The sequence below is a fragment of the Streptococcus sp. Marseille-Q3604 genome, from assembly GCF_916619785.1.
Classification (GTDB): domain Bacteria; phylum Bacillota; class Bacilli; order Lactobacillales; family Streptococcaceae; genus Streptococcus.
This window is the reverse complement of record NZ_CAKAKM010000002.1, coordinates 173,014-230,684: the sequence shown is the minus strand read 5'-3', so window position 1 is coordinate 230,684 and position 57,671 is coordinate 173,014. Positions and strand designations below refer to the sequence as shown.

50 protein-coding genes, 7 tRNA genes and 3 rRNA genes (2 of these 60 only partly in view) are annotated in these 57,671 nt (G+C 40.2%); 49 read left to right on the top strand and 11 right to left on the bottom strand.

Features of this window, described 5'->3' with window-relative positions; genetic code table 11:
* The 3 genes in view from LG375_RS05400 to LG375_RS05390 are tightly spaced (at most 17 nt apart) and all read right to left on the bottom strand, a layout consistent with a single transcriptional unit that may run on beyond the window.
* Positions 1 to 372, bottom strand: partial view of a PTS system mannose/fructose/sorbose family transporter subunit IID gene (locus LG375_RS05400; RefSeq protein WP_002889984.1) — the 5' end (the start) only. The gene continues 543 nt to the left of window position 1, outside the view; 372 of the gene's 915 nt are visible here — the first part of the coding sequence; the start codon lies at positions 370 to 372; the stop codon falls past the left edge of the window.
* Between the two features lie 15 nt (positions 373 to 387).
* Positions 388 to 1,188, bottom strand: coding sequence for a PTS mannose/fructose/sorbose transporter subunit IIC (locus LG375_RS05395; RefSeq protein ID WP_002886606.1), 801 nt, complete (start codon positions 1,186 to 1,188; stop codon positions 388 to 390).
* A gap of 17 nt (positions 1,189 to 1,205) precedes the next feature.
* Positions 1,206 to 2,213 carry a PTS sugar transporter subunit IIB gene (locus LG375_RS05390; protein WP_021143568.1) on the bottom strand — a complete coding sequence of 336 codons (1,008 nt, stop codon included), beginning with the start codon at positions 2,211 to 2,213 and terminating at the stop codon, positions 1,206 to 1,208.
* A 377-nt stretch (positions 2,214 to 2,590) separates the two neighbouring features.
* On the opposite strand from LG375_RS05390, the gene LG375_RS05385 reads away from it, so the two are divergent.
* Positions 2,591 to 3,322, top strand: coding sequence for a cyclase family protein (locus tag LG375_RS05385; protein ID WP_002889986.1), 732 nt, complete (start codon positions 2,591 to 2,593; stop codon positions 3,320 to 3,322).
* 44 nt (positions 3,323 to 3,366) lie between these two features.
* Here LG375_RS05385 and LG375_RS05380 read toward each other — a convergent pair whose 3' ends face one another.
* Positions 3,367 to 4,179 (bottom strand): Cof-type HAD-IIB family hydrolase, encoded by an 813-nt coding sequence (locus tag LG375_RS05380; RefSeq protein WP_037600339.1) that lies wholly within the window; start codon positions 4,177 to 4,179, stop codon positions 3,367 to 3,369.
* A 208-nt stretch (positions 4,180 to 4,387) separates the two neighbouring features.
* Between LG375_RS05380 and LG375_RS05375 the strand changes: the two genes are divergently transcribed.
* From LG375_RS05375 to LG375_RS05320, 12 genes are all read left to right on the top strand, one after another.
* Positions 4,388 to 5,809 carry an NCS2 family permease gene (locus LG375_RS05375; protein WP_002883789.1) on the top strand — a complete coding sequence of 474 codons (1,422 nt, stop codon included), beginning with the start codon at positions 4,388 to 4,390 and terminating at the stop codon, positions 5,807 to 5,809.
* Positions 5,810 to 6,090: 281 nt separating this feature from the next.
* Positions 6,091 to 6,534 carry a tRNA (adenosine(37)-N6)-threonylcarbamoyltransferase complex ATPase subunit type 1 TsaE gene (tsaE, locus tag LG375_RS05370; protein WP_037600343.1) on the top strand — a complete coding sequence of 148 codons (444 nt, stop codon included), beginning with the start codon at positions 6,091 to 6,093 and terminating at the stop codon, positions 6,532 to 6,534.
* The gene (locus LG375_RS05365; RefSeq protein ID WP_037600346.1) at positions 6,527 to 7,048 is read left to right on the top strand and encodes a GNAT family N-acetyltransferase; all 522 of its coding nucleotides are present in this window, start codon (positions 6,527 to 6,529) and stop codon (positions 7,046 to 7,048) included. Before tsaE ends, LG375_RS05365 begins: the two co-directional genes overlap by 8 nt.
* 8 nt (positions 7,049 to 7,056) lie before the next feature.
* A complete protein-coding gene (gene brpA, locus LG375_RS05360) occupies positions 7,057 to 8,310 on the top strand; it encodes a biofilm formation/cell division transcriptional regulator BrpA (protein ID WP_037600348.1) in 1,254 nt (417 codons plus the stop codon).
* Positions 8,311 to 8,462: 152 nt separating this feature from the next.
* Positions 8,463 to 8,936, top strand: coding sequence for a ribosome maturation factor RimP (gene rimP / locus LG375_RS05355; protein WP_225745450.1), 474 nt, complete (start codon positions 8,463 to 8,465; stop codon positions 8,934 to 8,936).
* A gap of 65 nt (positions 8,937 to 9,001) precedes the next feature.
* Entirely contained in the window at positions 9,002 to 10,201 is a 1,200-nt protein-coding gene (gene nusA, locus LG375_RS05350) for a transcription termination factor NusA (protein ID WP_002883755.1), read from the top strand.
* A 20-nt stretch (positions 10,202 to 10,221) separates the two neighbouring features.
* A complete protein-coding gene (gene rnpM, locus LG375_RS05345) occupies positions 10,222 to 10,518 on the top strand; it encodes an RNase P modulator RnpM (RefSeq protein ID WP_002883779.1) in 297 nt (98 codons plus the stop codon).
* Positions 10,511 to 10,813: a YlxQ-related RNA-binding protein gene (locus LG375_RS05340; protein ID WP_002883776.1), complete on the top strand. Its 303-nt coding sequence runs from the start codon at positions 10,511 to 10,513 to the stop codon at positions 10,811 to 10,813. Before rnpM ends, LG375_RS05340 begins: the two co-directional genes overlap by 8 nt.
* A gap of 18 nt (positions 10,814 to 10,831) precedes the next feature.
* The gene (gene infB / locus LG375_RS05335; RefSeq protein WP_183138099.1) at positions 10,832 to 13,666 is read left to right on the top strand and encodes a translation initiation factor IF-2; all 2,835 of its coding nucleotides are present in this window, start codon (positions 10,832 to 10,834) and stop codon (positions 13,664 to 13,666) included.
* Positions 13,667 to 13,761: 95 nt separating this feature from the next.
* Positions 13,762 to 14,115 carry a 30S ribosome-binding factor RbfA gene (gene rbfA / locus LG375_RS05330; protein WP_225745449.1) on the top strand — a complete coding sequence of 118 codons (354 nt, stop codon included), beginning with the start codon at positions 13,762 to 13,764 and terminating at the stop codon, positions 14,113 to 14,115.
* Between the two features lie 64 nt (positions 14,116 to 14,179).
* On the top strand, positions 14,180 to 14,743 hold the full coding sequence (locus LG375_RS05325; protein WP_038675316.1) for a TIGR00730 family Rossman fold protein: 564 nt from the start codon (positions 14,180 to 14,182) through the stop codon (positions 14,741 to 14,743).
* 293 nt (positions 14,744 to 15,036) lie between these two features.
* Positions 15,037 to 16,269 (top strand): lipid II:glycine glycyltransferase FemX, encoded by a 1,233-nt coding sequence (locus tag LG375_RS05320; protein WP_225745448.1) that lies wholly within the window; start codon positions 15,037 to 15,039, stop codon positions 16,267 to 16,269.
* Between the two features lie 62 nt (positions 16,270 to 16,331).
* On the opposite strand, the gene LG375_RS05315 is transcribed toward LG375_RS05320, so the two are convergent.
* Positions 16,332 to 17,777, bottom strand: coding sequence for a UDP-N-acetylmuramoyl-L-alanyl-D-glutamate--L-lysine ligase (locus LG375_RS05315; protein ID WP_225745447.1), 1,446 nt, complete (start codon positions 17,775 to 17,777; stop codon positions 16,332 to 16,334).
* 94 nt (positions 17,778 to 17,871) lie between these two features.
* Between LG375_RS05315 and LG375_RS05310 the strand changes: the two genes are divergently transcribed.
* The 4 genes from LG375_RS05310 (at position 17,872) to LG375_RS05295 (ending at position 24,962) form a co-directional block, all read left to right on the top strand.
* Positions 17,872 to 19,503, top strand: a complete 1,632-nt coding sequence (locus LG375_RS05310) for a polysaccharide biosynthesis protein (RefSeq protein ID WP_014633916.1) — start codon at positions 17,872 to 17,874, stop codon at positions 19,501 to 19,503.
* A gap of 116 nt (positions 19,504 to 19,619) precedes the next feature.
* Positions 19,620 to 22,400, top strand: a complete 2,781-nt coding sequence (locus LG375_RS05305) for a cation-translocating P-type ATPase (protein WP_225745446.1) — start codon at positions 19,620 to 19,622, stop codon at positions 22,398 to 22,400.
* A gap of 293 nt (positions 22,401 to 22,693) precedes the next feature.
* A complete protein-coding gene (locus LG375_RS05300) occupies positions 22,694 to 23,788 on the top strand; it encodes a cystathionine gamma-synthase (RefSeq protein ID WP_037599041.1) in 1,095 nt (364 codons plus the stop codon).
* Between the two features lie 10 nt (positions 23,789 to 23,798).
* Entirely contained in the window at positions 23,799 to 24,962 is a 1,164-nt protein-coding gene (locus LG375_RS05295; protein WP_225745445.1) for a MalY/PatB family protein, read from the top strand.
* A gap of 35 nt (positions 24,963 to 24,997) precedes the next feature.
* Here LG375_RS05295 and LG375_RS05290 read toward each other — a convergent pair whose 3' ends face one another.
* Positions 24,998 to 26,719 (bottom strand): glycoside hydrolase family 32 protein, encoded by a 1,722-nt coding sequence (locus LG375_RS05290; RefSeq protein ID WP_225745444.1) that lies wholly within the window; start codon positions 26,717 to 26,719, stop codon positions 24,998 to 25,000.
* A gap of 160 nt (positions 26,720 to 26,879) precedes the next feature.
* On the opposite strand from LG375_RS05290, the gene LG375_RS05285 reads away from it, so the two are divergent.
* From LG375_RS05285 to LG375_RS05235, 11 genes are all read left to right on the top strand, one after another.
* Positions 26,880 to 29,795, top strand: coding sequence for a glycoside hydrolase family 68 protein (locus tag LG375_RS05285; protein WP_225745443.1), 2,916 nt, complete (start codon positions 26,880 to 26,882; stop codon positions 29,793 to 29,795).
* 89 nt (positions 29,796 to 29,884) lie between these two features.
* Positions 29,885 to 30,514: a uracil phosphoribosyltransferase gene (gene upp, locus LG375_RS05280; protein ID WP_002883819.1), complete on the top strand. Its 630-nt coding sequence runs from the start codon at positions 29,885 to 29,887 to the stop codon at positions 30,512 to 30,514.
* Positions 30,515 to 30,688: 174 nt separating this feature from the next.
* Complete coding sequence (locus LG375_RS05275) at positions 30,689 to 31,279, top strand: ATP-dependent Clp protease proteolytic subunit (RefSeq protein WP_002883818.1); 591 nt, start codon at positions 30,689 to 30,691, stop codon at positions 31,277 to 31,279.
* Between the two features lie 85 nt (positions 31,280 to 31,364).
* Positions 31,365 to 31,814, top strand: coding sequence for a YlbF family regulator (locus tag LG375_RS05270; protein WP_022496204.1), 450 nt, complete (start codon positions 31,365 to 31,367; stop codon positions 31,812 to 31,814).
* Entirely contained in the window at positions 31,807 to 32,088 is a 282-nt protein-coding gene (locus LG375_RS05265; RefSeq protein ID WP_022496203.1) for a DUF2129 domain-containing protein, read from the top strand. Before LG375_RS05270 ends, LG375_RS05265 begins: the two co-directional genes overlap by 8 nt.
* 154 nt (positions 32,089 to 32,242) lie before the next feature.
* Positions 32,243 to 33,418, top strand: coding sequence for an ABC transporter substrate-binding protein (locus tag LG375_RS05260; protein WP_225745442.1), 1,176 nt, complete (start codon positions 32,243 to 32,245; stop codon positions 33,416 to 33,418).
* 43 nt (positions 33,419 to 33,461) lie between these two features.
* Positions 33,462 to 34,346, top strand: a complete 885-nt coding sequence (locus tag LG375_RS05255; protein ID WP_002883743.1) for a branched-chain amino acid ABC transporter permease — start codon at positions 33,462 to 33,464, stop codon at positions 34,344 to 34,346.
* A 3-nt stretch (positions 34,347 to 34,349) separates the two neighbouring features.
* Positions 34,350 to 35,300, top strand: a complete 951-nt coding sequence (locus tag LG375_RS05250) for a branched-chain amino acid ABC transporter permease (RefSeq protein WP_002883720.1) — start codon at positions 34,350 to 34,352, stop codon at positions 35,298 to 35,300.
* Positions 35,301 to 35,302: 2 nt separating this feature from the next.
* Positions 35,303 to 36,067, top strand: a complete 765-nt coding sequence (locus tag LG375_RS05245) for an ABC transporter ATP-binding protein (RefSeq protein ID WP_002886634.1) — start codon at positions 35,303 to 35,305, stop codon at positions 36,065 to 36,067.
* Positions 36,067 to 36,777 (top strand): ABC transporter ATP-binding protein, encoded by a 711-nt coding sequence (locus LG375_RS05240; RefSeq protein WP_002883761.1) that lies wholly within the window; start codon positions 36,067 to 36,069, stop codon positions 36,775 to 36,777. Before LG375_RS05245 ends, LG375_RS05240 begins: the two co-directional genes overlap by 1 nt.
* A 134-nt stretch (positions 36,778 to 36,911) precedes the next feature.
* Positions 36,912 to 37,571, top strand: a complete 660-nt coding sequence (locus tag LG375_RS05235; RefSeq protein ID WP_038675333.1) for a CBS and ACT domain-containing protein — start codon at positions 36,912 to 36,914, stop codon at positions 37,569 to 37,571.
* Between the two features lie 178 nt (positions 37,572 to 37,749).
* Here LG375_RS05235 and cysK read toward each other — a convergent pair whose 3' ends face one another.
* Positions 37,750 to 38,676, bottom strand: coding sequence for a cysteine synthase A (cysK, locus tag LG375_RS05230; protein WP_002883742.1), 927 nt, complete (start codon positions 38,674 to 38,676; stop codon positions 37,750 to 37,752).
* Between the two features lie 101 nt (positions 38,677 to 38,777).
* Positions 38,778 to 39,404 (bottom strand): YigZ family protein, encoded by a 627-nt coding sequence (locus tag LG375_RS05225; RefSeq protein ID WP_225745441.1) that lies wholly within the window; start codon positions 39,402 to 39,404, stop codon positions 38,778 to 38,780.
* 55 nt (positions 39,405 to 39,459) lie between these two features.
* Between LG375_RS05225 and LG375_RS05220 the strand changes: the two genes are divergently transcribed.
* The 15 genes from LG375_RS05220 to LG375_RS05150 all read left to right on the top strand — a co-directional run bounded on the left by LG375_RS05220 (position 39,460) and on the right by LG375_RS05150 (position 49,620).
* Entirely contained in the window at positions 39,460 to 40,779 is a 1,320-nt protein-coding gene (locus tag LG375_RS05220) for a DEAD/DEAH box helicase (RefSeq protein WP_225745440.1), read from the top strand.
* Positions 40,760 to 41,422 (top strand): ComF family protein, encoded by a 663-nt coding sequence (locus tag LG375_RS05215; protein ID WP_318779996.1) that lies wholly within the window; start codon positions 40,760 to 40,762, stop codon positions 41,420 to 41,422. The genes LG375_RS05220 and LG375_RS05215 overlap by 20 nt, the downstream gene beginning before the upstream one ends.
* Positions 41,423 to 41,500: 78 nt before the next feature.
* Complete coding sequence (hpf, locus tag LG375_RS05210; protein ID WP_002883786.1) at positions 41,501 to 42,049, top strand: ribosome hibernation-promoting factor, HPF/YfiA family; 549 nt, start codon at positions 41,501 to 41,503, stop codon at positions 42,047 to 42,049.
* 418 nt (positions 42,050 to 42,467) lie between these two features.
* Positions 42,468 to 44,015 (top strand): 16S ribosomal RNA (locus LG375_RS05205).
* Between the two features lie 54 nt (positions 44,016 to 44,069).
* Positions 44,070 to 44,142 (top strand) — tRNA-Ala (locus LG375_RS05200).
* A gap of 146 nt (positions 44,143 to 44,288) precedes the next feature.
* Positions 44,289 to 47,188, top strand: a 23S ribosomal RNA gene (locus LG375_RS05195).
* 83 nt (positions 47,189 to 47,271) lie between these two features.
* A 5S ribosomal RNA gene (gene rrf, locus LG375_RS05190) occupies positions 47,272 to 47,387 on the top strand.
* The 16S, 23S and 5S rRNA genes sit together here with 7 tRNA genes alongside, the layout of an rRNA operon.
* A gap of 5 nt (positions 47,388 to 47,392) precedes the next feature.
* Positions 47,393 to 47,465 (top strand) — tRNA-Val (locus LG375_RS05185).
* Positions 47,466 to 47,467: 2 nt separating this feature from the next.
* A tRNA-Asp gene (locus tag LG375_RS05180) sits at positions 47,468 to 47,540 on the top strand.
* 19 nt (positions 47,541 to 47,559) lie between these two features.
* A tRNA-Lys gene (locus LG375_RS05175) sits at positions 47,560 to 47,632 on the top strand.
* Positions 47,633 to 47,637: 5 nt separating this feature from the next.
* Positions 47,638 to 47,719 (top strand) — tRNA-Leu (locus LG375_RS05170).
* A 12-nt stretch (positions 47,720 to 47,731) separates the two neighbouring features.
* Positions 47,732 to 47,804 (top strand) — tRNA-Thr (locus LG375_RS05165).
* Between the two features lie 7 nt (positions 47,805 to 47,811).
* A tRNA-Glu gene (locus tag LG375_RS05160) sits at positions 47,812 to 47,883 on the top strand.
* Positions 47,884 to 47,973: 90 nt separating this feature from the next.
* Positions 47,974 to 48,906: a manganese-dependent inorganic pyrophosphatase gene (locus LG375_RS05155; protein WP_225745438.1), complete on the top strand. Its 933-nt coding sequence runs from the start codon at positions 47,974 to 47,976 to the stop codon at positions 48,904 to 48,906.
* Positions 48,907 to 48,960: 54 nt separating this feature from the next.
* Entirely contained in the window at positions 48,961 to 49,620 is a 660-nt protein-coding gene (locus LG375_RS05150; protein WP_049546010.1) for a DUF1803 domain-containing protein, read from the top strand.
* Positions 49,621 to 49,649: 29 nt separating this feature from the next.
* On the opposite strand, the gene LG375_RS05145 is transcribed toward LG375_RS05150, so the two are convergent.
* Both LG375_RS05145 and recX read right to left on the bottom strand, forming a co-directional pair.
* Positions 49,650 to 50,183: a DUF402 domain-containing protein gene (locus LG375_RS05145; RefSeq protein WP_002886644.1), complete on the bottom strand. Its 534-nt coding sequence runs from the start codon at positions 50,181 to 50,183 to the stop codon at positions 49,650 to 49,652.
* 70 nt (positions 50,184 to 50,253) lie between these two features.
* On the bottom strand, positions 50,254 to 51,030 hold the full coding sequence (gene recX / locus LG375_RS05140) for a recombination regulator RecX (RefSeq protein WP_155211758.1): 777 nt from the start codon (positions 51,028 to 51,030) through the stop codon (positions 50,254 to 50,256).
* Between the two features lie 34 nt (positions 51,031 to 51,064).
* Between recX and rlmD the strand changes: the two genes are divergently transcribed.
* Both rlmD and asnA read left to right on the top strand, forming a co-directional pair.
* Positions 51,065 to 52,420 (top strand): 23S rRNA (uracil(1939)-C(5))-methyltransferase RlmD, encoded by a 1,356-nt coding sequence (gene rlmD, locus LG375_RS05135; protein WP_225745437.1) that lies wholly within the window; start codon positions 51,065 to 51,067, stop codon positions 52,418 to 52,420.
* Between the two features lie 109 nt (positions 52,421 to 52,529).
* Positions 52,530 to 53,522, top strand: a complete 993-nt coding sequence (gene asnA / locus LG375_RS05130; protein ID WP_014633569.1) for an aspartate--ammonia ligase — start codon at positions 52,530 to 52,532, stop codon at positions 53,520 to 53,522.
* 151 nt (positions 53,523 to 53,673) lie between these two features.
* On the opposite strand, the gene LG375_RS05125 is transcribed toward asnA, so the two are convergent.
* Positions 53,674 to 55,032, bottom strand: a complete 1,359-nt coding sequence (locus LG375_RS05125; protein ID WP_002890033.1) for an aspartate kinase — start codon at positions 55,030 to 55,032, stop codon at positions 53,674 to 53,676.
* A 130-nt stretch (positions 55,033 to 55,162) separates the two neighbouring features.
* Between LG375_RS05125 and LG375_RS05120 the strand changes: the two genes are divergently transcribed.
* The 4 genes from LG375_RS05120 to LG375_RS05105 all read left to right on the top strand — a co-directional run.
* Positions 55,163 to 55,801 carry an HAD family hydrolase gene (locus LG375_RS05120; protein WP_225745436.1) on the top strand — a complete coding sequence of 213 codons (639 nt, stop codon included), beginning with the start codon at positions 55,163 to 55,165 and terminating at the stop codon, positions 55,799 to 55,801.
* Positions 55,802 to 56,016: 215 nt separating this feature from the next.
* Complete coding sequence (locus LG375_RS05115) at positions 56,017 to 56,808, top strand: enoyl-CoA hydratase (protein ID WP_037601410.1); 792 nt, start codon at positions 56,017 to 56,019, stop codon at positions 56,806 to 56,808.
* Positions 56,809 to 56,912: 104 nt separating this feature from the next.
* Positions 56,913 to 57,347 carry a MarR family winged helix-turn-helix transcriptional regulator gene (locus LG375_RS05110; protein WP_002885562.1) on the top strand — a complete coding sequence of 145 codons (435 nt, stop codon included), beginning with the start codon at positions 56,913 to 56,915 and terminating at the stop codon, positions 57,345 to 57,347.
* A protein-coding gene (locus LG375_RS05105; RefSeq protein WP_225745435.1) for a beta-ketoacyl-ACP synthase III crosses the window boundary here: on the top strand, positions 57,347 to 57,671 show its beginning. Its footprint extends 638 nt past the window's final position; the window shows 325 of its 963 coding nt (coding positions 1–325); the start codon lies at positions 57,347 to 57,349; its stop codon lies off the right edge, out of view. The genes LG375_RS05110 and LG375_RS05105 overlap by 1 nt, the downstream gene beginning before the upstream one ends.

Sequence of the window (57,671 nt, the reverse complement as noted above, 5' to 3'; positions counted from 1 at the left end):
GATTGGACGAAGGGTAAACCAGAAGAGAGGGTCACCGGCACCTGCAAGAGGTCCCATCATACCGACCTTAACCCCTGAGATAGCAGCATCATCGATCTCAGCACCGTTGGCACGTTCTTCTTCCAAGGCAAGTGTAACCCCAAAGATTGGGTTAGCCATGAAAGGTTGTGTATTAAAGAATTCCAAGTGACGCTTAAGCGCAGCAGCACGTTCTTCTTTAGTTTGATAAAGTTTTTTGATTGCAGGAATAAGGGTGTAAGCCACACCACCGTTTTGCATACGTTCATAGTTGAATGAAGCTAAAAGGAAGTATGAGCGCAAGAAAGCTTTGAAACGATCTGCTTTTGTTAATTTAATTTTTGAATCAGCCATTTTCTTTCCTCCTAATTAAAAGTCTTCCAGAATTTCACCGAGGGGATCACCTGATCCTCCATCATTTGAAGAACCATTTGAACCACTAGCTTCAAGTGCAAGGTACATAACGGCAAGACAGAGACCGATGATACCCAAGCTAATCAAGGTCAACTCTTTGAGGGCAGCCAAAGCAAAACCAAGGAAGAAGAATGGCCAAACTTCGCGACTAGACATCATGTTGATAACCATGGCATAACCAACGGCTACAACCATACCACCACCGATTGTCATACCTGATTTTAACCATTCAGGCATAGCTTCAAGACCAGATTGTACGAGGTGTGCAGGAATCAAGAGCAAGAGGAGGGCAGGGATAGCAACACGGAGACCTTGAAGGGCCATACCGATAAAGTGCCATCTTTCAACACCAGCGATATCAGCAGCTTCTGCACGGCTATCCATAATATGAGCGATGAAGACAGTTGCTGTACGGACAACCATTGTCAAGGCAAGACCGGCAACAGCCAAAGGCACCGCAAGGGCGATGGCAGGACCAATCCCTTTAGTTCCTTGACCACCCAAGATAAGGATGATTGTAGAAGCTACAGCGGCAAGTGAGGCATCTGGTGCCATGGCAGCACCAACGTTAGCCCATCCCATAGTGATCAACTGTAAGCTACCACCCAACATTACGCCGAGTTCGAGATGACCAGTAACAAGACCGATAAGGGAACAAGCCACAACTGGTTGGTATGTTTCAATTTGGTCGTTAACTGAGCTACAACCGATGATGAAAGCAACAATTACGACTAAAATAATTTGTACTAAACTCATTTATGCATCCTCCAAAATTATTTCTTCTCTGCTAATTTAGTTTCAGCTGACTTAATCAAGGCATCAACGTTTGCTGGGCTATCACTTGGTACCCCACGAACGTCAAATTTGACACCCAATGATTGCAACTCTTTGATAGCATCCACATCTGTTTGGTCAAATGAAAGAGCCTTAGTAACGTTGACTTTTCCTTCTTTATAAGCTGAAGAACCAAGGTTGATTTCTTTAACATCAACACCTGCTTTAACAGCAGCAAGAGCATCTTCAACAGATTCAAAGAGAAGCATAGCACGTGTATCTCCAAAACGTGGGTCATTGTTTGCTTTAACCATGTTTTTAATTGGGATAACGTGAACTTGAACACCAGATGGAGCGGCTTGTTTAATCATGTTTGTACGAAGTTTATCATGACAAACAGTGTCTGAAACAACGATGATACGGTCTGGGTGAGTTGAGTGAGTCCAACCAGTCGCAACCTGACCGTGGAGGAGACGTGTGTCAACACGAGCCAAAACGTATTTGATTTTTCCATCACCAAGTACTGTTCCTTCAGGAATGGTACCTTTAGGAACAGAAGGCTTAGCGTCGGCTGGTTTAGTGTCTTCTTTAGGAATAAGGCCTTCTGGAAGGACTTTAACGCCTTCTTTTGTTTCCTTATAAATGTTAGCGACAATCTCTTCAACCCCAGCATCAGGAGCTACCATACGTTCCGTATATGCTTGGATAAGCATTGGCAAGTTGAGTCCTGTCACGATAACCATCTTGCGATCAGGATTTTCTTCCTTGATACGGCTTGCCTGGTTAAATGGTGACCCAGACCAAAGGTCTGCAAGGACAAGAATTTCGTCGTCAGCGTCAAATTGAGCGATGGCATCTTTGAAGTGAGCGTACAAGTCGTCAGGACCTTCATTTGGCATGAAAGTAACCACTTGAACTTTCTCTTGTTCACCAAAAATCATAGAACCTGATTGGTGAATACCTTCAGCGAATTTACCATGGCTAGCAATAATAATACCGATACCCATTAGTGTTCTTCCTCCTTTTATATATTGCTTCTTAGGAATAGAAAAATGATTATTGGTATTATCATTCATGACATGAAAATGACAACAATATTTTTTTAGTCCCTCGAAAATTAGAACAATCTAATTGTAAAACGTTATCATAGATTTGTCAATGCTTTTCGTAACAAAAGTGTCATAAAATTGAAAAAATATCAAATTATCGCAAATATACTTTCTTTTCAGACAAAAAGAGTTAGATATAGTTTGAAGCTATATCTAACTAGAAGAAATGGGATTAAGAAAAAATGAGATAAATGCTTGTAATAGCTATTAATGGCTGCTATAATTTCTTCAATTAGCTATTTAAGGTTAAATCTATAAGAAAAGAGGACCTCCTTATGTCAGATTTACTAAGTATTTATAATGAATTGCAATCTAAGAAATGGGTTGACTTGACCCACAAAATTAATGCAGAAAGTCCACACTTTCCAGCTCTCCCAGCTTTGAAACAAGAAGACCTTTTCACATTAAAAGATGGTTTCCATGTTCAAAAATTTACAGTAGTTGGTCAATACGGAACGCATATTGATGCACCGATTCACTTTGTAGAAGGTGGTCGTTGGTTGGATGAGATTGCTCTCAAAGATCTTCTTTTACCACTCTATGTTATCGACAAGTCTAAAGAAGTTGCTGCGAATCCAAACTTTATCTTGAGCAAACAAGATATCTTAGACTTTGAAGCAGAACATGGACAAATTACTGAAGGGGCCTTTGTCGCTTTTCGTAGTGATTGGTCGAAGCGTTGGCCAGATCAAGATGCTATGCGCAACCTTGATGAAAATGGGGTTCAACAAAGTCCAGGGTGGAGCCGTGAAGCTCTAGAATTCTTGATTCATGAACGCCATGTTAAGGCTGTGGGTCATGAGACTTTTGATACAGATGCTGGTATTCCAGCAGCAGAACATGGCTTGGTTAACGAATACTACCTCTTGGAACAAAACATTTATCAGGTAGAAGTCTTGAATCAATTGGATCAAGTTCCAGCTGTTGGTGCTTTGATTTCGATTGCATTTCCTCACTGGGACAAGGCGACAGGTTCCCCAGTGCGTGCAGTGGCTATTTTACCTTAATCATAAGAAAAAACACCGAAGAAATTTTCGGTGTCTTTTCTTATTTATAAAAAGAGTTCCTGGAGTTTGCGAGCAACGCCATCCTCTTCATTAGTCCACTCAATTTGTTCGTTAGCGTGGGGGAGAAGAACAGAGCTAGCATTTTTCATGGCATAACCAGTTTTAGCAAGTTCCAACATCTCTGTGTCGTTGTGTTCGTCTCCAAAAGCAATCAAATCATCCGTTGATTTGCGCATGGCCTTAAGTAAGTAGTTTAGGGCGTAGGCCTTGTTTATGCCTTTAGGCGAAAATTCCAAAATATTAAGCGGTCCACCCCAAGAATCAACTTCAATTTCTTCCTTGAAGTCCTTCTTGATGTCATCGGCTAGCTGGTACTTATCTTCGTGACGAGTTTGCATAAGAAGAGCATTTGGGTTGCGTGTAATTTTTGCTGGTTCCAAACGCATAGCCTCAATAATTTTATCAACACCAAAGAGTTGTGGTTGAATACGCTCTGGGTGATTCATAGTGATATAGAAGTGTTTTCGATATTCACTAGCCAGAAAATCCATCTCTAATTCATCATGGCGTTGTAAGAGGCTAATCAGATATTTCTTATCTAATTTAACCGAATGCTCATAAGCCCAGTCTTGGTCTGGAAGATTGGTCAAAGAGCCGTTAAAGGTGATGAGGGGTGTTTCTAACCCTAGTGTTTTGTAATGGTCAATAGCCATACGATAAGGACGACCTGTAGCAATAACGACTTGGTGTCCTTTGTTTTGTACGTCTTTAATCGTTTTTTGTGTAAATTCTGAAATAGTTCCATCTGGGCGCAAGAGCGTTCCATCAAGATCTAGTGCAATCAATTTTTTTGTCATGTTCCTATTATAGCAAAAATCTGTCCTTTGTTGGTGATTAAGAAAGAGCTTTCTAAGAACGTTCGGTTTTTCATAAGAAAAGTCTCAGGAAATAAACCTTGCACCGTCAAATAATTTCATGTAGAATAGTAATGTTGCATTCTACGTGAGAATGTTCCGAAATTATTCGGATTTTGACAATATTTTTTATTAAGGAGTCTAAACTTTCATGGAAAAGTTTTTCAAATTGAAAGAACATGGTACTGATGTCCGTACAGAAGTGACTGCCGGATTGACAACTTTCTTTGCCATGTCTTACATCCTCTTTGTTAACCCAGCGATGTTGGCCCAAACAGGAATGCCTGCACAAGGTGTTTTCTTAGCAACAATTATTGGTGCGGTTGCAGGGACATTGATGATGGCCTTTTATGCCAACCTACCATACGCTCAAGCGCCTGGTATGGGGCTTAATGCCTTCTTCACCTATACAGTGGTCTTTTCTTTGGGGTACACTTGGCAAGAGGCCTTAGCAATGGTCTTTCTATGTGGTGTTATTTCATTGATCATCACAGTAACTAAAGTACGTAAGATGATTATTGAGTCTATTCCAACAGCCCTCAAATCTGCTATTTCAGCAGGTATCGGTGTTTTCCTTGCCTATGTTGGGATTAAAAATGCTGGTTTCTTGAAATTCTCAATTAATCCACATACCTACACTGTAGCAGGTAAAGGTGCTGACATGGCTAAGGCGTCAATTACAGCTTCATCGTCAGCTACACCAGGTTTGGTTGCTTTCAATAATCCAACTGTAATTGTAGGTTTGATTGGTCTTGCGATTGCGATTTTCTTTATTGTTAAAGGTATTCGTGGTGGTGTTCTTCTTTCAATCCTTGTAACGACTATCATTGCTATCTTTGCTGGTGTCGTTGATCTTGGAAGCATTGACTGGCACGCAGCTAGCTTGACATCATCTATTAAAGATCTTGGTCAGGTCTTTGGTGCAGCGCTTGGATCTAAGGGATTGGGATCACTCTTTGCAGACGTTTCTCGTTTGCCTGGTGTCTTTATGGCTATTCTCGCCTTTTCATTGACTGATATCTTTGATACTATTGGTACCTTGATTGGTACTGGTGAGAAGGTTGGTATCATTGCTTCAACAGGTGATAACAACGAATCAAAAGCTCTTGACCGTGCTCTTTACTCTGACCTTGTTGGTACAAGTATTGGTGCCATTGCAGGGACTTCAAACGTTACAACTTACGTTGAATCTGCAGCAGGTATTGGTGCTGGTGGACGTACTGGTTTGACAGCTCTTGTGGTTGCTGTACTCTTTGCCATTTCTAGTTTCTTTAGTCCAGTGGTGTCAATCGTTCCAAATGCAGCCACAGCGCCTATTCTTATTATTGTAGGTGTTATGATGCTCTCTAACCTTAAGAGTGTGGATTGGGAAGACTTGTCTGAAGCTATTCCTGCCTTCTTCACTTCTATTTTCATGGGATTCTCATATAGCATTACTTACGGTATCGCAGCTGGTTTCCTTACTTATACTTTGGTCAAAATCGTCAAAGGTCAAGCTAAGGATGTCCACTTTATTATGTGGATTTTGGATATCTTGTTTATCCTTAACTTCATCAGTATGGCTGTATTCTAAAGCTTGAAAGTTAAAAGTTAAAAGTCTGTATATTTGTCAGGCTTTTTCTTTTGCGATTTTATCTGGGGAATGTGAGAGAGTTACTATTGGTTAACTTTTGAAACTATAGTAAGTTTTACAAAAACATTTCTAATCTATGAGTGGTTGATGTGGTTAAAATAAATTGAAAATTAAAATACACATCTTAACTTCTTACTTAAATGATTCAATATTTATAAGTTTCTACTGTATTTTTACAGTGGATTCTAGTCCATATTTTTATTTTTTGATATAATGAAAACATGATTTACAGTCAAAATGAAGAAGAATTGATTAGTATCGGCCAAAAGCTAGGTCGACTGCTCGATTTTGGAGATATAATTGTTCTCTCAGGTGATCTGGGAGCTGGTAAAACGACCTTAACTAAGGGAATTGCCAAAGGTTTGGATATTTCACAGATGATAAAGAGTCCAACCTATACTATTGTAAGGGAGTATGAGGGGCGACTGCCACTCTATCATTTAGATGTCTACCGCATTGGTGATGATCCTGATTCTATTGATTTGGATGATTTTCTGTATGGTGAAGGTGTGACAATCATCGAGTGGGGTGAGCTCCTAGACGAGAGTCTGTTAGGTGATTATCTCCTAATTTCGATATCTCATCATGGAGATGGACGTCAGTTACTTTTTGAATCTTTCGGTCCTAGAAGTAAGGAGATTCAGGAGGAAATGGTAAATGGCTGAGCAAGAATTAGTCATTGAGGAAGCTCAAAGAGAGGATGCTGCCTCTCTAGCTCGTTTACTAGAGACTGTAGCCTTGGAATCGGATTTTCTAGCACAAGATGATAGAAGTTCTATACTGAGTGCTGAACAGTTAGCCACTTATATTGAAGGTCATCAGCATAGGCTTAATGAGATTTGTTTGGTGGCGAAATTGGGTCATGAGGTCATTGGTGTTTGTAATGTTACCTCTGATCAAGATACTAAGACCAGTCATATTGGCGACGTATTTATTGCGGTTTCTAAACCCTACTGGGGGAATGGTGTTGGCCAGTTTCTTATGGAAACAATGATTGACTGGGCAGATCATACACCAACTATCCGCCGCTTAGAGTTGACGGTTCAAGCACGTAATGAACGGGCGGTTCATCTCTATCAAAAATTCGGATTTGACATTGAAGGCACTAAGAAACGTGGTGCAAGAACTAAAAATGGAGAATTTCTAGATGTTTACCTTATGGCTAAACTCATAGATTAGGAAAAAACATGAAACTTGGACGAAAAATTTTATTGATGTTGTTGGCGATTTTTGCAACGACAGTAGTAGCTGCTGGTATTTACCTAACGACAACTTATAATTACGCCACAGGCGAATTGTCAAAAACGTTTAGGGCTTCTAAAGCAACTTCAGGGAATAGTAAGGCTATTCAACAGACTAAGCCTATAACTATTCTCTTGATGGGGGTAGATACAGGATCTAAAGAACGTAAGGAAACCTGGGAAGGAAACTCTGATACCATGATTTTGGTAACAGTGAACCCTAAGACTAAGAAAACAACCATGACCAGTTTGGAACGTGACCTTTTGACAGATATTGAGGGGTCGGGTGAAGCAAAACTAAATTCAGCCTATGCTGAGGGTGGTGCTGACTTGGCTATTTCAACCATTCAAAAGGTTTTAGATATTGATATTGACTATTATGCACTGATTAATATGCAGGGTATGATTGATTTGGTAGATGCTGTTGGTGGTATTGAGGTAACGAATCATTTTGATTTTCCAATTTCGATTGCAGAAAATGAACCTGAATTTCAGGCAAAAGTTGAGCCTGGAACCCATAAAATCAATGGTGAGCAAGCTTTAGTCTATTCACGTATGCGTTATGATGACCCTGATGGTGACTATGGTCGCCAAAAACGTCAACGTGAGGTTATTCAAAAAGTTGTAGCTAAGCTCTTGAAGATGGATTCTATTGGTTCTTACAAGAAAATTTTGTCAGCTGTAAGTTCAAATGTTCAAACCAGTATCGATCTTGGTGATACCAATACTTTGCGTAGCTTGATGGGTTATAGTGATGCCCTTAAAAATATTAAGTCATACCAATTGGCCGGTTCGGATGCCATGATCAATGGTGGAAGCTACCAAGTAGCTTCAACTGAGGATATTCTTAAGGTACAAAACCGTATTAAGAAGGAAGTCGGTAAGAAGAAAGTTTCTGAATCTAATCTTAAGACTAGTTTGGTTCTCTATGGTTCTGGTAGCTCTAACTATGGCTCAGATGATTTCGTTAATTCTAAAGGAAGTGCGGCTTCGAGTGAGGCATCTTCAAATTATGAGGCTGGGCCATCTGAGGCAGCAGGTGGTGGATCGGTAAGTACCTACAATGGAGGCACTACCTATAGCAATAACTATAGTGAAAACACAGGTAATTATGTTCAGGAACAAGGTACGACAACCCCTACATACAATAATAATGGATCGGGTGTGACTACTTATAGCACTGTTCCAGCGGCGCAATAAATAAGGTTGGGTGATTCCCAACCTTTTTGCTTTGAAATGATAGCAATATGGTTATTCCTTGCAATGGCTTTTGAGCTATGCTATAATATAGGAAAATAACGAAAGAGAGGCGGAGTAGAAACTTCGTCTCTTGTGTGTGTAAGGAGGTCATAATGTCGCAAAAAATTATTGATCTCGTGACGGCAGTCGTAGCTCCAGCTATTCCTGAGCCATACGAACTGGTCGATATCGAGTACGAAAAGCTTGGCGGTGACTATGTCTTGTCAGTTTTGATTGATAAGCCAGGAGGTATTACTGTAGAAGATACTGCAGACTTGACTGAATTTATCAGTCCCCTCTTGGATACTATTCAGCCTGATCCTTTCCCGGATCAATACATGCTGGAAGTTTCTAGTCCAGGGTTAGAGCGTCCCTTAAAAACCAAAGAAGCTTTGACAAATGCTGTTGGTCAATATATCAATGTTAGTCTTTACAAGGCTATTGATAAGATCAAGATTTTCCAAGGTGACTTGGTGGCCTTTGATGGGGAAACCCTAACAATTGATTACCTTGATAAGACTCGCCATAAAACTGTTGAGATTCCCTATCAAACAGTTGCTAAAGCTCGTTTGGCAGTCAAACTCTAAAACTATTAGTGTAAATAAAGAAAGGATGCCAGTTTTGGCCTTTAGAGGTTAAAACAACAAAGAATATGAGCAAAGAAATGCTAGAAGCCTTCCGTGTCTTGGAAGAAGAAAAACACATTAACAAGGAAGACATCATTGATGCCGTGGTTGAATCGCTTAAGTCAGCCTACAAGCGTCGTTATGGTCAGTCAGAATCAGCTGTAGTTGAATTCAATGAAAAAACAGGTGATTTTCAAGTTTATACCGTTCGTGAAGTTGTAGACGAAGTCTTTGATAGTCGTTTGGAAATTAGCTTGAAAGATGCCCTTGCTATCAGCTCTGCTTACGAGCTTGGTGACAAGATTCGTTTTGAAGAGTCAGTCGATGAATTTGGCCGTGTTGCAGCGCAATCTGCCAAACAAACCATTATGGAAAAGATGCGCAAGCAGATGCGTGAAATCACTTATAATGATTATAAGCAACATGAAGGTGAAATCATGCAAGGAACAGTTGAACGCTTTGACCAACGTTTCATTTATGTCAATCTTGGAACGCTCGAAGCTCAATTGTCACGCCAAGACCAAATTCCTGGCGAAAGCTTTAAGTCACACGACGTCATCGATGTTTATGTTTATAAAGTTGAAAACAACCCTAAGGGTGTTAACGTCTTTGTAAGCCGTAGCCATCCAGAATTCATCAAACGTATCATGGAACAAGAAATTCCTGAAGTATTTGATGGAACTGTAGAAATCATGAGCGTGTCTCGTGAAGCTGGTGATCGTACCAAAGTTGCTGTTCGCAGTCATAACCCTAACGTTGATGCTATTGGTACTATCGTTGGTCGTGGTGGAAGCAACATCAAGAAAGTTGTCAGCCGTTTCCACCCAACACGTTTGGATGCTAAGACAGGAATTGAAGTTCCTGTTGAGGAAAATATTGATGTTATTCAATGGGTTGAAGATCCAGCTGAATTTATCTACAATGCTATTGCACCGGCTGAAGTGGACTATGTTCTCTTTGACGAAGATGATAGCAAACGTGCGACAGTAGTTGTACCAGATAACAAATTATCTCTTGCAATTGGTCGTCGTGGACAAAACGTTCGTTTGGCAGCTCATTTGACTGGTTACCGTATTGACATCAAGTCAGCTTCTGAATATGAAGCACTCGAAGCTGAAAAAGCTGAGGCTGCTACTGAGGAAGTTGTTGACGAGATTGTTGCAGAAGATGCTACACCTGTTGAAGTCACAACAGAAGAAGTAATTGAAACAACAGAAGCAGAATAAGAAGAACATAGAGGTGTTTGATGGCTAAAACACGAAAAATACCTTTACGCAAATCAGTTGTCTCAGGAGAAATCATTGATAAACGTGATTTGCTCCGCATTGTAAAAACTAAAGATGGTGAGATTTTCATTGATCCAACAGGAAAGAAAAATGGCCGAGGTGCTTACATTAAACTAGATAATGAAGAAGCTCTCCAAGCTAAAAAGAAACGTGCTTTTAACCATAGTTTCTCAATGGATGTTCCTGAAAGTTTTTATGATGAACTCATTGCTTATGTGGATCACAAGGTCAAAAGAAGAGAGTTAGGTCTTGAATAACACAGAAAAATTGTCAAATATGTTGGGACTGGCACAAAGAGCTGGAAAGCTTATTTCTGGCGAAGAACTTGTCATCAAGGCAGTTCAATCAGGACAGGCGAGACTAGTTTTTCTTGCCAATGATGCTGGTAGTAACGTGACTAAAAAGACGACTGATAAATGTAACTACTATAATATAGAAGTCTCCACAGTGTTTAACGCACTGGAATTAAGCATGGCTATTGGTAAACCAAGAAAAACGGTTGCTGTAGTTGATGCTGGATTTTCAAAGAAAATGAGGACTCTTATGGACTAAAGAATAGGAGGACATCACGTGTCAAAGAAACGATTATATGAAATCGCAAAAGAGGTTGGTGTAGAAAGCAAGGTTGTTGTTGCAAAAGCTCAAGAACTTGGTCTTTCTGTGAAGAGCCACTCCTCATCAGTTGAAGAAGCTGATGCTAATCGTATCACTTCAAGTTTAAAAGGGGGAACAGCTAAGGCTGAAAGCAAGCCAGCTCCTAAAGCGACACCAACTCCTAAAGAGGAAAAGGTAGCGCCTAAGGTTGATAAGGCACCTGTTGCCAAATCAGCTCCAGCTAAAGAAGTATCAAAGGCTGAAGTCAAAGAAGCCCCTGCGACTCCGAAAAAACCACAAAGCCGTAATTTTAAGGCAGAACGTGAAGCACGTGCCAAGGCAGAAGCAGAGCGTCGTCAAAATGGCGGAGGCCGTGACAACCGTAATCGTAACCGAAATCAACAAGGAAACGATCAAGGTAAACGTCAGAATAATGATCGTCGCAACCAAAATGGAAATGGTCAAGGTAACCGTAACAATGGAAACCGCGATAACAATAGTAATCGTGACCGTAATTTCCAAGGTAAACAGCGCAATGATCAAGGTCGAAATAAACGTAACGATGCTGCCCGCAACAATCAGGCAGGTCCACGTATTGACTTTAAAGCGCGTGCAGCAGCCTTGAAAGCAGAGCAAAATGCAGAGTATTCACGTCAAAGTGAAACACGCTTCCGTGAAGAAAAAGCTGCAGAGCAACGCCGTGCGAAAGAGCAGGAAAAGGCAAGAAAAGAAAAACAACAGGCTGAAGTCGCTGCTCAAAAAGCAGTTGCTGAAGCTAAGCCAGCTCCTAAGCCAGCACCGGCTGCTCAACCAGCTCCAGCTGCGCAAGCACAAGATACACGTCGTAAAAAGGCACGTCCAGATAAATCACGTGATAATCGTCGCGAGAATGAAGATGGACCTAAGCAAACAAGAAATAATAAGTGGAATAATCAAAACCAAGTGAGAAATCAACGAAATAGTAACTGGAATAAAAACAAAAATAAAAAAGGTAAAAATAACCGTGGTAATTCAGCTCCAAAACCAGTAACAGAGCGTAAATTCCATGAATTACCAAAAGAATTTGAATATACTGAAGGCATGACGGTTGCAGAAATCGCAAAACGTATTAAACGTGAGCCAGCTGAAATCGTTAAGAAACTCTTCATGATGGGTGTTATGGCAACTCAGAACCAATCTCTTGATGGGGATACTATTGAGTTGTTGATGGTTGACTACGGTATTGAGGCAACCAAGAAAGAAGAAGTCGATAATGCTGATATCGAACGTTTCTTTGTTGACGAAGACTACCTCAATAAAGAGGCTATGGTAGAACGTGCACCAGTTGTTACTATCATGGGACACGTTGACCATGGTAAAACAACCCTTCTTGATACCCTTCGTAACTCACGTGTTGCGACTGGAGAAGCTGGTGGTATCACACAGCATATTGGTGCCTACCAAATTGAAGAGGGTGGTAAGAAAATCACCTTCCTTGATACTCCTGGACACGCGGCCTTTACATCTATGCGTGCCCGTGGTGCTTCTGTTACAGATATTACTATCTTGATTGTAGCTGCGGATGATGGTGTTATGCCACAAACTATTGAAGCCATCAACCACTCTAAGGCTGCTGGTGTTCCAATCATTGTTGCGATTAACAAGATTGATAAACCAGGTGCTAACCCAGAGCGTGTAATCGGTGAATTGGCAGAGCATGGCGTTATCTCAACTGCATGGGGTGGCGATAGCGAATTCGTTGAAATTTCAGCGAAGTTTGGTCAAAATATTGAAGAATTGCTTGAAACAGTTCTTCTTGTGGCTGAAGTGGAAGAACTTAAAGCTGACCCAACAGTTCGTGCCATCGGTACCGTTATTGAAGCGCGTTTGGATAAAGGTAAAGGTGCGGTTGCAACCCTCCTTGTTCAACAAGGTACCTTGCATGTTCAAGACCCAATCGTTGTTGGTAATACCTTCGGACGTGTCCGTGCTATGACCAATGACCTTGGTCGTCGTATTAAGACTGCAGCACCATCAACCCCAGTTTCAATTACTGGTTTGAACGAAGCGCCTATGGCGGGTGACCATTTTGCCGTTTATGAAGATGAAAAAGCAGCTCGTGCAGCCGGTGAAGAACGTGCCAAACGTGCCCTTATGAAACAACGTCAACAAACACATCGTGTTAGTCTTGATAACCTCTTTGATACCCTTAAAGCTGGTGAATTGAAGACTGTTAATGTTATCATTAAGGCCGACGTACAAGGTTCTGTTGAAGCCTTGGCAGCATCACTTCTCAAGATTGATGTTGAGGGTGTTCGTGTTAATGTTGTTCACTCAGCAGTAGGTGCTATCAACGAATCTGATATTACTCTTGCGGAAGCTTCAGATGCTGTTGTTATCGGATTTAACGTTCGTCCTACACCACAAGCACGTCAACAAGCGGAAACTGATGAAGTTGAAATTCGTCTTCACAGCATCATCTACAAGGTTATCGAAGAAATCGAAGATGCCATGAAAGGGATGCTTGATCCTGAATTTGAAGAAAAAGTCATTGGTGAAGCTATTATCCGTGAAACCTTCAAAGTTTCTAAAGTCGGAACAATCGGTGGGTTCATGGTTACTAGTGGTAAAATCACTCGTGACTCAAGTGCCCGTGTGATTCGTGATGGTGTCGTTATTTTTGATGGTAAATTGGCAAGCTTGAAACACTTTAAAGATGACGTTAAAGAAGTCGGAAACGCTCAAGAGGGTGGTTTGATGATTGAAAACTATAACGATATTAAAGTTGATGACGTTATCGAAGCTTACATTATGGAAGAAATTAAACGTTAATTTTGTTAGCTTTTAAGAAAGCTTACTTAGGAGACAAAGCTAGGTCATCTGGCCTGGCTTTTGTTCCATCATAATAAGAGAGAAAGGATAAGACTATGGGAAATTCATTTCGTGTAGACCGTGTTGGTATGGAAATCAAACGTGAGGTCAATGAAATTCTTCAAAAGAAAGTTCGTGACCCACGTGTGCAAGATGTCACTATCACAGATGTGCAAATGCTAGGCGATTTGTCAGCTGCTAAGATTTTTTACACTATTCATTCAACCTTGGCCTCAGATAACCAAAAAGCACAAACTGGTCTTGAAAAGGCTACTGGGACAATCAAGCGTGAACTTGGTAAAAAAATGACCATGTATAAGATTCCAGATTTGACCTTCATTAAGGATGAGTCTATCGAATACGGTAATAAAATTGATGAAATGCTTCGTAATTTGGAGCGTAAAGACTAAGAAAAAATTCCTGTCAGTTATGGCGGGAATTTTGCGTTATAATAGAATAAAAAGGAGGACTTCAATGAAAGTAACGGTCTATTTGGGAGCTAATATGGGTGACAGTCCTAGCTTTAAGAAAGCAACAATTGCCTTGGGTCAGTGGATTGCTAAAAATGGGCATACCCTAGTCTATGGTGGCAGTAAGATGGGACTTATGGGAGTTCTTGGTGATACGGTTTTGGAAAATGGTGGACAGGCTCATGGCATTATGCCACAATTCCTCAAAGATAGGGAGATAGCTTATGAGGGGTTAACCTCAATGACAATAGTAGAAACTATGGCAGAACGAAAGACTGCTATGCTAGAGCAAGGAGATCTCTTTATCGCCCTTCCAGGAGGTCTAGGGACACTGGAAGAAATCTCTGAAGCCATTGCAGCTGCTCGAGTCGGTAAGTTGGACAAACCCTGTGTTTTCTTCAATCTCAATGGCTATTATGATGCTATGAAAACGATGCTAGATACCATGGTTGCTCATGATTTTTTGGAGGCTGAAACAGCAGCAAAATTCCTCTTTACAGATGATTTTTCAGAAATTGAAGCTTTTGTCCAGTCTTATGAACCACCTCAATTGAGACGTTATAGGTAACTTTATATGATAGGTTAGCTCTCTAAGTTTAAAAGGAGAGCTTTTTTGATGGAGAGACGTTAGTAATTATTTTTTTCTTTTAAATTTCAGAAAATTAACTAAAAACCTCTTAACAAAAATGATAGATTTGTATATAATAGTGTTTGTAAATTTAATCATTTAACAAATTTTCCTCATCATCTGTGAGTAATATCCATGAATACTTAATACCCCTCTTGGTTAGGAAAACTTTGCCAATCATTTATTTTTATGGGGAATGTGGGATATAGGATGAAATGGAAGGAATGATAAGTATGTCTATTATGGTTAAACATGTGAGTTTTGATGACTATCAAAAAACACAGACAAACTATAAAGATGCCAACTTTTTACAGTCAGCTGAGATGGCTAAGCTTCAGCTAAGCCGTAATCATATCGGAGAAGTAGAGGCTCTGGTTTTTGAAAGGGATGGCCTGCGGATAGGTCAAGCCATCGTTGTCTATAGAAGAAGCTTTCGTATCTTTAGAAAAGCTCTCTTGTTTCATGGACCCTTGCTAGATTACAATTCTATAGCTGATTTGACAGACCTTCTAGAGGCCTTGATACTCTACTTAAAAAAGAAAAATATTGCATCACTTTCTATCCATCCCTATCTTACCGATCTTATTAGGAATGAAGAACTTGAAATCATTGAAGAAGAAAAGGTTGATGAGGTCTCCAAGGTATTTGAAAAATTAGGTTTTGAGCAGTATTTAGATCCAGAACAGGCTCTAGTTGTTAATCAGATGTTTGTTAAACCAATTGACACGTTTACGACTTCTGATGAGATGCTCTCAGCCTTCTCACCATCTTTGAAGCGAGATTTAAAAAAATTCGCTGCTTTGAATGTCAAAGTTGAAGAACTACGTGAGGACAATCTCAATCAGTTTTATGACATCCTAGTTCGGACAGCAGAGAGAAAAGGATTTTCAGTTCATCCATTGACCTATTTCCAAGATTTGAAGAGGAACTTTGGAGAATCTGCAAAGTTTATGTTGGCTTATTTGGATTGTCCAGCTTATTTGGCTTATCTTGATGAGAATATTAAATCTTTTGAAGCTAAGATTCAGGCTTTAAAAGATGGCCCACAGAAAAAACGAACCAAGGGTCAGATTGCGGATGCCGAAGATCAGCTTAGAAGTTACTATAAACGTTTAGAGCAATTTAAGACCTACCAAGTCACTGGTGACAAATTACCTCTTTCGGCTTATCTTTTTATGGATTATGGCTCAGAAGTCGTCAGCTTTTACGGTGGGAATGATGAAGCCTATCTTAATTTTGGTGGAGCAGTTCTTCTTCATTGGGAAATGCTACGATATGCTAAGCGTGAGGGGAAAGAACGGTTTAATTTTTATGGGACAATCGAAACTGAAGCGGCAAGTACTGGAAAAGGGAATTTTAACTTCAAGCGTCAGTTTGGTGGGCAATTAGAGACTCTTGTTGGCTCTTTTGATAAAACCCTAAATCCTTTCTATGATATTTTTAAGAAAACACTAGGTAAAGACTAGTTCCTTGTATAGAAAAAAGTCAATTGAGGTTAAATTCATTACCTCAATTGACTTTTTGTCGTTTACAAATATTTTTTAGCGACTTCAATATCGCCAGCATAGTTATCACGTTTACCATTTACGATCTGGAAGGCATCGGCACCTTTACCGGCAATAACCACAGCATCTTTAGAGTCTGTAGTCTCAGACATTGCTGTTTTAATAGCTTCCTCTCGATCAACAATGATACGAACCTCGCGACTGATGTGGCTAGCAATTTCCTGACAGATAGCAAGAGGATCTTCCTTGTTAGGATCGTCGGCTGTTAGGATGACATCAACATCGTGGTAGGTATTGAGGACATGTCCAAAGTCTTTACGACGGCTTTCACCTTTATTTCCAGGAGCCCCTAGAATTAGACTAATACGACCATCTTGATGGCTAGTTACGACTTGTAAGAGCTTATCTAGGCTATCCCCATTGTGAGCATAGTCAACAAATGTCTTAGCCCCATTAGTTTGGGTTAGAACCTCCATACGCCCTGGAACAGAGGTTTGAGCGATTCCTTCCTTGATGTCTTGAAGGCTAGCTCCGAGACGTAGGCAGGCTAAACCTGCAGCCATAGCATTGTCCTGGTTAAAGTCACCGATAAGTTGGATATCATAGTCACCGGCTAATTTCCCACTTGCCTTAAAGCTAAAACCTGAGCCATGTTTAACAGCATTGTCGGAGTTTTTACCATAGAAGTCATGCTCTTTATCCGCAACTTCCTCAGCGATGAAATCAAAGTGATCCATACCGCTATTGACGATAACAACTCGACTGTTTTCCAAGAGGAGACGCTTATGGTAGAAGTAGTCCTCAAAGGTTGGGTGTTCAATAGGCCCAATATGGTCTGGGCTGATGTTAAGAAAGACACCTACATCAAAGGTCAATCCATAGACACGCTTTGTCAGATAGGCTTGACTTGAGACTTCCATAATCAGATGGGTCATGCCATTATCAACAGCTTCAGCCATCATACGGAAAAGGTCCAAACTCTCAGGTGTTGTTAAGGTAGACTTGAAGAAGGTTTTTCCGTCTAGTGTCGTGTTCATGGTTGAAAGCATAGCAGGTTTATGACTTTGCTTGAGAATATTGAAGGCAAAGTAGGCTGCTGTTGTTTTCCCTTTTGTCCCAGTGAAAGCCAGCAATTTAAGCTTGTCTTGAGGGTATTGGTAGAAGGCCTGAGCAACGAGGCTCATAGCCTGCTTAATATCTGATACGATAATGGCAGGTATTCCCACTTGATAATCTTTCTCAGCCACGTAGAAACTCAAGCCAGCTTTGACAGCATTCTCTAAAAATTCAGGCTTGAAAGCAGCTCCTTTGGCAAAGAAGAGGGACGATGGTGTGACATCACGACTATCATAAGAAAGATGATCAAAAGTCACCCCAGTCCATGAATAGTAGTAGTTGTCTTGGTCGATAATATCTCTAAAATTATGGTCCTTTTTAAGAACCTCTAGAACTTGTTCAATAGTAATCATAGTTCCTATTTTAGCCTTAATGTTCTTGTTTTACAAGTCACAGCCAAAAGTTTATAATAAACTAGATTATATTTTATTCTCTAGAAAGAAAGTTATGACTGAAACTAAAACTGATACACAGCAGCAGCAGATGCTAAGAGGGACGGCATGGATGACAGCATCCAATATTATCAGTCGTCTATTGGGGGCACTCTACATTATTCCTTGGTATGCTTGGATGGGTAAACAAGGTGACCAAGCCAATGCCCTTTTTGGTCAAGGGTATAATATTTATGCTCTTTTCCTCTTGATTTCAACAGCAGGTATTCCAGTCGCAATTGCCAAACAGGTGTCTAAATACAACACACTTGGAAAGATGGAGACGAGTTTCTTCTTACTCAAGCGTATCTTGTATTACATGATTGGTCTCGGACTTATCTTTGGCGTTTTCATGTACTTTGCTTCGCCGTGGATGTCTTACCTTTCTGGGGGAGACGAGGATCTGGTTCGCGTCATGCGTAGTCTTTCTTGGGCAGTTGTTATTTTCCCATCGATGTCTGTTTTACGAGGCTTTTTCCAAGGCTTTAACAACATGAAACCTTATGCCTTGAGTCAGATTGCGGAACAGATTATCCGTGTTATTTGGATGCTGTTGGCGACCTTCTTCATCATGAAAATTGGGACAGGCGATTATGTGACAGCAGTTGTCCAATCGACTTTTGCCGCTTTTATCGGTATGTTGGCTAGTTATGGGGTGCTTTTCTTCTACCTTTGGAAGGAGGGTAAACTCAAGAGTCTTTTTGGCAAGCAGGCTGTTCATCCGGATATCAATCCAACTGCAATTGTTATTGAAACCTTTAAGGAAGCCATTCCTTTCATTATTACTGGGTCAGCAGTTCAACTTTTCCAGTTGATTGACCAATGGACCTTTATCCGTACTATGGAGAAGTTTACAAGCTATAGCAACAGTCAGCTTCAGGTTCTCTATGCTTACTTGTCTTCAAACCCAAGTAAGATTACTATGATTTTGATTGCTGTAGCTATCTCCATTGCTGGGGTTGGGATTCCACTCTTGACTGAAAATATGGTTAAGAAGGATCTTAGGGGAGCAGCTAAACTGATTATTAATAACTTACAGTTGCTTTTGCTCTTTATTGTTCCTGCCATTGTAGGATCAGTGATTTTAGCTAAACCACTTTATACAGTCTTTTATGGTGCGCCAGATAGTCAGGCCCACTTGCTCTTTGTAGCCAGTCTGATTCAAGTTATTTTCTTGGCCTTGTATAGCGTTTTAGCACCAATGCTTCAGGCAATCTTTGAAACCCGCAAAGCTATCAACTATTTTGCGATTGGGGTTTTAGTTAAGGCTATTCTACAGCTGCCATTGATTATTTTCTTAGGAGCCCTTGGCCCGGTTATTTCAACAGCCATCGGTTTAGGTGTTCCAATTGCTCTCATGTATAATCACCTCCACACTGTTACGCACTTTAGTCGTAAGACAGTGTTTAGAAAAGCCTTGCTCATCTGTATCCTTACGGTACTCATGGCTATTCCAGTTGCGATCTTCTATTGGTTGTTCCAGTTTGTATTGTCACCAACAAGCCGTATGGGTAGTGTGATTTACTTGGTCATTGGAGGAGGCCTTGGAATCGGTGTCTACGGCGTTCTTGCTCTTGTAACTCGTATGGCTGACCAACTACTTGGTGCCCGAGCTGCTAGTCTGCGTGCTAAATTACATATTAAATAAAATCTAAACCAAGTCATGTGGCTTGGTTTTTTTCTTTTCAACCTTTTCTGAAAAAGGAGTATAATAGGGGTGAAAAAATGAAATCGTTTTAATGATTTAGAATCGAGGAAAGGATTATGGTTGATTCTAGACAAGAACATATAAAATTAGGGACCTATCCTCCCGAACAAGTTTACCAAGTCTTGCAGACAAGCCCTCAGGGTTTGAGCTCACAAGAGGTTAAGGAGAGGCAGGCGACGTATGGCCCTAACCAATTGAAGGAAAGTAAGAAGGAGCCTATTTGGCTGACCTTTTTCAGACATTTTACTAGTCTTATGGCACTCTTATTGTGGGCTGGTGGCTTTATCGCCATGCTTTCTCATAGTTTAGAGTTGGGGATTGCAATTTGGTTGGTCAACATTATTAATGGTCTCTTTAGCTTTATTCAAGAATATAGGGCGAGTCAGGCTACGGCAGCTCTTAATAAGCTTCTTCCATCCTATGCGCGAGTTCTTCGTGATGGTAAGGAGGATAAGATTCTAGCTCAGGACTTGGTGCCAGGTGACTTGGTTTTCATTGAAGAAGGAGACCGTATTTCTGCAGATGGACGCTTGGTCGCTGTGACAGATTTGCAGGTTAACCAGTCTGCCCTCACTGGTGAGTCTAATCCTATTTATAAGTCAGATCAAGCAGATTTGACTCCCGACAAGACTGAGTTAGAGTATGACAATATGGTATTTGCAGGGACTACTGTCTCTTCTGGTTCTGGACATTTTATAGTATCTGCTATCGGGATGAAAACTGAGTTTGGACAGATTGCGGATTTGACACAGAATCTTGCTCAGGAAAAGAGTCCCCTTCAGAAAGAATTAGACCATTTGACTAAACAGATTTCAGTTATTGCGGTGTCTGTAGGTCTCTTCTTTATGGTGGCAGCGACTCTATTTGTCCATCAGCCTTTGTCTCAAGCCTTTATTTTTGCATTGGGGATGATTGTGGCCTTTATTCCTGAAGGACTTCTTCCCACAGTTACTCTATCTTTAGCCATGGCCGTTCAGCGCATGGCTAAGGACCATGCTTTGGTTAAGAAACTGTCTTCGGTTGAGACGTTGGGAGCAACTTCTGTTATTTGTTCGGATAAAACAGGAACTTTGACGCAAAATGCCATGACGGTTAACCACTTGTGGACCTTGTCAGACAGTTATGAGGTCACTGGGCTAGGTTATGCATCAGAAGGACAGATTGAGCAGGAAGGACGACCTGTTTCTCTTGAAGAAAATGAGCTTCTTAATCGTTTGGTCCGCTTCTCTCATTTGGCTAGTAATGCTCAAGTTGTGGCTCCTAGTGCTGATAATCCCAATTTTACAATTTTAGGTGATCCAACTGAGGCTTGTCTTAATGTTCTCGCCGAAAAAGCAGGAATTAATTTAAATGACAATCATACTTGGGCCCCTCGCCTCAAGGAAATCCCCTTTGATTCTGATCGTAAACGGATGACGACAGTGCATAAGCTTGAAGTAGGAGTGGATGGCAGTCAGCATATTTCTATCACCAAAGGTGCTCCGAAAGAAGTGATGGAGCTTTGCTCAGACTACTATGATAATCAAGGAATGATTAAATCATTGACGGCTACGGAGCGTCAGGCTATCATTGCGGCTAACGACCAGTTTGCTCGCGATGGTTTACGTGTTTTAGCAGTGGCCTATAGACCTTTAGACAGTGAGCATATTGGAGAAGACAAGTGGGACATGCAGACCTTGGAGGACAATATGGTCTTTCTAGGCTTGGTTGCCATGAGTGATCCGCCACGTCAGGGTGTGCGTGAAGCCATTGAAAAATGCCATAGAGCTAGTATTCGTATTATCATGGTGACAGGTGATTATGGTTTGACAGCTCTTAGCATTGCTAAGAAAATCGGAATTGTACAAGGAGACGATGCGCGTGTTGTTTCAGGCCTTGAACTAGCTGGTATGGATGACAATCAGCTTAAAGAAGCTCTTAAAGGCGAAATCGTTTTTGCTCGTGTGGCTCCTGAACAAAAATACCGTGTGGTCAATGCCCTTCAAGAGCTTGGTGAAGTTGTCGCTGTTACTGGTGATGGTGTTAATGACGCCCCTGCCCTTAAAAAAGCTGATATCGGTGTAGCTATGGGGGTATCAGGAACTGATGTTGCCAAGGAATCTGCAGATATGATCTTAACAGATGATCATTTTGCTTCTATTGTTCATGCTGTCGAAGAAGGTCGTGCAGTTTATAGAAATATTCAAAAATTCCTGACTTATATTTTTAATTCCAACACGCCAGAAGCCGTACCCTCTGCTTTCTTCTTGTTCTCTTTGGGACGCATACCTCTTCCCTTAACGGTTATGCAAATCCTAGCTATTGACTTGGGGACAGATATGGTACCTGCTTTGGGATTGGGGGTTGAACCACCTGAAGAGGGCGTTATGGATAGACCGCCAAGACGTCTTTCAGATCGCTTGCTCAATCGACAATTATTGATTAAAGCTTTTGTCTGGTATGGACTGATTGAAGCAGCCTTAGCTATGGGGGCTTTCTTCCTTAATTATTGGGTTAATCAAGGTAATTTAAACCATTTGGCCAGCTCAGGTCCTCTTTATCGAGAGGCAACCACTATGACCTTAGGTGCTATTATCTTTACCCAAATTGGTATGGCTATGAATAGTCGTAAAGGTAGAGGGTCTATATTCCAAGTTAATCCATTTGCTAATCGTATTATTAGCTTAGGGATTGTTTTAGAAATTGTCCTCTTTATCCTCCTGTCTTACGTGCCTTTCTTCCACACGTTATTTAACACTGCACCTATTGGACTTGATGATTGGCTCTATTTACTTGCTTGTCCGTTTGTTATTATGGCTTTGGAAGAAATCAGATATCGCTTATTTGATAAAAAGTAAGTCAGTGGCATACCTTAGATTGAAGCAAGACTTTTAAATCATTTCTTAGCGCCTGAAACGATAATGTTTCAGGCACTTTTTGATGCTTGAAAACCTACTTTCGAAAATCTCAAAAATTGGGCTTATTTTAAATTAGAGTCAGTATCTATCTGTCTTTTTAGGTTATAGAAATAAACTATAACTAACTATCAAGAATCCGTATGATGAACTTACCATTATTTTCAGAAAATAGTGATAAAATAGAGGTCATAGATATGGAGCATATCCACTTTACCATGTAGAAAGGGCACATTATGACACAAGAATATCAATTAGAAACCGTTTTGGCACACGCAGGAATCAATTCGGATGAAGCAACAGGAGCCTTGGCTTCACCAATTCATTTTTCAACAACTTACCAACATCCAGAATTTGGCCATTCTACTGGTTTTGACTATACACGAACTAAAAATCCAACACGCGCAACAGTGGAAAAAACACTTGCAGCTATTGAAAAAGCAGATTATGCTATTGCGACAAGTTCAGGGATGAGCGCCATTGTTTTGGCCTTTGAAATTTTCCCAGTAGGCAGTAAGGTTGTAGCTGCACGTGACCTTTACGGAGGTTCTTTCCGTTGGTTTAATGACAAGGAAAAAGAAGGGCGTTTCTTTTTTGAATACACTAATACAGAAGACGAGATGATTGCGGCTATTACAGAAGATACCGATATTGTCTACATCGAAACACCGACAAACCCACTTATGATTGAGTTTGATATTGAAAAAGTGGCCAAAATTGCTCATGACAAGGGTGCGGTGGTGATTGTTGATAATACTTTCTATAGCCCAATCTATCAAACCCCGATTACTCAAGGTGCTGACATCGTTGTACATTCAGCTACTAAATATCTATCAGGGCATAATGATGTTTTGGCTGGTGTTGTTGTGACCAGCAACCAAGAATTCTACGATAAACTTTATTATAACCTCAATACTACTGGTCCTACCTTGTCACCATTTGATAGCTATATGCTCATGCGTGGTCTTAAAACCTTAAAACTTCGAATGGAGGCATCGACAGCCAATGCTCAAGAAGTTGTAGCTTTCTTAGAAAAGTCACCAGCTGTTAAGGAAGTCCTCTATCCAGGCAAGGGTGGTATGATTTCCTTCAAAGTGGCTAATCAAGACAAGATTCCTACCATTATCAATTCTCTAAAGGTCTTTACCTTTGCGGAGAGTCTAGGTGGTGTCGAAAGCTTGATTACCTACCCAACGACACAAACCCACGCAGATATTCCAGGTGATGTGCGTGCTTCCTATGGTTTGACAGACGACTTGCTTCGTCTTTCAATTGGTATTGAAGCAGCACAAGATTTGATTGCTGACTTGGAAAATGCCCTTAGTCTTTAAGGAGTTATCTATGACACGTTATGATTTTACAACACAACCAAATCGCTTGGATCAAAATACCATGAAATGGCACGAAGCCGAAAGTAATCCAGAACTACTTGAGCTTTGGGTTGCTGATATGGACTTCCTACCTGTTCCTGAGATTAGGGATGCAGTTATCAACTATGCTGAGACACATATTTTTGGTTATCCTTATCCAAGTGAAGAGCTTTATCAGTCCATCATTAATTGGGAAAAAAATCAACACGGTTACGTCGTTGATAAAGAGAGTATTGTTCTCATTGAAGGTGTTGTTCCAGCTATTTCAACGGCTATTCAAGCCTTTACCAAAGAAGGTGATGCTGTTCTCATCAACACACCAGTTTATCCACCTTTTGCTCGTTCTGTCCGCTTGAATAATCGTCGGTTGATTGAAAATAGTCTTGTTAAGGTTAATGGCCATTTCGAAATTGATTTTGAACAATTGGAACGTGATATCGTCGAGAATGATGTTAAACTTTATGTTTTCTGTAGCCCACATAACCCGGGTGGGCGTGTCTGGACTAAAGAAGAATTGACTAAGGTGGCAGATTTGTGCCAGAAACATGGTGTCCTCTTGGTATCTGATGAAATCCACCAAGACTTAGCTCTATATGGGAATAAGCACATCTCTATGAATACCATTTCAGATGCTTACAAGGACTTTACCTTGGTGCTTAGTTCGGCTACTAAAACCTTTAATATTGCTGGTACCAAAAACAGTTTTACTATCATTGAAAATGAAGACTTACGTAAAGCCTTTAAACAAAAGCAATTGGCAAATAATCAACATGAAATTCCAACCATTGGTTTGATTACAACCCAAGCAGCTCTGACCTATGGGCAACCTTGGTTAGAGGAATTGAAAACTGTCTTTGAAACTAATATTGACCTTTTAACCAAGGAACTTAGTGAAAAGACTAATATCAAGGTCATGAAACCTGAGGGAACTTACTTGGTCTGGCTTGATTTTTCAGCTTATGATCAAGACCATAATGAGCATGGACGTTTGCTTAAAGAAGAAGCCAAGGTAGTGCTAAATGACGGTATTACTTTTGGTTCTGAAGGAGAAAAACATTTCCGCTTTAACGTAGCTACGCCAACTACAGTTGTTGCAGAAGGAGTTAAACGTCTCGTTTCTGTCTTTGGAAAATAATAAAAGTGATGCGAACAGCATCACTTTTATTATTGTTATGAGTGTACATCGTAGATTTTCAAGTTTAATAGAAGATCTTTCTGAGTGGAGAAGACCTTGACATCCTGCCTGCCAGAGGTATTAAATCTGGCTAGAGTGTAGGTTTGGCCATTGGGGAAGAAAATTTCCAAGCTACGATTGTCTGTAATAAGCGTTATAGTGATATTATCAGTTTCCTTATAGTGACTGTCAGCTTTATAACCTTGACCGTTACCTAAGAGACCATCGTAATAGTAAGAAGAGGCAGTTTGACTACCATCCATGCTGTTATTCAGTTCGGCAGCATAGGCAGAGACCTGATAGGTACCACTTGTTATTTGGTAGGCGATTTTAACGTAATCAGAGCCTTGCCAGATATCAATGTAGATATAGCCTCCTTCTTTCTTAATATTTGAAAAATGCAGTTGGTAATATCCTGCACTATTTTTTCCAGCAAGATCAAGAAGGCCATTAGCATTCTGATTGTGACTTTTATCAATCCAAGGTTTTCTATTGTCACTGGTGAGTGGCCTTTGACTCGAAATGTTGCCGTTTTGATTTTTGAGGGTTAATTGTTCATTTTTATAGAGGGGGGCGGACTGAATAATACCGTCTTTATCCAGTTGTAGCTTTCTGGGTGTAGCGTAAAATCCGATAGTTTTTAGAAAATCACTCTTGGCCTCTTGGTCACTGTGAATGCCTGACGTGAAGTAGTTCCAATTACCAACCCAGCCAAGACTGATAAGGTTATGGTTGCTTTCTTCAATTCGATCGCTTCCAGTGAAGTTAGCGCCATAATAGTCTGAGCCTTGATCTAAGCGTTTTGTTTCTGTATCTACAATAAATAAGCCGTTACCATCTAAATGCCCTACAGTATAGTAGGTTCCAGTTGTTTCGCCTGAAGCTGTATCCTTAGCTCCAAAAAAGAGAACTTGCTTTTCCTGACCGTCAGTTGTTGTCATTGTTTTGAGAATGGGACACTCGATAGGAGCGTTGTCCTGCCAGTTACGCTCCTTAAAAAATGTTTCGGGTAGGATTTTGGAGTCTCCCTTGCTATCTGCTTTGGTCCAGTTGATACCATCTTGAGATTGATAAACACCTAAGGCGTCACCTTCAGCGACATACATGAGTAATTTGTCTTTGAAGTGGAAGACATAAGGATCGCGGAAATCTTTACCGTTATAGGAGTGTTCCTTTGTCAATAAAGGTTTACCATCTTTTAAAGCTTTAGTAAAGCTAGCTCCCTTGTCGTTTGACTCACTAGCATAGATTGCCTGGCTTCCATCATCCATGAGTCCAGTAAAATAGGCGACAGGTTCTTCGTTTTGGATACCAGAAATCCCCTGACTATCTGTGACTACACTCCCTGTCCAAGCAGAATGCCATCCTTCTTTAGAGTCACCCCCCTTTGCTGGTATAGCAGTCTCTTGTTTACTATAGGTGATAAAATCTTTAGTCGTTGTATGTGTCCAATCTTGACCGTTGGGTCCAAAAGGATCAGTAGCCCCATCCACAGAGTGTAGAAAATAGATATCATAGTAATTTTTTTCTTGATTCCACACGATAGTCTGTAGGTCGTTAGACCATCCTTTATGAGATGCTAGATGAAAGGTTTGACTCACAGAAACCTTATTTGTTTTTTGGGAAGGATTGTTAGCGTTCTCATTTTTTATTATAAAAACAAAAAATAAAATTAAAAAAACGAGAGCTAAAATTAGAGGTGAATATTTTGATTCCATATAGTGATATTTCCTGATAAAATTACTTATTTTGTAGTTATTATTTTAACAAAAAAATAGTTTTTTACAAAAAATATCAATTTGTCATTAAAAAAAGATTGGAATTTAGATTAAAAAATGATAGAATAAAACATGTAAAAACCTAAAAGGAGAGTTTTATATGGATAGTACAGTTAATTCACAGTCAAATACAGTAGCACCAAAGCAAGCAGAGTGCAAAAAGATGCGTTATAGCATCCGTAAGGTTGCCGCAGTAGGGGCAACATCAGCACTTGTTGGTACCTTGGCATTTTTAGGTGCCACTCAGGTAAAAGCTGATCAAGTTACAGAAACAGCACCAGCTGTAGCTACTGCGACAGCAACACCAGAAACAAGCACAGCATCTCTAACGGTAGCCAGTGAAACAGCAATAAGTGTGGCAACTTCAGAAGCAGTTGAATCTTCAGTTGCACATTCAGAGGTTACAACTACACCAGTTACAGAGACACAACCAAGCAACACAACTCCATCAGTAGTCGAAGAAAAGGCGTCTAGCACAGTAGTGACATCTTCATCAGATGCAACAACACCTTCATCAACAGTTGCTGCGGTTTCTGCTCCAGCTCATACATCAGAGGCTGCAGTAGAAGCACCAACTTCAACAGCAAGCTCAGAAACAGCTGATACACATACTGAAGTAGCCCTTAAACCTACTGAAAACAGCGCTGCTAATGCAAACCTTAGCAAACTTAACGGTCGTATCAAGTCTATTGTTGAAGATAATATGACCTCAGATCAAATCGTTGCCTTGACTGAGGAAGAAATTAAAGCACTTAATAAAGTTGACTTTAGCGATGATGCTATCAAGGGTACAGGTACTAGCTTGACTTACCGTAACTTGAAAGATATCGTTGCTAGCTTCTTGAAGCAAGACAGCAAATTGGCAGTTCCTTACTTTAAAGCAGATACAATCATCAATATGCCTGCTTTCAACACTGTTGATGCCCAAACGATGAAAAAAGAAGAAATCGACGTTTGGGATTCTTGGCCAGTCCAAGATGCTGAGTCAGGTGTAGTAAGCAACTGGAACGGTTATCAGTTGGTTATCTCAATGGCCGGTGCACCAAATAAAAACTCAAACCACATTTACTTGCTCTATAGTAAATACGGAGATAATGACTTTACGCATTGGAAAAATGCGGGTCCAATCTTTGGTTATAATGCCCTTGAAGATGACCAACAATGGTCAGGTTCAGCGACGGTAAACTCTGACGGTAGTATCCAACTTTACTACACTAAGAATGATACTAGTGGCGGTAAATTGAACTGGCAACAATTGGCTAGTGCTACACTTAACCTAGCTGTTGAAAACGACGAAGTTGTTATTAAGTCAGTTGAAAATGACCACATTCTCTTTGGTGGGGATAACTATCATTATCAAAGTTATCCAAAATTCATGAGTACTTTCAACGATGACCACAACCACGATGGAAATCCAGACCGTACAGATAACTACTGTCTTCGTGACCCACACATCATTGAAGATAACGGTAGCCGCTACCTTATTTTCGAATCAAATACAGGTGACGAAAACTACCAAGGCGAAAAACAAATCTACAACTGGTCAAACTATGGAGGAGATGACGCCTTTAACCTTAAGTCATTCCTCAATATTGTCAATAATAAACACCTTTATAACCTTGCTTCATGGGCAAATGGTTCTATTGGTATCTTGAAACTTGACGACAATGAGAAAAATCCATCTGTAGCTGAACTTTACACACCACTTGTTACTAGCCACTTGGTTACTGATGAAGTAGAACGTCCAAGTGTTGTTAAGATGGGTGGCAAGTATTACCTCTTCACTGCTTCACGTATCAACAAATCTACGGATGCTGAAGGTACTGTAGCAGCGCGTGAAGCTGTCGGTGATGACGTTGTCATGCTTGGATTCGTATCAGACAGCCTCCGTGGGAAATACCGTCCACTTAACGGCTCAGGTGTGGTCTTGACAGCCTCTGTTCCAGCTGACTGGCGTACATCTACCTATTCTTACTATGCGGTTCCTGTTGAAGGATCATCAGATACTCTTTTGGTAACTTCTTACATGACTAACCGTGGTGGTATTGCTGGTGCTGAGAATAAATCGACATGGGCTCCAAGCTTCCTCATTAAGATGAATGAAGATGATACTACAGAAGTTCTTCCTAAGATGACCAACCAAGGGGACTGGATTTGGGATAAATCTAGTGAAAGCTTGGTACACGTGGCCGATCAAAACAGTGCTAAATTGCCAAATGAGGACTATAACGTAGATTATTATGCAGTGTCAGATTATGGTCTTAAACCACATACTTATCCTACAGTTGATGGTTCACCGGGCGTTTCTGAAGCTCGCGGTGTCTTAACTGTAACTGTTAAAGATGGTGAAGACAAGAAATCAGATAAATCAGAAACACCAGTAAATCCAACAGAAGGTAATCATTCTGTTGATGATAAGTCTAACAAACCAGATACACCTTCTAAACCAGCAGACAATAATCAACCATCAACTAATAAAGAAGATAAACCAGCAACGCCGACGAATCCAGATTCTCCAGTTCGTAATCCGTTCCCTTATTTCACAGACCGCCCATCTAATGATAATAATTCATCAGATGATCATCATGTAGAGGTTCCTGCGAAACCTTCAACAGAGAGTTCTGTGGGTGACCGTCGTCCAGTAGCTCAAGCTACAGAGATTGCGTCACCAGTACCAGAGGCTATTGTAGCAACTGGACCAACTGTTTCAACGACTCCTGTTAAAGAAGAGTCTGTCACTGAAACAGAAGCTCCAAAACCAGCTAAGTCTGAAGAGGAAGTTCAGTCTCACGGAGTCGCTAAAGCTGATGAAGTAACTAAGTCTGATGAGTCAAGTAAAGACAACAATACTAAAGTTGCTGCCAAACTTGCTACGACTCCTAAGACACCAAGTGATTCAGAAGGTTCAAAGAGCAACATTCTTTCAATCTTGGCGACTATCTTTGCAGCAATTGCAAGTCTAGCTCTTCTTGGCTATGGTTTGGTCACAGGAAAGATTCATTTGCCTAAAAAATAATCCTTTTCAAAAACGTTTGCAGTAAAGCAAGCGTTTTTTTTGCCTTTTTGATATAATGGAGTGAATATAAAGCAAAGGAAGAAACTATTATGGGTAAATTTCAAGTTATTTCACATCCACTGATTCAACATAAACTTTCAATCCTCCGTCGTGAGGATACTTCTACTAAGGACTTCCGTGAGCTAGTTAATGAAATTGCTATGCTCATGGGTTACGAAGTGTCTCGTGACCTTCCTCTCGAAGAGGTTGAAATTCAAACACCAATTACTAAAACTGTACAAAAACAACTTTCTGGTAAGAAATTGGCGATTGTTCCAATTCTTCGTGCGGGTATTGGTATGGTCGATGGTTTCCTTAGCCTTGTACCAGCAGCTAAAGTTGGTCATATTGGTATGTATCGTGACGAGGAAACTCTTGAGCCAGTTGAGTACTTAGTTAAATTACCAGAAGACATTGATCAACGTCAGATCTTTGTAGTAGATCCAATGCTTGCGACTGGTGGTTCAGCAATCTTGGCAGTAGACTCACTTAAAAAACGTGGTGCAGCTAATATCAAGTTTGTTTGCTTGGTTGCAGCACCAGAAGGTGTCAAAAAATTGCAAGATGCTCACCCAGATATCGATATCTACACAGCATCTTTGGATGAGAAACTTAATGAAAACGGTTATATTGTTCCAGGTCTTGGAGATGCAGGTGACCGTCTATTTGGTACAAAATAGGTTGAAAAAGGGAAAATTTCCCTTTTTTTACTAGATTAATAAGTTTCAAGTGAAATTGTTTTAGAGTGATTTAGCACTCTTTTGAAAAGAGTGCTAAGAATGATGTTTTTTATTTGACCTAATTTGACTAAAATCATATAATAGCATCAAGACAATATTAAAAGGAGGATTCATATGATTCCTGTAGTAATTGAACAAACATCACGCGGTGAGCGTTCTTATGATATTTACTCACGTTTGCTCAAGGATCGTATCATCATGTTAACAGGTCCTGTTGAAGATAATATGGCAAACTCAATTATCGCCCAACTCTTGTTCTTGGATGCTCAAGACAACACAAAAGATATCTATCTTTATGTTAATACACCAGGTGGATCAGTTTCGGCAGGTCTTGCCATTGTTGATACAATGAACTTCATCAAGTCTGATGTTCAGACTATCGTTATGGGGATGGCAGCATCTATGGGAACAATTATCGCTTCAAGCGGTACCAAAGGTAAACGTTTCATGTTGCCAAATGCAGAGTACATGATTCACCAACCGATGGGTGGTACTGGTGGTGGTACGCAACAAACAGACATGGCTATCGCAGCTGAACATTTGCTCAAAACGCGTAATAACTTGGAGCAAATCTTGGCGGATAATTCTGGACAGCCAATTGAAAAAGTTCATGTAGACGCTGAACGTGACAATTGGATGAGTGCCCAAGAAACGCTTGAATATGGCTTTATCGATGAAATCATGGCTAATAACCAATTAAAATAGACTGAGCTTGTCTTAAATAAAAGTCAGATGCAAATCGGTTGTATAAGGACCGTTTCATCTGGCTTTTTGTGTTATAATAGAAAACATGTTAATAATCAATGAGGAGTTGCTTGCTATTGATCAAGCTATAGATTGTCTTGTTTCGTATTTTCTAAAGCTACCTGAGGTAGAGAATTATCGTTTGAAACGCCAGAAATTCGAAAATGACAGAGAACTTCAAGAGCAACTCTTTGCATTTCAAGAATTAAAAGATAGCTATGATGATGCTAAGTCGTATGAGGCTTTTAGACCAGATGTGAGAGAGTTGAAACGTCAGGTTTTGAGAATGAAGCGTCAAATTGATTTAAACGAGGTGGTTATTGGCTATCGTCAGACAGAGTTTGATTTACAGTCTATTTTAGCCAATCTTGGTGAGGAGATTGCCCAAGCTGTTTCAGACCAGATTTTTATTGATACTGGGCTACCTCTTGCCCCTCATAAACCACATCATAAAAAGGGAGACACTAACATAAAGGAGAAGATGAGTCATGATTAAGCGTCAAGGCATTATTGTTTATTTATACTACAATAGAGACTTACGTAAAATTGCCAAGTTTGGGGATGTTGTCTACCATTCTTTTAAGATGCGTTATGTGCACCTTTATGTAGATGAGGATAAGGTCGAGGATATTTTGAAAGAGCTCGAAGGAATGAAAGCAGTAAAAAAAGTTCTGCCTTCCTATTATCCTGAGATTGATATGGACTTTGTGGGGAGTCTGGAACGTTATGACACCTCAGTCCCTGAACCGTTTAAGAACTTTTCTCTTTAATAAGAGAAAAGTTTTTTTCTTTTTAAAGAGTTATTCTTAAAGTAATGGAAACGATTACTGGGACTAAAGCTTAGTTGAGTGTAGTTGACAATTGTCTGATAATTCTGTAAGCTATAAGGTGGACTTTTTTAAGAAAATATTAAGGAGAAATCTTATGTCTAAAAAGATCACACTTATTGTGTTAGCCTTTTTTGCATCCATTTTCTTGGTTGCCTGTGGTAAGTCACCAGATGTGACTGCTAATGCCAATGGTACTAAGATTGGGGATACTATCAAAATCGGTGTTAACATGGAGTTGACAGGTGCCGTTGCGGCCTATGGTAAGGCAGAGCAGAATGGTATTAAGTTGGCTGTTGATGAAATTAACAAAGCTGGTGGCGTTGATGGCAAAAAGCTTGAACTCGTCACAAAAGATAATAAATCTGAAAATGCTGAAGCTTCAACATCTTCAACCAACTTGGCTATTCAAAGCAATGTAAATGCTATTGTTGGTCCTGCGACATCAGGTGCCGTTGCTGCGGCTAGCCTCGTATCACAAAAAACAGGGGTTCCCTTGTTAACACCTTCAGGTACGCAGGATGACCTTACGGTAGATACCAAAGGTACGAAGAAATTCGTTTTCCGTACAACCTTTAAAGATAGCTACCAAGGTAAAGTTTTGGCAGCTTATTCTTACAATAATTTGAATGCTAAGAAAGTAGTTCTCTACTATGATAATGCTTCAGATTATGCCAAAGGTATTGCGGATGAGTTTAAACGTGAATATAAAGGTCAAATTGTTACGGAAGCTACCTTTGCTTCAGGGGACAAGGATTATCAGTCAGCCTTGACTAAGTTTAAAGACCTTGATTACGATGCGATTGTAATGCCTGGTTACTATACTGAGACTGGTATTATCACTAAACAAGCACGTGACTTAGGAATTGATAAACCTATCCTTGGACCTGATGGATTCAGTGATGCGAAATTTACTGAGCTTGCAGGTAAAAAGAATGCCTCAAACGTCTACTATGTATCAGGATATTCAACACAAGTTGCACTTTCTGACAAGGCATCAGGTTTCATCGAAGCGTATAAGAAAGCTTACAAAACTGAACCAAATATGTTTGCTGCTCTAGCTTATGATTCTGTTTATATGATTGCAGAAGCATCAAAAGATGCGAAAACATCAGTTGATATTGCTGATAACTTAGCAAATTTGAAAAACTTTGTCGGGGTTACAGGTAAAATGACGATTGATAAGGATCATAACCCTATTAAAGCAGCTCTTATGGTTAAAAGAGATAATGGTGAAGAGGTTTCAGCGGAAGCTGTTGAAATTGAAAAATAATCTGTTATCTATACTAAAAATGAACTAGAAAGTTTGGTTATATATGTTTTTTGAACAACTTCCCCAACAACTAGTCAATGGTATCATCTTGGGTAGTATCTATGCCCTACTTGCCCTTGGATATACCATGGTTTATGGGATTATCAAATTGATTAACTTTGCCCATGGAGACATCTATATGATGGGTGCCTTCGTTGGTTACTATGCGATTAATAGCCTCGGAATGAATTTCTGGGTTGCCCTTGTCTTTGCTATGCTTGTCTGTGCGATTTTAGGGGTTGTCATTGAGTTCTTGGCTTATCGCCCACTCCGTAATTCGACACGTATTTCTGCCTTGATTACGGCTATCGGTGTCTCATTCTTCCTTGAGTACATCATGGTTCTCTTTGTAGGTGCAGATACACGTTCATTCCCTCAAAAGATTGCAATTAAGACTTATCATCTTGGATCAATCTCTGTAACAAATGTGCAATTGCTTATTTTGGTAGTTGCCCTTGTCCTTATGGTTGCTCTTCAATTGATTGTTAAAAAGACTAAGATGGGTAAAGCTATGCGTGCCGTATCTGTAGACAGTGATGCAGCTGAATTGATGGGTATTAATGTTAATAATACTATCAGCTTCACTTTTGCTCTTGGATCATCACTAGCAGGGGCAGCGGGTGTCCTTATTGGTCTTTACTATAACTCTATCGAACCTCTTATGGGTATGACACCAGGTATTAAAGCCTTTGTTGCTGCCGTTCTTGGTGGTATCGGTATTATCCCTGGTGCAGCACTTGGTGGATTTGTTATCGGTATTTTGGAGACATTATCAACTGCAATTGGTTTGTCAAGTTACCGTGATGCCATCGTTTATGGTGTCTTGATCGTTATCCTTTTGGTTCGCCCAGCGGGTATCCTCGGTAAAAATGTGAAAGAGAAGGTGTAAGACATGAAGAAAAATCTAAAAGTAAACCTTATTTGGTTTGGTCTTATCATTGGACTCTTCCTTATCTTGAAAGGTCTTGAACTTTCAGGTATCATGAACCTTTACTACATTCAAATCTTAATGGGGATTGGAATCTCAATCCTTATGGGACTTGGTACTAACCTGGTTCTTGGTTTCTCAGGACAATTTACACTTGGACAAGCTGGTTTCATGGCAATTGGTGCCTATTCATCAGCTATCATCACTGGTATGATGCCAACATATGACGGTTTCTACCTCTCAATGGTTGTCGGTGTCATCATCGCAGCTATTGTTGCCCTTATCTTTGGTCTACCTACCCTTCGTTTGAAAGGGGACTACCTTGCCATTGCGACTCTTGGTATGGCTGAAATCATCCGTATCATTATCGTTAATGGTGGTGAATTGACTAATGGTGCCGCTGGTTTGACAGGTATCCTTCCTTATACAAGTTGGCCTGTAATTTATTTCTTTGTGGTAATCATTACAATTTTGGTACTTAACTTCTTGCGTTCAGCAACTGGACGTCAAGCAATCACTCTTCGTGAAGATGAAATTGCTGCTGAGTCAATGGGTGTTAATGTCACAAAAATGAAGGTTCTTATCTTTGTTATTGGTGCCATGATTTCAGCGATTGCTGGTTCACTTTATGTCAGCTACATCGGTACAGTCGTGCCAAAAGATTTCACTATCATGAAATCAATTGATTACCTTATCATTGCCGTTCTTGGTGGTCTTGGATCTATCACAGGTACTATCATTGCCGCTGTTGTTCTTGGTATTATCAACATGTTCCTCCAAAACGTTTCAAACCTTCGTATGATTATTTACGCCTTGGCTTTGATTCTTGTAATGCTCTTCCGTCCAGGTGGACTTCTTGGAACAAAAGAACTCTATCTCTCAAAATTCTTCAATAAATCTAAGGAGGGCAAATAAAAATGGCACTTCTTGAAGTTAAAAATCTAACTAAAAACTTCGGTGGTTTGACTGCCGTTGGTGATGTTTCAATGGAACTCAATGAAGGTGAGTTGGTTGGGCTTATCGGACCGAATGGTGCTGGTAAAACAACCTTGTTCAACCTTTTGACAGGAGTCTATGAGCCAAGTGAAGGAACGGTTACACTTGACGGTACAGTCCTAAATGGTAAAGCACCTTATAAAATCGCTTCACTCGGTTTGTCACGTACTTTCCAAAATATCCGTCTTTTCAAAGACATGACTGTACTTGAAAATGTTCTTGTTGGTTTGTCAAATAAGCAACCTTCAAATTTCTTTGCATCTCTTTTGCGTTTGCCTAAGTACTATTCAAGTGAGGAAGAGTTAAAAGCAAAAGCTATGGAACTCTTGGCTATCTTCAACTTGGATGGAGAGGCAGATACACTTGCGAAAAACTTGGCTTACGGACAACAACGTCATTTGGAAATTGTTCGTGCGCTTGCAACAGAACCAAAAATCCTTTTCCTTGATGAACCAGCTGCGGGTATGAACCCACAAGAAACAGCTGAATTGACTGCTCATATTCGTCAAATTCAAAAAGACTTCGGTATTACAATCATCTTGATTGAACATGATATGAGTTTGGTCATGGATGTTACTGAGCGTATCTATGTTTTGGAATACGGACGCTTGATTGCAGAAGGAACACCTGATGAAATTAAGAATAACAAACGCGTTATTGAAGCTTACTTGGGAGGTGAAGCATAATGGCTATGTTGAAAGTTGAAAATCTCTCAATTAAATATGGATCTATTGAAGCTGTTAAAAACGTCAGCTTTGAAGTTAATGAAGGTGAAGTTGTAACTCTAATCGGTGCTAACGGTGCAGGTAAGACATCAATTCTTCGTACAATCTCAGGTCTTGTTCGTCCAACTGAGGGAACCATTTCTTATCTCGGAAATGATATCCATAAAACACCTGCACGTAAGATTGTTGCTGAAGGTTTAGCTCAAGTACCTGAGGGACGTCATGTATTTGCAGGATTAACCGTAATGGAAAATCTTGAAATGGGAGCTTTCCTTCATACAAATAAAGAAGAGAACGCAGCTCTCTTGAAAAAAGTCTTCCAACGTTTCCCGCGCCTAGAAGAACGTAAGAATCAAGATGCAGCGACACTTTCTGGTGGTGAACAACAAATGCTTGCAATGGGCCGTGCCCTTATGAGTCGTCCAAAACTTTTGCTTTTGGATGAGCCTTCAATGGGACTTGCTCCAATCTTTATTCAGGAAATTTTTGATATTATCGAAGATATTAAGGCACAAGGGACTACCGTTCTTTTGATTGAGCAAAATGCCAATAAGGCTTTGTCAATTGCAGACCGTGGTTACGTTCTTGAAACTGGTAAAGTGGTTCTTTCAGGTACTGGTGAAGAACTTCTTGCATCAGATGAAGTTCGTAAAGCCTATCTTGGAGGATAAGAAAAAGCGCCCAAGGGCGTTTTTCTATCGTCTCATACTGATTGTAAAATACTAATTTTTCAGTAAAATATTGCAATCGGTTACAATTTGTGTGGTATAATACAAGTAAGAAATCATTCGGAGGAAAATGAAACATGGCAGTAAAAGATTTTATGACGAAACGTGTGGTTTATATCTCACCAGAAACAACAGTTGCAGCAGCTGCAGATATTATGCGTGATAAAGGGTTGCGTCGTTTGCCGGTAATTGAACACGATAAACTTGTTGGGCTTATTACAGAAGGTACAATGGCGGAGGCTTCACCATCAAAAGCAACAAGCTTGTCAATTTATGAAATGAACTATCTCCTTAATAAGACAAAAGTAGGAGATATCATGATTAAGAATGTCCTCACTGTTTCCAAATATGCTAGCCTTGAGGATGCAATTTATATCATGCTTCAAAATAAGGTTGGAGTGCTTCCAGTTGTGGACAATGACCAAATTTCAGGAATTATCACAGATAAAGATGTCTTTCGTGCTTTCTTGGAAATTTCTGGTTATGGTCAAGCTGGAATTCGTATTGGGTTGGAAGTTCCAGATACTCCACGTGTTTTGGAAAAAATTGCGAACCTTATCGCTAGTGAGAATCTCAACATCGAACGTACAATTGTTGCACCTAAAAATGAAACTGTACTTCGTGTCGAACTCCAAGTTGAAGGAGAGATTGGAATTGATCAACTCAAGAAGGTTTTTGTAGAAGCAGGATTTACAGTTACTGAAATTGCAGAAACAGAAGCAAAAGAGTTAGACTAATAAAAAAGATAAAACAAATTCTTTAGATTTCAGTTATCCCCAAAAATAGAAAGTTTGTAGGAACAGTTCAGTGGAAATGAGATTATTATCCTTGCTATTTCTAGTAATTAATGAACTACAGGCTTGAACTTTATACAATAAAAAGAGGCTAGAACATTATGTTCTAGCTTCTTTTTTATTAGTCTTGAAAATCGTAAAGTGTTGTAGAGAGGTAACGCTCACCATTGTCAGGCAAGAGTGTCAAGACTTTCTTACCTTCACCAAGTTCAGCAGCAACCTTAAGGGCGGCAGCAATAGCAGCACCTGATGAGATACCAGCTAGGAAACCTTCTTGGCTACCCAATGTACGTGATGTTGCGATAGCTTCATCAGAAGGAATACGCACAACACTGTCATATGATTTTGTATCCAATGTGTCAGGAATGAAACCAGTTGAGATACCTTGGATTTTGTGTGGTCCTGGTTTATCACCATTCAAGACAGCAGATTCGTCAGCTTCAATACCGTAAACCTTGATATTTGGATTAGCAGCCTTAAGGGTTTTTGAAACACCTGAAATAGTACCACCAGTACCGATACCAGCAACAAAGGCATCCAAACCTTCTGCACCAAAATCTTCAAGAATTTCTTGACCAGTTGTAGCCGCGTGGACAGCTGGGTTTGATGGGTTGGCAAATTGAAGTGGTACCCAACCGTTGCGTTCAGCAGCAACTTCTTTAGCTTTAGCAATCGCACCCTTCATTCCTTCGCTACCAGGAGTCAATACAAGTTCAGCTCCATAAGCTTGGATGATTTTGCGACGTTCAACACTCATTGTGTCAGGCATTACGATAACAACTTTATAGCCTTTAGCAGCACCAACCCAAGCGAGACCGATACCAGTGTTACCTGAAGTTGGTTCAACAATGGTATCACCAGGTTTAATCGTACCAGCTTTTTCAGCATCTTCAATCATACGAAGAGCAATACGGTCTTTAACTGAAGAACCAGGGTTAAAGGCTTCGAGTTTAACGTAAACATCTGCTGATCCTTCTGGAACAATAGAGTTAAGTTTAATAACAGGTGTTTTTCCAACAAGTTCAGTGATTGAGTTGTAAATTGTCATATTTAAAATCCTCTTAATCTTTGATTGATGGTTTTAAGTATACGACGGTAGGCTCAACTTGTAAAATACATCTTCTTTATCACTGTGATAACGTTTGACTATCAGATAGGGATTTCAACGATTTTCTTTCCAGATTTTTCATAATTAACTTTCCCCTGATAGAATTCGGTTAGTTCCTGACTGAGTCTTTTAATCTCAGACTCTTCGACAAATAAAGTAGTAGAAACATCTGATAAGAAAGTTGTATCAAATTCTTGGAGTCCTTCTTTTTCAAGGAAGTTGGAGAAAACTTGGTACTGAGAGTAGGTTAACTCTACGGTTAGTCCTGTTAATTCCTTGACTTCCACTCGACCAATTTCTTCAATAGCATGGGCAACGCTACCAGAGTAAGCGCGGATAAGACCACCTGCCCCAAGTTTGATTCCTCCAAAATAACGAGTCACAACAGCTACGACATTAGTAAGTCCTTGTTTTTCTAGAACAGTAAGCATAGGCACACCAGCTGTTCCAGAAGGTTCGCCATCATCACTCGAACGCTTAATTTGACCATCATCTCCAACAATCATTGCAGAGCAAGAGTGATTGGCCTTGTGATGCTCTTTCTTTATCTGAGCGATGTACTCTCTTCCTTCCTCTTCACTACTAATACGTTTCAAGTGACAAATAAAACGAGATTTTTTTATTTCTTCTTCAACGATTCCATCGTTGGCAATAGTTTTGTAATCCATAAAAAAAATTTTATCATAAAAAGATGAATTCAAACATATTTTCGAATAGAAAGATATGGTACCTAAAGAATATTATGGACGACTATTTACGAAAGAACAGTTGCCAGTGGACTATCACTCAGAGGCTTTTACATTAGAAAGCATGATAAAGGTCGATAAACAACTTAGATGTAAAAGATGTTACAGTCAGATAGAGGAAGATTGGCAATTACCGGAAGGTCAGTATTATTGCAGAGCATGTATTGTCTTTGGCAGAAACCAAGAAGGAAAAGAACTTTATTATTTTCCTTCAAAAACATCTGAAATTGAATTTCCTGTTTTGAAGTGGTTGGGGGAACTGACTCCCTATCAAGCTGAGGTCTCAGAGAAGCTTTTAGAAACATATCAAAAACAGAAAGACAGCCTCGTACATGCTGTGACTGGTGCTGGGAAGACCGAGATGATTTATAAAATCGTTGCCTATGTTCTTGAAAGTAAAGGTAATGTAGCTATCGCAAGTCCTCGGGTTGATGTTTGTCGAGAGTTATTTCTTCGTATGCAGAGGGATTTTACTTGTAGTATTTCTCTGCTTCATGCTGAGAGTGAACCATATGATGGTAGTCCGCTTGTAATAGCTACCACCCATCAACTACTAAAATTTTACCAGAACTTTGACTTGGTTATCGTTGATGAGGTTGATGCATTCCCTTTTGTAGGAAATGTCATGTTAAATCATGCTGTGGAGCAGGCAAAGAAGGGAACCGGTCGCTATATTTATTTAACAGCGACTTCTACATTATCTTTAGAGGAGCAAGTGCGACTTGGATCTTTAGAAAAGCATCACCTTGCTAGACGTTTCCATGGAAATCCTTTAGTACTTCCTAAATTCTGCTGGCAGGGAAGACTACAAAAATCTCTAATGAGAGGCAAGCTTCCAAGACCTCTTGTTTATCAGATTAAAAAGCAACGTAAATCCAAATTCCCTCTATTAATATTTTTTCCAAATATAGCGATAGGTGAAAAGTTCACTAGCATTCTACAAAACTATCTTCCAGATGAAAAAATGGACTTTGTTTCCTCAAAAAGTGAGGAGCGTTCAGCTACCGTAGAGAAGTTCCGAGAAAAAGAGTTATCCATTTTAGTGACAACAACGATCCTCGAGCGTGGTGTGACCTTTCCACAAGTAGATGTTTTTGTTTGCATGGCAAATCATCACTTATACACTAGTTCGAGTCTTATTCAGATAGGAGGTCGAGTTGGAAGATCTCCAGAAAGACCGACAGGGAAGCTTTATTTCTTTCATGAAGGACTATCCAAATCTATGCTTCGTTGTCGAGAAGAAATAAAAGTTATGAATAAAAAAGGAGGATTTAACAATGAAGTGTCTACTATGTAATGACTGGATTGAATCACTACCAAAATTAAGAGATCTCATTATGTTTAACCAAAGAAAAGAGTATTCTTGCCGACCTTGTAAGCATCAGTTTAAAAACCTCTCAAAAGAAAGATGTCAAAATTGTAATAAAGAGTTATATGGAGATGCTTGTATTGATTGTAAACTTTGGATGAAAAAAGGCTATATTCCTAAGCACCTTGCTATTTATCGATATGAAGAAAATATGAAAGAGTATTTTAGTCGCTATAAATTTATGGGAGACTATTGTCTTAGAAAAATATTTCAACAAGATATTAAAAACAACTTAGAACCATTTTTGAAGAAAGGTTATACCATAGTGCCAGTCCCATTATCGGAAGAACGCTTGGCAGAAAGAGGATTCAACCAAGTTGAGGGATTGATAGAGGGAATTCCCTATCGGGATATCTTTGAGAAAAGAGATATTGAGAAGCAATCCTCAAAAACACGCGAGGAGCGTCTAAGTCAAGATAATGCCTTCTGTCTCAAGGAAGGTATAAATCCACCAGATAAGATTATTATAGTGGATGATATCTATACAACGGGTTCCACTTTATATCAGATGGTTCAACTGTTAGAAGGTATAGGTATTAAAGAAGTTTTGACCTTTTCACTAGCTAGATAATAAAAATCCTTGCAAATTTTCATGAAAAGGATATAATAAAGATAAAGAAAACGCTAACAAGCGAGAAAGAGGTCTTTTATGATTAAATATAGTATCCGTGGCGAAAACATCGAAGTAACTGAAGCACTTCGTGACTATGTTGAAAGTAAACTTAGCAAAGTTGAAAAATACTTCAACGAAGACCAAGAATTGAATGCACGTGTAAATCTTAAGGTTTATCGCGAAAAGACAGCTAAAGTAGAGGTTACTATTCCAACAGGTTCTGTAACACTAAGAGCAGAAGATGTTTCGCAAGATATGTATGGTTCTATTGACCTAGTGGTTGATAAGATTGAAAGACAAATCCGTAAAAACAAAACAAAAATTGCACGTAAGCATCGTGAAAAAGTTCCAACAGGAGAAGTATTCTCAGCTGATTTTAATAACGAACAAGTTGAAGAAGCACCAGCTGTTGAAGTTGTAAGAACTAAAAACATTGAGTTGAAACCAATGGATGTTGAAGAAGCCATCCTTCAAATGGAATTGTTGGGTCATGACTTCTTTATCTATACTGATAGCGAAGATCATACAACTAATGTTCTCTATAAACGAGAAGACGGTAACTACGGTCTGATTGAAGCTAAATAATAAAAAAGGGAAGTAGGTTGAGAAACGTGCTTCCTTTATTTTTTTTTAAAAACCCTATTGACAATAACTAAATTGGGTGTTAAGATATAAAAGTTGTCTTAACAGACTTGCCACAAACTTGAAAAGGTTCCAAAACCTTAAAAAAGTTATTGACAAGATAAGTCAGAGATGATATTATAAATAAGCTGTTTCGGAAGGGGCGGCGAACACGAGAAGTAAAAAAACTTCAAAAAAAGTGTTGACAAGCTATTCTAGATTTGCTAGAATATAGGAGTTGTCTTAAGAGAGACAAAGACCTTTGAGAACTGAATAAGAAACCAAGTGCAGGGTTATGATAAAAGAATTATAACCTGTCAATTTACAAGAATAAATCGTCAGACGACGGTAATGAGTTAACGCTCGAACAATTATTAAAGATTTTAATGAGAGTTTGATCCTGGCTCAGGACGAACGCTGGCGGCGTGCCTAATACATGCAAGTAGAACGCTGAAGAGAGGAGCTTGCTCTTCTTGGATGAGTTGCGAACGGGTGAGTAACGCGTAGGTAACCTGCCTTGTAGCGGGGGATAACTATTGGAAACGATAGCTAATACCGCATAACAATGGATGACACATGTCATTTATTTGAAAGGGGCAATTGCTCCACTACAAGATGGACCTGCGTTGTATTAGCTAGTAGGTGAGGTAACGGCTCACCTAGGCGACGATACATAGCCGACCTGAGAGGGTGATCGGCCACACTGGGACTGAGACACGGCCCAGACTCCTACGGGAGGCAGCAGTAGGGAATCTTCGGCAATGGGGGCAACCCTGACCGAGCAACGCCGCGTGAGTGAAGAAGGTTTTCGGATCGTAAAGCTCTGTTGTAAGTCAAGAACGAGTGTGAGAGTGGAAAGTTCACACTGTGACGGTAGCTTACCAGAAAGGGACGGCTAACTACGTGCCAGCAGCCGCGGTAATACGTAGGTCCCGAGCGTTGTCCGGATTTATTGGGCGTAAAGCGAGCGCAGGCGGTTTGATAAGTCTGAAGTTAAAGGCTGTGGCTCAACCATAGTTCGCTTTGGAAACTGTCAAACTTGAGTGCAGAAGGGGAGAGTGGAATTCCATGTGTAGCGGTGAAATGCGTAGATATATGGAGGAACACCGGTGGCGAAAGCGGCTCTCTGGTCTGTAACTGACGCTGAGGCTCGAAAGCGTGGGGAGCGAACAGGATTAGATACCCTGGTAGTCCACGCCGTAAACGATGAGTGCTAGGTGTTGGATCCTTTCCGGGATTCAGTGCCGCAGCTAACGCATTAAGCACTCCGCCTGGGGAGTACGACCGCAAGGTTGAAACTCAAAGGAATTGACGGGGGCCCGCACAAGCGGTGGAGCATGTGGTTTAATTCGAAGCAACGCGAAGAACCTTACCAGGTCTTGACATCCCGATGCTATTTCTAGAGATAGAAAGTTACTTCGGTACATCGGTGACAGGTGGTGCATGGTTGTCGTCAGCTCGTGTCGTGAGATGTTGGGTTAAGTCCCGCAACGAGCGCAACCCCTATTGTTAGTTGCCATCATTCAGTTGGGCACTCTAGCGAGACTGCCGGTAATAAACCGGAGGAAGGTGGGGATGACGTCAAATCATCATGCCCCTTATGACCTGGGCTACACACGTGCTACAATGGTTGGTACAACGAGTTGCGAGTCGGTGACGGCAAGCTAATCTCTTAAAGCCAATCTCAGTTCGGATTGTAGGCTGCAACTCGCCTACATGAAGTCGGAATCGCTAGTAATCGCGGATCAGCACGCCGCGGTGAATACGTTCCCGGGCCTTGTACACACCGCCCGTCACACCACGAGAGTTTGTAACACCCGAAGTCGGTGAGGTAACCTTTTGGAGCCAGCCGCCTAAGGTGGGATAGATGATTGGGGTGAAGTCGTAACAAGGTAGCCGTATCGGAAGGTGCGGCTGGATCACCTCCTTTCTAAGGAAAAACGGAATGTACTTGAGTTTCTTATTTAGTTTTGAGAGGTCTTGTGGGGCCTTAGCTCAGCTGGGAGAGCGCCTGCTTTGCACGCAGGAGGTCAGCGGTTCGATCCCGCTAGGCTCCATTGAATCGAAAGATTCAAGTATTGTCCATTGAAAATTGAATATCTATATCAAATTCCATATGTAATTAATTACATATAGATAGTAACAAGAAAATAAACCGAAACGCTGTGAATATTTAATGAGTTAGGTCGAAAGACCAAAATAAGGTTAAGTTAATAAGGGCGCACGGTGGATGCCTTGGCACTAGAAGCCGATGAAGGACGTGACTAACGACGAAATGCTTTGGGGAGCTGTAAGTGAGCAATGATCCAGAGATGTCCGAATGGGGGAACCCGGCAGGTAATGCCTGTCACTCATTACTGTTAAGGTAATGTAGAGGAAGACGCAGTGAACTGAAACATCTAAGTAGCTGCAGGAAGAGAAAGCAAAAGCGATTGCCTTAGTAGCGGCGAGCGAAACGGCAAGAGGGCAAACCGAAGAGTTTACTCTTCGGGGTTGTAGGACTGCAACGTGGACTTAAAGAGTATAGAAGAACTACCTGGGAAGGTAGGCCAAAGAGAGTAATAGCCTCGTATTCGAAATAGTCTTTATACCTAGCAGTATCCTGAGTACGGCGAGACACGAGAAATCTCGTCGGAATCTGGGAGGACCATCTCCCAACCCTAAATACTCTCTAGTGACCGATAGTGAACCAGTACCGTGAGGGAAAGGTGAAAAGCACCCCGGGAGGGGAGTGAAATAGAACCTGAAACCGTGTGCCTACAACAAGTTCGAGCCCGTTAATGGGTGAGAGCGTGCCTTTTGTAGAATGAACCGGCGAGTTACGATATGATGCGAGGTTAAGTTGAAGAGACGGAGCCGTAGGGAAACCGAGTCTTAATAGGGCGCATTAGTATCATGTCGTAGACCCGAAACCATGTGACCTACCCATGAGCAGGTTGAAGGTGAGGTAAAACTCACTGGAGGACCGAACCAGGGCACGTTGAAAAGTGCTTGGATGACTTGTGGGTAGCGGAGAAATTCCAAACGAACTTGGAGATAGCTGGTTCTCTCCGAAATAGCTTTAGGGCTAGCGTCGATGTTAAGTCTCTTGGAGGTAGAGCACTGTTTGGGTGAGGGGTCCATCCCGGATTACCAATCTCAGATAAACTCCGAATGCCAACGAGATATAATCGGCAGTCAGACTGCGAGTGCTAAGATCCGTAGTCGAAAGGGAAACAGCCCAGACCACCAGCTAAGGTCCCAAAATATATGTTAAGTGGAAAAGGATGTGGGGTTGCACAGACAACTAGGATGTTAGCTTAGAAGCAGCTATTCATTCAAAGAGTGCGTAATAGCTCACTAGTCGAGTGACCCTGCGCCGAAAATGTACCGGGGCTAAAACATATTACCGAAGCTGTGGATACCTTTATAGGTATGGTAGGAGAGCGTTCTATGTGCGAAGAAGGTGTACCGTGAGGAGTGCTGGAGCGCATAGAAGTGAGAATGCCGGTATGAGTAGCGAAAGACAGGTGAGAATCCTGTCCACCGTAAGACTAAGGTTTCCAGGGGAAGGCTCGTCCGCCCTGGGTTAGTCGGGACCTAAGGAGAGACCGAAAGGTGTATCCGATGGACAACAGGTTGATATTCCTGTACTAGAGTATATAGTGATGGAGGGACGCAGTAGGCTAACTAAACCAGACGATTGGAAGTATCTGGCCAAGCAGTGAGGTGTGATATGAGTCAAATGCTTATATCTATAACATTGAGCTGTGATGGGTAGCGAAGTTTAGTAGCGAAGTTAGTGATGTCACACTGCCAAGAAAAGCTTCTAGCGTTAATTATACTCTACCCGTACCGCAAACCGACACAGGTAGTCGAGGCGAGTAGCCTCAGGTGAGCGAGAGAACTCTCGTTAAGGAACTCGGCAAAATGGCCCCGTAACTTCGGGAGAAGGGGCGCTGACTTATGGTCAGCCGCAGTGAATAGGCCCAAGCAACTGTTTATCAAAAACACAGCTCTCTGCTAAATCGTAAGATGATGTATAGGGGGTGACGCCTGCCCGGTGCTGGAAGGTTAAGAGGAGTGCTTAGCGTAAGCGAAGGTATGAATTGAAGCCCCAGTAAACGGCGGCCGTAACTATAACGGTCCTAAGGTAGCGAAATTCCTTGTCGGGTAAGTTCCGACCCGCACGAAAGGCGTAATGATTTGGGCACTGTCTCAACGAGAGACTCGGTGAAATTTTAGTACCTGTGAAGATGCAGGTTACCCGCGACAGGACGGAAAGACCCCATGGAGCTTTACTGCAGTTTGATATTGAGTATCTGTACCACATGTACAGGATAGGTAGGAGCCTATGACCTCGGGACGCCAGTTTCGAGTGAGGCGTTGTTGGGATACTACCCTTGTGTTATGGCTACTCTAACCCAGATAGGTTATCCCTATCGGAGACAGTGTCTGACGGGCAGTTTGACTGGGGCGGTCGCCTCCTAAAAGGTAACGGAGGCGCCCAAAGGTTCCCTCAGAATGGTTGGAAATCATTCGCAGAGTGTAAAGGTATAAGGGAGCTTGACTGCGAGAGCTACAACTCGAGCAGGGACGAAAGTCGGGCTTAGTGATCCGGTGGTTCCGCATGGAAGGGCCATCGCTCAACGGATAAAAGCTACCCTGGGGATAACAGGCTTATCTCCCCCAAGAGTTCACATCGACGGGGAGGTTTGGCACCTCGATGTCGGCTCGTCGCATCCTGGGGCTGTAGTCGGTCCCAAGGGTTGGGCTGTTCGCCCATTAAAGCGGCACGCGAGCTGGGTTCAGAACGTCGTGAGACAGTTCGGTCCCTATCCGTCGCGGGCGTAGGAAATTTGAGAGGATCTGCTCCTAGTACGAGAGGACCAGAGTGGACTTACCGCTGGTGTACCAGTTGTTCTGCCAAGAGCATCGCTGGGTAGCTATGTAGGGAAGGGATAAACGCTGAAAGCATCTAAGTGTGAAGCCCACCTCAAGATGAGATTTCCCATGATTTTATATCAGTAAGAGCCCTGAGAGATGATCAGGTTGATAGGTTAGAAGTGGAAGTGTGGTGACACATGTAGCGGACTAATACTAATAGCTCGAGGACTTATCCAAAGAAAGTAACTGAGACATATTGACAACGATTTGGTTTCTTGATACAGTATAGATATTCAATTTTGAGTTGAGAATACTCAGAGTTAAGTGACGATAGCCTAGGAGATACACCTGTTCCCATGCCGAACACAGAAGTTAAGCCCTAGTACGCCTGATGTAGTTGGGGGTTGCCCCCTGTTAGATACGGTAGTCGCTTAGCGCAAAGGGAGTTTAGCTCAGCTGGGAGAGCATCTGCCTTACAAGCAGAGGGTCAGCGGTTCGATCCCGTTAACTCCCATAGGTCCCGTGGTGTAGCGGTTATCACGTCGCCCTGTCACGGCGAAGATCGCGGGTTCGATTCCCGTCGGGACCGTTCAAGTAGAAATATTTGAGACTCGTTAGCTCAGTTGGTAGAGCAATTGACTTTTAATCAATGGGTCACTGGTTCGAGCCCAGTACGGGTCATATATGCGGGTGTGGCGGAATTGGCAGACGCACCAGATTTAGGATCTGGCGCTTAACGGCGTGGGGGTTCAAGTCCCTTCACCCGCATTAGAAAAGTTAGCCGGCTTAGCTCAGTTGGTAGAGCATCTGATTTGTAATCAGAGGGTCGCGTGTTCAAGTCATGTAGCCGGCATAAAGATGGTCCGTTGGTCAAGGGGTTAAGACACCGCCTTTTCACGGCGGTAACACGGGTTCGAATCCCGTACGGACTATATTTTTGAGTGACTTAGGTTACTCTTTTTATTTTGTTTCTTTTTTTTATATGTTATAATAGCTTATAATACTATTTTTGAGGTGAATTTATGTCTAAAGTTTTTGTTTTTGGTCATCAAAACCCTGATTCTGATGCAATCGGGTCTTCTTATGGGTACGCTTATTTGAAACGTCAACTTGGAGTTGATGCTGAAGCTGTTGCTTTAGGTACTCCTAACGAAGAAACTGCTTTCGTTCTTGATTATTTTGGTGTTGAGGCACCACGAGTTGTTGAATCGGCTCTGTCAGAGGGTGTTAATCAAGTAATTCTTACAGATCATAATGAGTTTCAACAATCTATTTCAGATATTAAGGATGTTGAGGTTGTTGAGGTAGTAGACCATCATCGTGTGGCTAACTTTGAAACTGCTAATCCATTAATGATGCGATTGGAACCTGTTGGATCTGCATCTTCAATTGTTTATCGTATGTTTAAAGAAAACAATGTTGAAGTTCCTAAGGAAGTGGCTGGTTTGCTTTTGTCAGGTTTGATTTCAGATACTCTTCTTCTTAAATCTCCAACTACACATGCTTCAGATCCTGCAGTCGCAGCTGAACTTGCAGAAATTGCTGGTGTTAATCTAGAAGAATATGGTCTAGCTATGCTTAAAGCTGGTACTAATCTTTCTTCTAAATCTGCTGAAGAACTTATTGATATTGATGCCAAAACTTTCGAATTGAATGGCAATCAAGTTCGTGTTGCACAAGTTAATACTGTTGATATTGTAGATGTTCTTTCTCGTCAAGAGGAAATCGAAGAAGCTATTAATAACTCAATTAAAAGCAATGGATACTCTGACTTTGTCTTAATGATTACTGATATCCTTAATTCAAATTCAGAAATTCTTGCACTTGGTTCAAATACTGATAAAGTTGAAAATGCTTTTGATTTTGTTTTAGAAAATAATCATGCTTTCCTTGAAGGTGCCGTTTCTCGTAAGAAACAAGTGGTACCACAGTTGACTGAAAGCTTTAATGCATAAAATTAGGCCGTCAGGCCTTTTTTTAGTGGTCTGATTAATGGTATAATACTTCTTATGATAATACAATTTAACCCAAATAAACTATGTAAGCAGGCTTTTTTTATGGAAATAGTGAATTATCTATATCTTAATCAGCCTGTGACCCTGAGAGCAATAAAAAGGGAGTTTCCTTTTCAAAAGAATATAGATAAATTAATTGAGGAGTTTGTAAAAGCAGGCTATATTGAACGATTTGAGAAGCGTTACCGTCTATTAATTAATCTAGTGTCGGATTCTTCTACAATTGACTTAGATCAGCATTTTTTTATTGAAGATGATTCTACTTGTTATTTAGAGCTATTAAATCGTAGATTTGTTACTGAGATAAGTAATTCTACTAATGAAGTTGTCATTATTGAACAAACGAGTATCACGAGAGATGATCTTACAATTTCAAACTATTTCTATAAATTAAGAGAAAATCTACCATTATCGGAAGAGCAGAATAGATTATATGATATATTAGGGGATGTTAATCCTGAATATTTTTTAAAACATGTTACGACTTTTCTTTTAAAATACGTTAGGAAGGAATATGCACTTCAAAAAAGGAGGAATATTTTTGTTGATGCTTTAGAATTATTAGGGTATCTTATTCAAGTAGAAGAAGGTCGTTATCTTTTGAATATGGACTTAGATTCCGAAGCATTAGTTTTTAGTGCAAAAAAAGACTAGTATTATTACTAGTCTTTTTTATGACAACTTTAACGATTCCTTAGTTCAAGATAACGTTTGTACCAGATGTTAACATAAGATTGTGAAAATGGCCCCTTACCATTGTTAATCCAATCTACCAAGATTTTAACATGTTCCTTTAAGATATAGTCAATATCAGGAGAGTAATGCATTTCTTTTTTATGTGTTTCATACTCATCTACATCTAGCAATTTTTTTTCACCATCAGCGAAGACTTTGACATCTAGGTCGTAGTCAATATATTTTAGTGCTTCTTGGTCCAAAATATATGGACTAGCTAAATTGCAGTAGTAGGAAATGCCGTTATCCCTAATCATGGCTATAATATTAAACCAGTATTTTTTGTGGAAATAAACAATAGCAGGTTCACGTGTTACCCATCGTCTTCCGTCTGCTTCAGTAACGAGGGTGTGGTCGTTAACGCCAATAACAGCATTCTCAGTTGTCTTTAGTACCATAGTATCGCGCCAAGTACGGTGCAAACTACCATCATGCTTATAACTTTGAATTGTGATAAAGTCGCCTTCTTTTGGTAATTTCATGGCGTCCTCTTTCTACAATAAGGGTTATCCCCACTATTGTATCATAATTTTGTGAAAAGAGGGGAAATTCCTATAAATATTCTCTTAGAGCGGATGCTATGGCATCAAAGTCATAACCTTTTCTGGCTAAAGATTGTGTCAAGCGCTGCTTAAGTTCATAACCGTCGTATTTTTTACTAAATTTTTGATATTGCTTATCTATTTCTTTATAAAGGAGAGCTTGTTCAGTTTCTTCATCTGCTTCAAGTTCTAGATGATCGATTGCTAGTTTACTTTCTTGAAATGAAAAACCTTTATTGATAAGGCTTTGAGTTAATTTATCTTTTAGGGCTTTAGATGGTAGTTTTCCCTGATATTTTCGTAACAGTTTTGCAGCTACTCTAATGGCTATTTCTGAGAAATCAAATTGACTTAAAACATCGTCAATGATCGATTTGTTACAACCTTTTTGAAGCCATTTTTGCTTCAGCACATAGGCTCCTTTATCGCCTGAATTCAGATTTTGTTGAGCTAGACTTTCTAGGAGTTTGTAATCATCAATCCAGTGATCTCTTTTTAGATTATCAATAATTTTTGGAATTATATGAGGGTTTATTTCATGTTTAAAAAGGTAATCTTTTACCTCTTTCTCAGTACGTTGTTTAAAGGAAATAAAATAGAGAGCTAAGTTTTTACCATGAGAGAACTGAGCAAAGGATTTAATATTCTCAAGTTGATTTTTGTCCAGTATCATTTCTTTTGTCAACATGTATTTAACGATGGTATCTTCTGTAACGTAGAGACTCTCTTTTTTGTCTATCTCAAGGAGATAAAGTCTCTTTTTCTTCTCGATTTTTGTGATTTTCATAGTTATTATTATATCAAAATGTTAGAATGGTAGTATGAATTTACAAGTGAAACAGCGTATCCCGCTTAAGATAAAACGCATGGGAATCAATGGCGAAGGCATTGGTTTTTATAAGAAAACTCTAGTTTTTGTGCCAGGGGCTTTGAAGGGTGAAGAGGTGTTCTGTCAGGTTGTTTCTGTTAAGAGAAACTTTGTTCAGGCGAAATTATTAAAGATTAATAAACCTTCTAAGTTTCGTGTCGAACCTGCATGTAGTATTTATGAAGACTGTGGCGGTTGCCAGTTAATGCATCTTCGTTATGATAAGCAATTAGAGTTTAAAACTGACTTATTAGGACAAGCCTTGAAGAAGTTTAAACCGGCTAATTTTGAGTCATATGACATTCGTCCAACAATTGGTATGGAGCAACCACAACATTACCGAGCTAAACTACAATTTCAAACCCGTTCTTTTGGTGGTTCAGTCAAAGCTGGTTTATTTGCGGAAGGGAGTCATCGCCTCATTAATATTGATGATTGCCTAGTTCAGGATGAGCTAACTCAAGTCATCATGAATAAGGTGACAAGTTTGTTAGATAAATACAAGTTCCCAATTTATAATGAGCGTAAAATTGCTGGAATTCGTACTGTTATGATACGACGTGCTTTGGGTTCAAATGAGGTCCAGTTGATTTTTGTAACCTCTAAATCAGTTTCTTTCACTAAATTGGTTAAGGAATTGACGGAAAGTTTTCCAGAGATTGTAACTATTGCTGTCAATTATAATTATTCGAAATCTAGCGAGATTTATGGTCAAGAGACGGAAATTCTTTGGGGGCAAGACGCTATTCAAGAAGAGGTACTGGACTATAACTTTGCTCTCTCTCCTCGTGCATTTTACCAGTTGAATCCTCAACAAACAGAGGTACTCTATGGTCAGGCCGTCGAAGCTTTGGATGTAGGTAAGGCTGAACACCTTATTGATGCTTATTGTGGGGTTGGTACTATTGGACTTGCTTTTGCAAATAAGGTAAAGAGTATTCGAGGTATGGATATTATTCCAGAGTCTATTGAGGATGCTAGAAAGAATGCTAAATCACTTGGGTTGGAGAATGCTCACTATGAGGTGGGTAAGGCTGAGGATATTATTCCTCGTTGGTACAAGGAAGGCTATCGAACAGATGCTCTTATTGTGGATCCACCTAGAACTGGTTTAGATGATAAGCTACTTAAAACGATACTGGCCTACACTCCTGAAAAAATGGTTTATGTTTCATGTAATGTATCTACTTTGGCTAGAGACCTAGTTTCTTTGGCTAAAGTTTATGATGTTAATTATATTCAGTCAGTAGACATGTTTCCTCATACAGCTCGAACAGAAGCAGTTGTGAAGCTGACTAAGAAAATGTGATAAAACCTAACATAAAAAACAAGAAATTTTCCAAATTGTTGGAAAATTTCTTTATTTTTCTGAAAAATAGGAGTATAATAGGCTTATCGATTTTTTAAAGGAGGAGCGTATGAAAAAGAGCTTCATTCATCAACAAGAGGAAATTTCTTTTGTGAAGAATACTTTTACACAGTATTTGATTGATAAACTTGACGTCGTTGAAGTGCAAGGGCCTATTTTGAGTAAGGTCGGGGATGGTATGCAGGATAATTTGAGCGGTATTGAAAATCCTGTAACTGTTAATGTGCTTCAGATTCCTGACGCAACATACGAAGTTGTTCACTCATTAGCAAAATGGAAACGCCATACTTTGGCTCGTTTTGGTTTCAATGAAGGTGAAGGGCTCGTGGTTAATATGAAGGCTCTTCGTCCAGATGAAGATTCATTGGATGCAACGCACTCTGTTTACGTTGACCAATGGGACTGGGAAAAAGTTATTCCTGACGGACATCGTAATATCGCTTACTTGAAAGAAACTGTTGAAACCATTTATAAGGTTATTCGTTTGACTGAGCTAGCAGTTGAAGCACGTTACGATATTGAAGCTATTTTACCTAAGAAAATTACCTTCATCCATTCAGAAGAACTTGTTGAGAAGTACCCTGATTTGACACCAAAAGAGCGTGAAGATGCTATTACTAAGGAATATGGTGCTGTATTCTTGATTGGTATCGGTGGTGTTCTTCCTGATGGAAAACCACATGATGGTCGTGCACCTGACTATGATGACTGGACAACTGAGTCTGAGAATGGTTACCATGGTTTGAATGGGGATATCTTGGTTTGGAATGAACAATTAGGACATGCCTTTGAATTGTCATCAATGGGTATTCGTGTTGATGAAGATGCCCTTAAACGTCAGGTTGAAATTACTGGCGACCAAGATCGTTTGAAATTGGATTGGCACCAAGCCTTGTTACATGGCCTTTTCCCACTAACAATTGGTGGAGGTATTGGTCAGTCACGTATGGCTATGTTCTTGCTTCGTAAGAAACATATTGGTGAGGTTCAAACTTCAGTTTGGCCAGATGCCGTTCGTGAAAGTTACGAAAATATCTTGTAAAAAAAGCACTAACGAAAGTTAGTGTTTTTTGGTTAGCAATAGCTATGCATAATTGATCAATGAATTAGCTATTGGAGTAGATATCATAAGAGCTGGCTTAGTTTTTCTCATAAAGAAAAAACCTATCCCTTGAAGGAGATAGGTTTTTAGATTAATCGCCACTACGGAAAAAAGCATCGTAAAGAGCTCTGACGGCTGCTTTTTCTTGCTCAGTTTCAATTACGAACATAACAGAAACCTCACTAGAACCTTGAGAAATCATTTCTAGGTTAATATGTTTTTCAGAGAGCGCTTTAGCCGCTGTCGCTGTAACACCAATGTGGTCTTTCATATTTTCACCAACAATCATGAGAATTGAAAGGCCATGTTCAATTTCAACTTCATCAACACCGAGTTCACGAGTCAAGTATGAAAGGATTTCTTGTTCTTTGATTGGGGTAAGTTCACGTTCTCGAATAATGATTGAAAGATCATCGATTCCAGAAGGCATGTGTTCCCAACGGATGTTTAAATCTTCCAAAATTTGGAGGACCTTACGTCCAAAACCAACTTCACGGTTCATGAGGTATTTGGTCATATTGATGCTGACGAATTTATCATCGCTCGCGATACCAACGACAGGAACAGTTGCACCCTTATGTTCAAGAATAATACGTGTACCTGGATGGTCTGGATTATTAGTGTTTTTAATAACCAATGGAATTTTACCACGATAGGCAGGGAGAAGGGCTTCATCATGAAGAACCGAGAAGCCAGCATATGCCAATTCACGCATTTCCTTGTAAGTCAACTCTGGAATAGAATGTGGTTCATGAACGACACCAGGATGGGCTGCGAAAATCCCATCTACATCTGTGAAGTTTTCATATAAGTCTGCCTTAACTCCAGCTGCAACGATTGAACCTGTGATATCAGAGCCTCCACGTGAGAATGTACAAATTTGATTATCGGGGGTAACACCGAAGAAACCAGGGATAACAAGAACCTCATCTGATTCACGAAGTTCTTCCAACTTGTCATAAGCTCCTGGAAGGATACGAGCATTTCCAGGTTCGCTTGAGACAAAAATACCAGCTTGGCGAGGGTGAACGTAACGTGCTTCAATACCGTTATTACGGAAATATTCAGCGATTAATTTTGCGTTATTATCTTCCCCTGCAGCTAGGAAAGTATCATAAAGGAAATCGTTGTCTTCAATAGGGAGAGTGGCAAGATCGTTGATAGATTTGGCAATCTTCGCCATTTCTGTTGATTTGAAGCCTAGCTCATCTACCATAGCTTGGTAGCGGTTAATAATCCATTCTTGGTCAGCTTTGACATCAGCACCTTTTGTGTAGTGTTTATAGTATTTAATCAAGGCGTCTGTGACCTTGGTATCTTCATCGTTACGTTTACCAGGGGCTGATACAACGACAAAGCGACGTTCAGGGTCAGATTTTACAATGTTTAAGACTTTTTCTAATTGTGTGGCTGAAGCAAGTGAGCTTCCACCGAATTTGATGACTTTCATAGTTACTCCAAAAATTTTAAATTACTCTACAATTATAGCAAAATTCTGACAATTTGTCACATTGTTTTTAAAAGCGAGTAAGATTTAGTCTGATTATGGTACAATAAGGTAAGAAAAAGGAGGATATCCCGTGGTAGAGGCAATTATTTTTGATATGGATGGTGTCCTTTTTGACACTGAAAAATATTATTATGATCGACGTGCAAATTTCTTAGCTCAAAAGGGAATTTCAATCGACCATTTACCCCCGTCTTTCTTCATAGGTGGAAATACCAAGCAAGTTTGGGAAAATATTCTCAGGGATGACTATGATAACTGGGATGTGCCAACTTTACAAGAAGAGTATAATGCCTATAAACAAGACAACCCCTTACCCTATAAAGAATTAATCTTTCCTGATGTTTTGAAAGTCTTGAATGAAGTGAAATCTCGAGGGTTGAAAATAGGTTTGGCTTCTAGCTCCGTGAAGGCAGATATCCTTAGAGCTTTGGAGGAAAATCATTTGGATGGTTTCTTTGATGTGGTTCTCTCAGGAGAAGAATTTAAAGAGAGTAAACCCAATCCAGAGATTTATCTGACAGCCTTAAAGCATTTGAATGTGGAAGCAAATCAGGCGCTGATTATCGAAGATAGCGAGAAGGGTATTGCTGCTGGAGTTGCTGCAGGTGTTGAGGTTTGGGCCATTAAAGATAATCGTTTTGGCATGGATCAAGGTGCAGCCAAAGGTTTGTTGGATAAGCTTATAGATGTTTTAGATTTATTAAAATAGAAGAGACACCGAGTTAGTTGTAGAACTCGGTGTTTTGATATATCAAATTAAAAAACTCTAAGTTTCTGTTGACCTTTAGATGGACTATGGTATACTAGAAATTAACGATGAATGATTTGATAATCAAATTATCTATTCATCAAATAAAATTGTGATAAAAATATAAAGAACATACGGTTTTCATATAGGAACTAGTTATCGGAGGAATGCAAAAAATGGCTTACGAAACAATTCTTTATAGTGTTGAAGATGGAGTAGCAACTTTAACACTTAATCGTCCAGAAGTGCAAAATGGATTTAATATTCCAGTTTGTGATGAGATTATGGCTGCAATTGAGCAAGCTAAACAAGATGCGTCAGTAAAATTCTTGGTAATCAATGCTAATGGAAAAGTCTTTTCTGTTGGCGGTGACCTTGATCAAATGCAAAAAGCGGTTGCTGTAGATGATGTACAGTCTTTGGTTCGTATTGCTGAGCAGGTAAATGAAATTTCTTTTGCTCTTAAAAAATTGCCTAAGCCAGTCATCATGGTAGTTGATGGACCATGTGCAGGTGCTGCAGCTAACTTAGCTGTTGCAGCAGACTTTACGATTGCATCTGATAAAGCTAAATTCATCCAAGCTTTTGTAGGTGTTGGTTTGGCACCTGACGCTGGAGGTCTCTACCTTTTGACACGTTCAATCGGTATTAACCGTGCGACTCAAATTACCATGACAGGAGAGCCAGTATCAGCTGAAAAAGCCTTGGACTGGGGAATTGCCTACAAAGTTGTTGAGTCAGAAAAACTTGAAAAAACTGTGAGTCAATTGATTAAAAAATTGAACCGCTCTTCAGTGAATTCCTTTAAAGCCATTAAAGAAATGGTTTGGGAATCTGAATTTGCGGGATGGGAAAATTACGCTAAGTTGGAACTTGACTTGCAAAAATCTCTTGCTTTCACAGAAGACTTCAAAGAAGGGGTACGTGCTTATAGTGAGCGTCGTCGACCTAAATTCCAAGGGAAATAGCCACATTTTCTAAAAGAAAAACTAAAGTTTTTTAATCGGGCTTGCGAAATTAGTTTGAGTCTGATATAATTTGAAAGTCAAAGTTTTATTGAAAGGAGTCTGGTGTGAATTACGACAAAATTGATGGCTATCTTGTTGATATTTTTAATAACGTAGTTATTATCGAAGAAGCAAGTTTAAAGAATTCAAAGTTTAACGATGTTTCCCTCAAGGAAATGCATACCATTGATGTGATCGGTACACATCCAGATACGACACCAAGTGCAGTAGCTAAAGAACTCATGCTAACTCTTGGTACTGTAACAACATCTCTCAATAAACTTGAAAAGAAAGGTTATATTGTCCGTACGCGTTCATCAGTTGACCGTCGTGTGGTCCATCTTTCGCTCTCTAAAAAGGGTCGTTTGGTATATCGTCTTCACCGTCGTTTTCATAAATCAATGGTGATGAGGATTACAGAAGGCTTTAACGACGAGGAATTGAAGGTTATGAGCAAGGGATTGGAAAATCTCCACGCATTTCTTGAGGAGTTGAAATAATGGCATTTGCAAAAATTAGTCAGGTTGCCCATTATGCACCTGCTCAGGTCGTGACTAATGATGACCTATCAAAAATCATGGATACTAGCGATGAGTGGATTCGCTCACGTACCGGTATTCAGGAACGTCGCATCTCATTGAATGAGAATACGAGTGATTTAGCTACCAATGTTGCTTATCAGCTATTAGAAAAATCAGGATTAGCTCCTGAGGAACTAGACTTTGTTTTAGTTGCAACGATTTCTCCTGATAGTTCTATGCCGTCAGTAGCGGCTCGAGTTCAAGGAGCAATTGGTGCAGTCAACGCCTTTGCTTTTGATATTA

Coding starts and splice junctions, on each gene's coding strand:
- LG375_RS05245 (WP_002886634.1), top strand. CDS start 35,303: ATGGCACTTCTTGAAGTTAAAAATCTAACTAAAAACTTCGGTGGTTTG.
- LG375_RS05125 (WP_002890033.1), bottom strand. CDS start 55,032: ATGAAAGTCATCAAATTCGGTGGAAGCTCACTTGCTTCAGCCACACAA.
- LG375_RS05365 (WP_037600346.1), top strand. CDS start 6,527: ATGGCTGAGCAAGAATTAGTCATTGAGGAAGCTCAAAGAGAGGATGCT.
- LG375_RS05255 (WP_002883743.1), top strand. CDS start 33,462: ATGTTTTTTGAACAACTTCCCCAACAACTAGTCAATGGTATCATCTTG.
- upp (WP_002883819.1), top strand. CDS start 29,885: ATGGGTAAATTTCAAGTTATTTCACATCCACTGATTCAACATAAACTT.
- LG375_RS05320 (WP_225745448.1), top strand. CDS start 15,037: ATGTCTATTATGGTTAAACATGTGAGTTTTGATGACTATCAAAAAACA.
- LG375_RS05380 (WP_037600339.1), bottom strand. CDS start 4,179: ATGACAAAAAAATTGATTGCACTAGATCTTGATGGAACGCTCTTGCGC.
- LG375_RS05315 (WP_225745447.1), bottom strand. CDS start 17,777: ATGATTACTATTGAACAAGTTCTAGAGGTTCTTAAAAAGGACCATAAT.
- cysK (WP_002883742.1), bottom strand. CDS start 38,676: ATGACAATTTACAACTCAATCACTGAACTTGTTGGAAAAACACCTGTT.
- LG375_RS05220 (WP_225745440.1), top strand. CDS start 39,460: ATGGTACCTAAAGAATATTATGGACGACTATTTACGAAAGAACAGTTG.
- LG375_RS05240 (WP_002883761.1), top strand. CDS start 36,067: ATGGCTATGTTGAAAGTTGAAAATCTCTCAATTAAATATGGATCTATT.
- LG375_RS05375 (WP_002883789.1), top strand. CDS start 4,388: ATGGAAAAGTTTTTCAAATTGAAAGAACATGGTACTGATGTCCGTACA.
- LG375_RS05385 (WP_002889986.1), top strand. CDS start 2,591: ATGTCAGATTTACTAAGTATTTATAATGAATTGCAATCTAAGAAATGG.
- brpA (WP_037600348.1), top strand. CDS start 7,057: ATGAAACTTGGACGAAAAATTTTATTGATGTTGTTGGCGATTTTTGCA.
- LG375_RS05215 (WP_318779996.1), top strand. CDS start 40,760: ATGAAGTGTCTACTATGTAATGACTGGATTGAATCACTACCAAAATTA.
- LG375_RS05310 (WP_014633916.1), top strand. CDS start 17,872: ATGACTGAAACTAAAACTGATACACAGCAGCAGCAGATGCTAAGAGGG.
- LG375_RS05270 (WP_022496204.1), top strand. CDS start 31,365: ATGTTAATAATCAATGAGGAGTTGCTTGCTATTGATCAAGCTATAGAT.
- hpf (WP_002883786.1), top strand. CDS start 41,501: ATGATTAAATATAGTATCCGTGGCGAAAACATCGAAGTAACTGAAGCA.
- rimP (WP_225745450.1), top strand. CDS start 8,463: ATGTCGCAAAAAATTATTGATCTCGTGACGGCAGTCGTAGCTCCAGCT.
- rbfA (WP_225745449.1), top strand. CDS start 13,762: ATGGGAAATTCATTTCGTGTAGACCGTGTTGGTATGGAAATCAAACGT.
- tsaE (WP_037600343.1), top strand. CDS start 6,091: ATGATTTACAGTCAAAATGAAGAAGAATTGATTAGTATCGGCCAAAAG.
- asnA (WP_014633569.1), top strand. CDS start 52,530: ATGAAAAAGAGCTTCATTCATCAACAAGAGGAAATTTCTTTTGTGAAG.
- LG375_RS05145 (WP_002886644.1), bottom strand. CDS start 50,183: ATGAAATTACCAAAAGAAGGCGACTTTATCACAATTCAAAGTTATAAG.
- LG375_RS05290 (WP_225745444.1), bottom strand. CDS start 26,719: ATGGAATCAAAATATTCACCTCTAATTTTAGCTCTCGTTTTTTTAATT.
- LG375_RS05305 (WP_225745446.1), top strand. CDS start 19,620: ATGGTTGATTCTAGACAAGAACATATAAAATTAGGGACCTATCCTCCC.
- LG375_RS05285 (WP_225745443.1), top strand. CDS start 26,880: ATGGATAGTACAGTTAATTCACAGTCAAATACAGTAGCACCAAAGCAA.
- LG375_RS05115 (WP_037601410.1), top strand. CDS start 56,017: ATGGCTTACGAAACAATTCTTTATAGTGTTGAAGATGGAGTAGCAACT.
- LG375_RS05155 (WP_225745438.1), top strand. CDS start 47,974: ATGTCTAAAGTTTTTGTTTTTGGTCATCAAAACCCTGATTCTGATGCA.
- rlmD (WP_225745437.1), top strand. CDS start 51,065: ATGAATTTACAAGTGAAACAGCGTATCCCGCTTAAGATAAAACGCATG.
- LG375_RS05225 (WP_225745441.1), bottom strand. CDS start 39,404: ATGGATTACAAAACTATTGCCAACGATGGAATCGTTGAAGAAGAAATA.
- recX (WP_155211758.1), bottom strand. CDS start 51,030: ATGAAAATCACAAAAATCGAGAAGAAAAAGAGACTTTATCTCCTTGAG.
- LG375_RS05250 (WP_002883720.1), top strand. CDS start 34,350: ATGAAGAAAAATCTAAAAGTAAACCTTATTTGGTTTGGTCTTATCATT.
- rnpM (WP_002883779.1), top strand. CDS start 10,222: ATGGCTAAAACACGAAAAATACCTTTACGCAAATCAGTTGTCTCAGGA.
- LG375_RS05150 (WP_049546010.1), top strand. CDS start 48,961: ATGATAATACAATTTAACCCAAATAAACTATGTAAGCAGGCTTTTTTT.
- LG375_RS05275 (WP_002883818.1), top strand. CDS start 30,689: ATGATTCCTGTAGTAATTGAACAAACATCACGCGGTGAGCGTTCTTAT.
- LG375_RS05295 (WP_225745445.1), top strand. CDS start 23,799: ATGACACGTTATGATTTTACAACACAACCAAATCGCTTGGATCAAAAT.
- LG375_RS05390 (WP_021143568.1), bottom strand. CDS start 2,213: ATGGGTATCGGTATTATTATTGCTAGCCATGGTAAATTCGCTGAAGGT.
- nusA (WP_002883755.1), top strand. CDS start 9,002: ATGAGCAAAGAAATGCTAGAAGCCTTCCGTGTCTTGGAAGAAGAAAAA.
- LG375_RS05235 (WP_038675333.1), top strand. CDS start 36,912: ATGGCAGTAAAAGATTTTATGACGAAACGTGTGGTTTATATCTCACCA.
- LG375_RS05395 (WP_002886606.1), bottom strand. CDS start 1,188: ATGAGTTTAGTACAAATTATTTTAGTCGTAATTGTTGCTTTCATCATC.
- LG375_RS05300 (WP_037599041.1), top strand. CDS start 22,694: ATGACACAAGAATATCAATTAGAAACCGTTTTGGCACACGCAGGAATC.
- LG375_RS05260 (WP_225745442.1), top strand. CDS start 32,243: ATGTCTAAAAAGATCACACTTATTGTGTTAGCCTTTTTTGCATCCATT.
- LG375_RS05325 (WP_038675316.1), top strand. CDS start 14,180: ATGAAAGTAACGGTCTATTTGGGAGCTAATATGGGTGACAGTCCTAGC.
- LG375_RS05265 (WP_022496203.1), top strand. CDS start 31,807: ATGATTAAGCGTCAAGGCATTATTGTTTATTTATACTACAATAGAGAC.